The organism is Adhaeribacter soli (assembly GCF_008727925.1).
GTDB lineage: Bacteria > Bacteroidota > Bacteroidia > Cytophagales > Hymenobacteraceae > Adhaeribacter_A > Adhaeribacter_A soli.
In genome coordinates this window covers 1-57,671 of sequence record NZ_VTWT01000011.1, presented here as the reverse complement: position 1 = coordinate 57,671, position 57,671 = coordinate 1, and the positions used below count along the sequence as shown (strand labels likewise).

The following is a 57,671-nucleotide window of genomic DNA, read 5'->3' as shown; positions in this document are numbered from 1 at the left end:
CTTCTTACCGCGATTCTAAACCGCTTTTCCTGAAAAACCAGCTGGCCAAATACCAGGCCGCCCAGGCTGCTTTAAAAGCAGAAGAAGAACTGGAAGTAGTGGTAAGTAAATAGAGAACGGCCGGATGTACATCCGGCCGTTTTTTGTAAACGCTGAGCTTACGACTCAGGAAATCCTCCCTCAGAAGCCAATCCTATTCACAGTTTTAAGGTATTGGATTTCATTGCCGTCTGCTTTAGCTGACGGTTAAACAAGACAGCAAATAAGGCTTTAGCCAAACTTTTCATGAGCCAAAAAATTGGTTAGGCTAAGGCCACTAAACTGTTTGCTTGAAATCCGTCAGCTAAAGCAGACGGCAATGATTTCCTGATTGGAGAAAGAATCAAACTTCATTAGTGAACTTATTCCTTGCGTAACCTCAGTTCGTTACAGAGCCTTGCATATTTTCAGTCCAGATACTTATATCCAGATTTCAATGTCTTTTTTACTTCCTTCCATTAAAACGCTATGCTTTTCCGGTTAAAAACCATTCGCCCGCTGCAGAAGTAAATGAAGTAACCTCCGGATACTAAACGGAACCCCAATAAACAGCCCTGCAGGATTTCCCCTACCTTTGCCCTTTGATTTTTTAATAGCATGCCTTCTTTACGCAACCAGCGAATTGCCCTGAGTACCTTTTTCTTTCTGGCCGGTTTCAGCTTTTCCAGCTGGACTTCCCGCATCCCCACCATTGCCGCCGCTTTAGACCTGAACGAAGCCGAATTGGGCAGCATTTTGTTTGCGATGCCGGTGGCTTCCATGGCGGGTTTACCGCTTTCCAGTTGGCTGGTAACCAAATACGAAACCCGCATACCTTTAACCGTTGGTTTTATTCTGAACGCACTTTGCCTTAGTTTGATCGCTTTTGCCAATTCGGCCACGTTTCTGGTGTTTGCCCTGGTGCTGTACGCTTTATTCATGCGGGTACTGAATATTTCAATAAATACCCAGGCCATTAACCTGCAGAACCTTTACGGACGGAAAATAAACGGCGGTTTTCACGGCCTCTGGAGCACCGGCGGCATTGTGGGCGTGGGTTTTACCACGTTGCTGGTTTCGCTGAAAGTTACCATTATTCCGCACTTGCTTATGGTTACCGGCATTACCACTTTAACCGCTTTGCTGGCTTACCGGTATTTGCTCCGTAACGACAGGGCTACTTCCGGCAACAAGCTAACTTTCAAGAAACCTGAACCTTTTATTTTGTACCTGGGCTTGCTGGCCTTCTTTGCCATGGTGTGCGAAGGCGGCATGTTCGACTGGAGCGGCATTTATTTCCAGCAGGTAATTCAAGAAGAAATTTTCACGGCCGGTTACCTCACCTTCATGGTCTTCATGGCCACTTCCCGCTTCCTCTCCGACCGCATCATCGATAAAATTGGGATGGCGAATGCGTATATCATGAGTGCGATCTTTATCTTTTCGGGCATTTTGCTGGCCATTCTTTTCCCAAGTTTCTGGCCCGCCATGATCGGTTTCTCCCTCGTTGGTTTTGGCACCGCCGCCGTAATTCCTTTAACCTACACGCTGGCCGGCACCTCTAAAACCTATTCGCCCGGCATTGCTGTTTCGTTAATTGCAACGTTTGGCATTGTAGGCATGCTGCTGGGTCCGCCCATGATCGGGTACCTTGCGCACGCCTTTAACCTGAAAGTCTCGTTTATCACGTTTGCTTTTTGCGGCATAATGCTGATCCCTATTTCCCAGTTGTTCTTCCAGCTGGAGAAATAAAGATCGGATCAGAAACGAAGTTCGGCGGAGCCAATTTACAGGATGGAAGGATTTTCAGGATTCAGGCTTACAAGCCGGGATCTGCAGATATGGAATTACAAAAATTTAGCTGCTCCAGATTTACAGATCCGGATCTTGACAGAAGCGGGTCCATTGATCATAGTCGTCAGGTTAAAAACAAAAGCAGGTCATGCTGGGCTTGTCGGGGAAACCGTTTACCGTAAGTGTTGCACAGACCACCTTGCTGCCGTGAGCTTTCCTGCATTTTTTTCCGGCCGTGCTCCGGACTGTGCGCCACAGACCAGGTTGAAGAGCTGACCAGGATCTGGCCTGAAGCTGATCTTTTAACCATAGCTTTCAGGCTAAGCTACTTTATTTCATCATCCCGAGTGGAGAAAATTTTGGTTTAAAATTTCAAAAAGTTGCGATGACAGCCAAGTCGCCCGCCGTTGTTGGTGTTTTCACCATAGCCGTCAGGCTAAGAAAAAATGAGGTCATTCTGAGCTTGTCGAAGAAACTATTGGTTACTCCTATGGCATTTGAGCGTAGCAAAAAATGCCTTTCGTTCGGGTTCGGTATGCGATAGTTCCTTCGGCTTCGCTCAGGATGACCCAATAAAATTCCTTATTATGACGGCTATGGTGAAAACACCATAGCCGTCATAATAAGGAGAAAAGCTGGTCATTCCGAGCAACGCCGAGGAAACTTTTTACTGTTGCCGGTGCCCTCACCGGACACCAGGCTGCCGTATCCATTCCTGCTTTTCCTACTGGTGCATTACCAGATTAATTTTTAGAAAGTGGGATTACAAATCCCACGGCTCGGTTAATACGGGATTACAAATCCCGTCAATCAAATTCCCCGTCAAGCAAATTCTAATAATTAATCTGTTTAATTGCCCCGCATTTTTGAAATGGCAGAAGCAGGGATTTATACATCCCCGGCAGGAAATTTCCGGATGAATAGTTCCGGAAAAGCATAGTTAAAAGCATCCTTATTTTTCAGGCGCGAGAAGTAAACTGGAAAGGAAAATGAAAGGGAAATTAAGCCATTCCTTCAAAAAACTACTTTAATTCCCGAACCGTAATATGCTGCTGGTTTTCCATTTCCCAATGATCCCCTTTTACCCGGACGGTTTCGCCAACGGTTACCGCACGGTATGTGGTGGGGTCGGTTAAATTGGCATGGCTGACGGTAGCCAGGTATTCCTGACCTTCGGCCGTTTTGATCCGGGCGGTATAGCCGTCTTTGCCCGGTTGGATCTCCGTTACTTTTCCGGAAATGAAATCGGTTTGGGACTTCACTTCTTCCTGCTGCATCTCGGGGTTTTCCGGATTATTGGGCAGGTTGCAGCTTGCCAAAATAACGGGAATTGTCAAAAACATCAATTTGCTTAAAACGATTTTCACAGGTTGCGTTTTTAGATTTAAGAATGCGCCAAAGCTTTGATGTCCGGAACTTCCAAGATCGGTTTAGAATAACCTTTCTTCATTGCTTTGATCATGGCCTGCCCTACTTCCCGGAGCGTACAAATGTAATTCGGAAAAAGCCCTTTTAAAACCGGTTCCAGGAATTTTATATACCGGTAATACTTGCTCGTGTTTTTCAGGCCGGGCGTAGGCTGAATAAAAGCCGGCCGGAACATATACGCGTTTTTAAACAGCTTCAGCAGCTCGTTCTCGGTTTTACCTTTTATCCGTGCCCAGTGCGAACGGCCTTTTTCCGAACTGTCGGTACCCGCGCCGGTTACGTAGCAGAAGGTCATATCCGGGTTTTGTGCGGCCATGGTCCGGGCAACTTCCAGGGTTAAGTCGTACGTGTATTTCTCATAATCGGCTTTGCTCATGCCCATCGAAGAAACGCCCAGGCAAAAAAAGCAGGCATCGTAGTTTTTGAAATCTACCGCTACGTTTCTGAAATGCAGGAAATCCGGAACGATTACTTCTTTTAATTTAGGGTGCTGATGGCTGGAAGCCCGCCGGTTAATGAGTAATACTTCCGAAATTTCCTGGTCCTGCAGACATTCGTGCATCACGCCTTCGCCCACCATGCCGGTAGCGCCGGTAATTATTACCCGGAAGGCCATTTTAGCGGGCACTATCAGTTTTTTCCGAAGGCTGTTCCTCGTTTACCCGGCCTTTTAATTCCTTTAAAATGGCCAGGACGGTTCCATCATAAAACTTGCCATCCAGATACCCTTCGCAAAACCGGTCGTTGCGGATAATGGCCGTTAGTAGTTTCAGCAGCGTTATGGTATCCTGCCCTTTAAAATTCTTTGAATCGATCATCCGTTCGCCTTCCTTCCAATGGCTCCAGTCGAAGTTAATTACCAGGCTCAGGCTGTACATCGTCCTCATGAAACTGCTAGCCAGATTTGAACTGGTATGATAAGAAGCCAGCACAAAGCCCGGCGCGATCTGCCGGCCACCGCCGTACGAACCGAACTCCTCCGTTCGTTCAATTTGGGGAATAAACTCAAAAACCTGGTGCCATTGGCGTGGGGTCAGACTGGCTACATGTTTCGGAAATTCTTCGAGCGGGTAAATGGTTTTATCGATCATGGTTTTTCAGTAGTTTAATTCAGGAATAAGGTAGTAAAATTCAGAACACGGGGTTATTTTATTTTGCAAACCTGATAATTAAATTAGGCTGAATGCTGATTATGGATTCCGGTAGAGTTGACCCCACCCCGGCAGCTAAATCTGCTGGTGCGAGCCTCCGGCTCGTACCTTTTCCATGGTACGCCGTATTTGGTTTAACGCAACTAAAACAACATCTGCATGAGTCGCAAATATAAATTCTATAACCAGGAAGGCTTGTACTTTGTAAGTTTCGCGGTGGTCTACTGGATCGACGTATTTATCCGGGATGAATACTTTACCGTTTTACTGGAAAGCCTGGATTACAGCCGGAAGCAGAAAGGCATGGAAATTTACGCCTGGTGTGTCATGCCCAGCCACGTTCATCTGGTTTTCAGAGCGAAGCATAATAACCCGGGCGAATTGCTTAAAGAATTCAAAACGTTTACTTCCAGACAACTACAAAAAGCAATCGCCGAAAACAGCCAGGAAAGCCGGAAAGAATGGTTGCTCTGGATGATGGAAAAAGCCGCATCGAAAAACAGCAATTCTAAACTCCGGCAGTTTTGGCAACACCACAACCACCCAATCGAATTATGGAGCCCGGAAGTGATCGACCAAAAGATCGAATACACGCACCAAAATCCGGTAGTAGCTGGTTTTGTTTCCGAACCCCACCATTGGAAATACAGCAGTGCCATCGATTACAGTGGAGGAAAAGGATTGCTGGAAATTGACTTGGCCTGAAGGTAAAAGGATACGAGCCGGAGGCTCGCACCAGCATCATGCTCGCATCAGCACCAGCACTATCATTCCAAAAAAATAAAGGTCGCTAGCGCGAGCCTCCGGCTCGTGTCTAAATGCCACCAGCAACACTCACACCAGCATCGGGTCCGCACCAGACAGTTATTCCGCCAAAAGTAAAGGTCGCTGGCGCGAGCGTCCCGCTCGTGTCTAAGTGCTCCTGCTTACCTTAACGCACCGGCCACGCCACCCCCGGAAACTTCGCCACCAATTCCCCCCGCAAATCGCTATACTTCTCCGCCCAAAAACTCCCCAGATCCGCCACGGTTGCTAACGGCTTCAGGTCCGGCGTGAGCAGATTTAGCAGCACGTGCATTTCGCCGCCGTCTACGGTTGGGTTTTCTTCCCAGGTTAAAATATCCTGCAGGCGGACTTCCAGAATGGGTTGCTTGCCGTTTTTCAGATACAGCAATTCCGCTTCGTAGCCATCGGGTAAAGCAATGGTAGCCGGAGCCAGTTTATTTAAAGCAGCCTTCTGTTCAGCGGTTAAGAACTGCTCTAAAATGGGCAGCAGGTCTATTTCCAGCAGATCTTCCGGCACTTCCACTTCCCGCAAAGAAGGCGTGAGCCATTCGGGATTCGTAAGCAATAACGTGGGCGTAGAAAGGTCGGGCCAGCCTTCGGTGGGGCGCCATTTGCGCAGGCTTAATACCCGGTTCTGGAATTGCTGCACTTTTTCGGTCCAGTTCAATAGCGTATCCCCTTCCCTTTTCAGGGCTTCGGAAATGGCGGGAATCAGGTGTTTTTCGTCGGGTTCCGGGAGGGGTTTGCTTTGGAGCACGATGCTGCCGATGCGCATGTCGCGGGAGGCCGTTAATTCGCCGTCGGTGGTGTCCCAGGTGATGACGTCCTGCTGTTTTACCAGCGGCGCCAGGTCTCTCGGATTTAAAGGGGAAGCCAGGAAGATCTGGCCCACGCCTTCGCGGGCGTTGAGGTGGGCTATGGCCAGCCAGGGCTCGTGCGCGAGGTCGTCGCGGTGGCCGGCGGAGGCGTATTTGCCGTTGGCAAGCTGGAACTGGGCGTTGTTGCCGGGGCGCGCAAAGGCAATGCGTTCGGGGTAACAGTGCGCCAGTAATACGCCGGTTTCGTAAGGGTCCGGGATACCGTTTCCGGGCTCGAGGCTGAACATGCGGCGGTACGAAGCGGCTACCTTTTCGATCTTTTGCAGGCGTTTGCCGCCCACGTTCTCTTTACGGTAGCGGCGCAGGGCTTCGATGCGCAGGTTCAGGTCGATGCCCGAATTGCGTTCCAGCGGGTCGCGTTCTTCCAGCAGGGCGGCAATGTCGGCGGCCAGGGGCAGCACGCCGGCTTCCTGCGCCATTAAGAGCATGTGCGCCAGGCGCGGGTGCGTAGGCAGGGCGTGCATCTTTTTGCCGTGTTCGGTTATGCGGCCGTTTTCCAGGGCCTGCAGTTGGTGCAGCATGTCGGTGGCCTGCAGCAGGGCGGCTTTGGGCGGCGGCGTGAGCCAGGTTAGCTGGGCAATATCGATGATGCCCCAGGCGGCCATATCCAAAACCAAAGAGCTGAGGTCGGCTTCCAGGATCTCGGGGGTGCGGTGCGGGGTCAGGCGTTCGTGGGCGGCTTTGGTCCAGAGGCGGTAAGCCACGCCGGGACCCAGCCGGCCGGCCCGGCCCGCGCGCTGGTCGGCGGAGTCTTTGGAAATGCGCACGGTTTCGAGACGCGACAACCCGGATTTGGGATCGAAGCGCGATGTTTTGCCGAAGCCGGTATCTACCACCACGCCCACGCCTTCTATGGTGAGGCTGGTTTCGGCAATGCTGGTGGCCAGCACTACCTTGCGTTTGCCCTGCCGGTCGGGCATGATGGCGGCGTATTGTTTGCCGCTGGGCAGCATGCCGAAGAGCGGGTGAATGGCCACGTCGCGGAGCTGTTTCCGGAGGATGGCTTCCGTTTTCCGGATGTCGCCTTCGCCGGGCAGGAACACCAGTACGTCGCCGGTTTGCTCGCGGAGGGCCTGCAGCACGGTGCGGGCCGTGAATTCGGGCAGCATCCATTCGTCGGACTCGCCGGCGTAAATGGTTTGGATGGGGTACTGGCGGCCCATGCTTTGCGCCACTGGGGCGTTGAGCAGTTGCGTGAGCTGGGGCATATCCAGGGTGGCCGACATCACCATCAGGCGCAGGTCGGGGCGCAGGGTTTGCTGGGCTTCCCGCGCCAGGGCCATGGCTACGTCGGCGTGGATGCTGCGTTCGTGGAATTCATCGAAAATGACGAGGGCCGTGCCGGTAAGCGCCCTATCCGAATGGATCATGCGGGTGAGAATACCCTCGGTTACCACTTCGATGCGGGTTTGCTCGGAAATGCGGTTCTCGAAGCGGATGCGGTAGCCGACGGTCTGCCCCACGGTTTCGCCTAAGAGCTGGGCCATGCGTTCGGCAATGGTGCGGGCGGCCAGGCGGCGGGGCTCCAGCATGATGATCTTCTGCCCGGCCAGCCAGCTTTCCTCCAAGAGGGCCAGCGGCAGCAAGGTGCTTTTACCGGCCCCGGGAGGCGCATTTACGATCAGGGTGTTGCGGGCAGCCAGGTGTTCGCGGACCGTCGGGATGATTTCCGTAACGGGAAGGTCTATTTGGAAGGGGTTGAAGGGCAAGGGGTGTATTTTTTTAAATTCAAAGTTCCCAAAAATTTTGGGGATAATCTAAAGCGGATTGAAAACAAGTAAGAAAAATTGAAAAAGAAACTATTACAATAACAATACAATTCCCTATCTTACCCACTGCAAACCCAATTAAACTTTCTCTTTACTATGAAAATTTTACACTTAACAGATTTCCATTTTAGTAATCAAGAACAGGATTTACACAGACAGACTAAGGTGGTCAATAAAATGATTGAACACATAAAATTCCAATCCGAAAAACCGGATTTAATTTTCTTTACAGGGGACTTAGTTTATTCTGGTGATAAAATAGAGTCTTTTAGAAAAGCAAAGGAATTACTTATTGATCCTTTACTTAAAGATTTAGATATTCCATTAGAGAATTTCTTTATATGTCCTGGTAATCATGATGTCGATAGGTCAAAGCGAAGTATGGCAACTATCAGATTTATTGATACAATAAAGGATAATATTGAGCTAGATAAGTTTACAAAAGACCCCGGAATAGATTATTCAAATAGCTTGCTTCCACTAAACAACTATTACACATTTACGGAGGAACTTAAATCAAACTCAAAGGATATTTATAAAAATGGCTACTCGTGTCATTTAAGAACTATAGAAAATAAAACTATAGGGATATATTGTGCAAATACAGCTTGGAGAGCTGTAGGTCATAATGATGAAGGTAACTTAGTTTTACCATTAAAATTTATCAATGAAGGTTTACACCATTTAAAGGATGCTCAAATCAAAATAATATTACATCATCATCCACTCTCTAATTTTAAATTATATAATGAATATGCATTGGAAGATGTAATTCACAATAATTTTAACATTGCCTTTTCCGGTCATTTACATAAGGATACTGCTTCGGTCTTTTTAACACATACTGATGGAATTTTAAAGCTTCAATCAGCTGCTTCACTTGCTGGAACAGATGGTTCTACAATAGGTTACACAGTTATTAATGTGGATAATGAAACCTATTTTGTGAAAGGGAAAACATTTAAGTTCAATAATGAAGGCGAATATTTTTATGACGGGAATTTAATTGAGGTTCAAATACCAGTAAGTAAGGAAAAGCAGGAACAGAATAAGTTTAGACAACGACTTAGAGAGTTACATGATCTAGAATTAGAAGAAGCCAATGATTTATTCTTAAATGGAAAAGTAAATAAAGATGCTAAAGGTTTTCTTGACCTTTGGACGACACCAGTTATAAGCTCAAAAAGCCCTGAAGAAGTAAAGAAAGAAAACTCTGTTCCTATTTTTAATTGTGATGACTTTGTAAATTCAGGATCAGACTTTTTAATAATGGGGGAAGATAAATCTGGCAAAACCTCTTTGCTCAAATACTTACAACTACAATGTTTAAGTAAATTCCCTATCCTTGGAGTAATACCTTTTTATATTAATAGTGCAAAAGCAGAAAAAGGTGGGGATGTAAAATCTAGAACGCAAAAAGAAGTTGCCACCTATTTTGCCACCAGCAGAGCTGGGGCAACTAGTATAATGGAAACTCAAAAAACCTTAGTGCTAATCGATAATCTAGATTTAACTAATGAACAGGAGAGAAAGTGGTTAGAAGAAATTATTAAATGTTTCCATAAATCTCAAATAATAATATGTTGTAATCAAAACTCTTTAACAAAATACCGAGATGTTTCTATTGGGGATAAAAAAATGATTAATATTTTTTTCCATAGTCTTAAAAAGAAACAAATACGGGAAATTGCAGAAAAATTTTATGGCAATTCAAATAGTAAAACAGAGGTTATTACTAGAATAAACCATATATTCAATATGCTTGCAATTCCATTTAATTTCTGGAATGTGTCTTTATTTATGTGGGTCTTTAAAGAAAGTAATAGAGACATTAATAACGATGTCGATCTTGTTGACTTATATATGGAATCCATCCTTGAACGAGAAAACTTATTAAGAAGTAAAGGAGAGTTTTCATATGATAAGTACAAACAGTATTTGGCTCACTTAGCTAGATTCTTCCTTAAAAAACAAGATACTTCTTACTCAGCTAGTATCCCTGAAATCTATGCTTTCACAGAAGAATATCTAAAAGAAAATCCTAGAAACCATACTAATGCCAATACAGTTTGGTCCTATGTAGAAAATAAAGGGATCGTTAAGGAGGTTTATCCTGGAATGTATTCTTTTAGGTTAAATGGGATATTCGAATATTTTCTAGCTCATTATTTGAAACTTAACTCGGAATTTAGAAATAACGTCATAGATGATAACGATGTTTATCTTAGTTTTAAAAATGAATTAGAAATGTATGCTGGTTCTAATAGAAGCGATGAGGATTTTGTTGAAAGGATTTTTAATAAAACACAACGCATTTTTAATAACATTCACTTTGAATATTCAGTGAATGGAGGACTAAATATGGACTCTTTGTTAAAGTCCATTGCTACAGATGATATCGCTCTTCATTTGGGTAAAAAGGAAATGGAGGTAATTAATGAGCGTCTTTCCCAAGATGAAATAGATGATTTTGAAGACCCAATTTTAGAAAATGGAATTGCGGATAGGGATCGTCATTGTGAAGTAAGGGTTAAAAAATTAATTCCTATTGATGAGGAGGATGTCGCTTCATTAGAACGAGCTTTATATATTTTAGGTCGGGTTTTTAAAAATGCAGATGATATTAAAAATGGGAATTTAATTAATAATATCTTCAATTATTTGTTAGACACGACTGTGATGTGGGGTTTTAAGCTTTTTGAATCAATGAGAAAAGAAACAAACAACCCAGATAATAATAATGACCATATCACAATGTTAGCAAACCTAATGAAACAATTACTACCAGTAATTGTTCAGAGCAGATTATCTGATATGATTGGGGCTGTAAATATGCAATCTGTGATTAAGAAAAAAATTGAATCTATTTCCCTCACAGATGAAAAGGATTCTCAATTTAAACTATTTCTCTTATTCTATATGCTCTGTGATATTGACTTAAGTAGCAATATTAGGTATATTGAAAAGAGTGTACAGGTTTTAAAAATTCCTATTCTGAAGCATTCAATCATGATTAAAATTTTATATTATTATCATTTTAGGATCTCTGAAATTCATCCTCAAATACAAAAGGCAACAGAGAAGACATTACAAAACTTGTATTCAGAGGTCGCCAAGAGTTTTAATAGTTCATTGTATTCAAAAAATCAAGTAAGTCAAATCTTTAATAAACTTGATAAGAAGAAAATGGTAGAAAAGAAAAAGAATAGCTAATTCGATTTTCCAGTTATTAAAAAGGATACTAAGTTTTCCCTTGGTATCCTTTTTAATTTAATATTTTCCTAAAAATCTAAAACAAATTTAAAAAACTTTTAAAGTAATATCCTCTCTCTCGGTGTCGTAAGGGTGATAACTCACAGTGACCTAGGAAGCATGAAAATAGCCCTACTCCCCTTTTTAGCCGCCGGTATGCTGACCTTTAGTTTAGGCGCCTGCAGCTCCACCAAAACCGATTCCGGGGCGGTAACCACCCAGGCTACGGAAACCTACAGCTTCCCGGAAATGGCCGCCAGCTCCGATCTGTTCGAGACCCGTAGCAGCGAACTGGCCCAGGCGCGCGGCATCAACCCGGCTGTCCGGATCTTTGCCAAACTGATGCTCAGCGAACACGGCAGTTACTCCGAGGAATTAAAAAGCCTGGCTGCCCAGAAGAACATCACCCTGCCCACCACCATGCTCCCGGTGCACCAGCGCCTGATGGAACCCATGACCGAACTGAACATCGGCGAAAAATTCGATAAGCGCTACATGGATGGCCAGATAAAAGCCCACGAACTTGTTTAATGATTAATAGTTAATGTTTAATAATGGCTCCGGGTTGGCTTTCTGCCGGGAGCCGACAAGGTCCTTCAGAGCTACGCTCGCAATCTTCGCGCTCCCGCGCTCAATTGAGCTCAGGATGACAGGTGTATTCCAGGAGCAGTTTTTTTAATAATAAGCACCAGTTTCCTGGGAAGGGCTGGTGCTTTTTTGGTTTGAAAGGGTAGCATTTTATCGGGGAGGTTGGTTTGGTGGCAGCAAGGTTATATCCTTACTTCAGCACTTTAAAGCTGCTTTGGAATACCCCGAAATCGAGGTTGGTTTTTGCGCGGTCTTCTTCGAACTGCAGATAGGTTACGGCAATGTTTTTACCGCCGGCTTTAAAGGTGTACACATCGATCAGGTATTTCCCGACCAGGTGCGTGGCCACGGCATTCATCTGCATAAGGCCGGAAGCTTTCCAGGCCTGGTAGGTATTGAACATGCTTTTCTCCGGCGCATCGAAAATTAAAGGCAGGCGGCTGGTATCGTTGTTCCGGGTAAAGTGGGTTAGTTTTTTATCCAGGTGCAAGCGGGTATCCAGGGTGTCCTTTTCAACGTTTACAAAGATCATCCCGCCTTTTCCGAAGCCCTTGTGCTCCAGTTTCAGTTCTACGTTTCCCGCGTTCTCCGTGCGACTTACCTGCCACTTTTTAAAATGCCGGAAAGAAATGTTGTCGGCCTCATACGCTATAATATTTTTTCGTTCCGCTTCCGTGGTAAGGGCAAACCTTACGGGCAGGGTGTAGCGGCTGGCTAAAGGCGTCTGGCCCTGGTAGGCGGGTTGCCAGCGCGGCATTTCCCGGATAATCTTCACTACCAGGCTGTCGATGGGCCGGTCCACTCCTTCCGCAATGCTTATGTTCTCGATTTGTCCGGACCGGTTCACGACAAACTTCGCTTTCACCAGTCCTTCTTTGCCGTATTTGCGGGATTCTTCCGGATAGACGATCTTCTGCTGCAGGTACTTGATCATGGCCGCATCGCCGCCCGGAAAAACCGCCATTTTATCGACGATCAGGCTGGTATCGTTCTTTACGATCCGGTACCGGAGGCCGTTCTTAGGATTGGTAAATTCCCTGGCCGGTCCTTCCTGCGCCCGGGCAACCGTCAGGCTCAGAAAAACCAATACCAGCAAGGCTGCAAACTTCTTAAATCCGGCCCTTCTCCCTATACCGCCGACCCATACTTTTTCAGGCATATTTCCTATCGTTTTCCGGCTAAAACTAATCAGAAAAATTATCCGAATCAAAATAAACCTTGTTCCGGCGTGCGCCATAACCCGGAGCCTGTTTTTTGATAAAGGCAGCACTTTTCCGGTTTAAAAGGATAGCATTTGGTGTGCGTTACCAGGTTCAGAAACAAGCCTCCAGCCCACGCGCATGCATGGAACATGGCGGCTAATCCGCAGTGGAAGCAGGGCTTTTTAGGGAACAATTTATTTGAGGTCAAGAAAACAATAGTTACATTTTATGCCTCTATCCTGGGTCTGTGCCCTCACAGACCGAAGCACGAAAGTTAAAAATTGGCAGCTTACTCAAACGGCAGCAAGGTGGTCTGTGGGAACACAGACTACGGAGGCGGAAAGTCCGGGCCGGGAAGCCGGAAGGCGTTACCCGCGTTTACCGGGAAACCTGCAAACAAAAATGCCGCAAAACAGTACATGTAGGCGTACCTAACACCAGCTTTTTTGCGGCATGGCAGCATCTAAATTTCCTATTTACAGTGCTTTGGGCGCCAACCTGGCCATTGCCATAACCAAATTTATTGCGGCGGGCTATACCGGCAGTTCGGCCATGCTTTCCGAAGGCATCCATTCGGTGGTAGATGCGCTGAACGAGGTTTTGCTGCTGTACGGCATAAAACGCAGCCAGAAACCCGCCGATGCAAACCGCCCTTTCGGGTACGGCAAAGAATTGTATTTCTGGGCATTCATGGTTTCGATCATGATCTTCGGGATTGGCGGCGGCATTTCTTTTTACGAAGGCGTGAACCATATTTTACATCCGGTCATTATCCGGGAACCGAAATGGAATTACATTGTGCTGGGTTTTGCGTTCGTATTCGATGGCTTTTCGTTTATTACGGCCCAGCGGGAGTTCAGCCGGCAGCGCGGCCAAACCCCTTTCTGGCAGGCGGTGCGCCACAGCAAAGACCCGTCTACGTTTGTGGTATTGTTTGAAGATGCCGCCGACCTGGTTGGTTTAACCCTGGCGTTCCTGGGCGTTTTCCTGGGGCATTATTTCCAGAACCCCTACTTCGATGGCATTGCTTCTATCCTGATCGGGTGCGTGTTAACGGCGGTTTCGCTGGTGCTGGCCCGGGAAAGCCGCAGCCTGCTGATGGGCGAAAGCGCCGAGCCAACAATTATTGCCGAAGTAACCGTCATAGCCGAAGCCCACCCTACGGTCCACAAAGTGATCCGCCACCTTTCCATGTACATGGCCCCGGAAGAACTGATCATGGTTTTAACGGTGGCGTTCAAGGAAGAAGTGGCCAGCGCGGAAGTTACCCGGGCCATCGATAGCATCCGGGCCAGCATTCAAACCCGGAACCCGGCCATTAAACAGCTTTTTATTGAACCCGATACGCTGCCTTCGGAAAGTTAATGCAGAAGTGATCCTGCTTTTCTGGAGCCTGCCCCGACTTTTTGGGGCGAAAAACGTAGTATTTTGAAGCAATCAGAAAGTAAAACCCGGCTGGTTTTTAAAGCGTCTTGCAACCGACAATGAAAGGAAAGAAAGGAAAGATCAGTTTCCGGCTAGAGTATTCAATTCTGCAAGGCTTTCAGATAATCCGCTTTCCTGAAAATCTTTATGCCGCCGTAACCTGGCTGCACGTAGGTTTGAAAGAGAAAAATATATTCCCCATCCGAAAAAGCATCAACCGCTTTTACGTATTCGGGTAACGGTTCCGGTTTAAGATCTAATGGATCGATCCCTTTCCGTTTCAATACCTTTTTCCGGATTGCAGCCAGCACGTTGCCATCTGTAGGATTGTAGAGGATCCGGTTTGGAGTGGAAGCCCCCTGATACAAAATACACCAGGCCGCAGCGGTACCGTTTTCAGGTTTAGGTTTATAGGCCCAAACGGTTTTTCCCAGCAATTCGGGCGTTGGTTCATCTACTGAAACGCACTGCCAGTTCTTTTTTTCTAAAATCCGGTTTATTTCTTCCGGTGCCGAAGCCTGAAACTTTAACAGCTCGTTTAAAGTAAGGCTTTGTGAAAAACCTTCCAAGGTCAAGCTCAGGAATATAAAGTTAAATAAGATCTGCTTCATCATATTTTGAAAGTGTTCCCTGAATAGCCCGTTTTTCTTACCCGTTTGAAATCAGGCAATACAAGGTATTAAGGTACGCTGTTGCGTAGCTTCCCGAAAAATTATTTCATATTTGTCTTTCGATGGGCCACCCGCTATTCAGACCTGGCTCCTATTCCCGAACTGAAAACAAACTTAAAACAAACTTTAGATTAATGGCAACCGGACTTCTCGCTTTATTGGATGATATTGCCGCCCTGGTGAAGGTGAGCGCCGCCACCCTGGACGATGTGCCCACGCAGGTAGCCAAAACCACCGGCAAAGTTTCCGGCATCGTGATCGACGATACGGCCGTAACGCCCAAATACGTGGTGGGCCTGGACCCGAGCCGGGAACTGGCCATTATCTGGAAGATCACCAAAAAGTCGCTCATCAACAAACTTATTTTCCTGGGTCCGGCCGCGTTGCTGCTCGGTTTTTTTGCGCCCCAGGTTATTCCGTACGTGCTGATGGTGGGTGGCGCTTACCTGTGCTTTGAAGGTTACGAGAAGGTGCACAGCATGTTTGGCAAGCACCATACCGAACAAAACACGCCCGCCGAAGAAATGCAGGTCATTACGCCGGAAGAACTGGAAAAGGAACGCGTGGACAGCGCCGTGCGCACCGATTTTATTTTGTCGGCCGAGATCATGGCTATTGCTTTTGCCACCGTGGCCACCGCGCCGCTCCTGAACCAGATCGTGGTGCTGCTGGCCGTAGCGATCTTTATTACGCTGGCGGTTTACGGTTTTGTGGGCCTGATCGTAAAAGCGGATGATATCGGGGTGCACCTGGCCAGGAAAAGCAGCTCGCCGGCTATGCAGGGTTTTGGCCGTGGCATCGTTAAATTTATGCCGCACTTTTTAACCTGGCTGGGTTATTTAGGCACCGCGGCCATGCTGTGGGTTGGTTTCGAGATCATCCTGCATGGTTTGCCTTTCATGCACCACCCGCTGGAAAGCTTCGATCATGCGTTAGGTAGTATTCCGGTAATCGGCTGGTTGCTTCGGGTGCTGGTGCTGGCGTTGGGCGGTTTGGTGCTGGGTTTTGTGGTGGCTTTGGTAGTTGGTCTGGTGCAGAAACTGATTGGGAAGAAAAAGTAAGGTTAATTTCATATTTTTGGAAGGCCGCGGGTTTCAGAACCTGCGGCTTTTTTTATGGTTTTTGGGTGGGAAGGGGTAGCGTTATTTAGTTGGCGGTTGTGCGGGGGAATGCGGATCACAGATCCGCAGCTCAGTGCTTCCAGATTGCAAATCCGGAAGAGCAAGGAAGCATAAATTAAGGCGACAATTAGAAGGCTAAGCCATAAACCGCTGACTGCTGTTTCTGATGAATGTTGTAACCGCTGTTTCGGATCTGTGCTCCGGAACCTTGGAGCTGCGGATCTGTGATCCGCTTTTATAGCAGCTTGCAGTGCGTTAAGGCGGATTACAAATCCGCGGCTCGGTGCTTCCGGATTGCAAATCCGGAAGAGCGATAGAGAGCAACAGTAAACAAGAGCGAAAATCAGGGGAATGCAAGGCCATTACCTAAACCAAACCGCTGATCACTGTTTCAGAACCGCTGTTTCGGATCTGTGATCCGAAACGTTGGAGCTGCGGATTTGTAATCCGCTTTTTATTGCAGTTGGCAGTGCATTAATGCGGATTGCAAATCCGCGGCTCAGTGCTTCCGGATTGCAAATCCGGAAGAGCGATAATAAATAATCCGGAAGAGAAACAGGTTTACAAATCCGGAAGAGCGATATGCGGCGAAAGAGCGGTAATGAGCGAGGGAGCGATATTTAAAATCATGACCAGCACAAGAGCAGCGAAAATGGCAGCCCATTATCTGAAAAAAGTCGCTGTTTCGGATCTGTGATCCGAAACGTTTGAGCTGCGGATTTGCAATCCGCTTCCATTCCAAAGATCAGCTTCTATTTTACAAAACCTATTCCGCAAAAATTATATCCAGTAAGCCTTTTTCGCCGGCATAATCGCGGGCGGAACTGTAAAGATAGTGTTCGGGCTCACTTACCATTTCTGCTCTTACCGGGTTTTGATGAATGTAATTTAGTTTCTGGTCTAAAAAGGCAGAGGTATGAATCTCTTTGGCTTCGTTACCTTCCTGCCAGAATTTGTACTGCTTTATTTTCGGATCGCAGGTTCCGGCAAAGGCAAAACGGTCCAAAAGCCATTCTCGCCGGCTTTCGGGTTCTTCCTGTAGGGCCTTTATCAGGGCTTTACTGGTAAATTTCTTAAAATCACGCAGAATGTCGGATAAGTTTTTACCTTCTTTTGCCGAGGCGATCAGGTGCAGATGATTGGTCATCAGGCACCAGGCGTAAAGTTCTAACCCTTTCTGTTGCTGGCAGTACCGCATGGAATCCAGGAGAATATGCCTGTAGACGGGTCTCGTAAAAATATCGACCCAATCTACCACGGTTAGGGTTAGGTAATACAGGTAATCGCTGTGGATTTTATTCTTCAGGCCCATGCTTTGGCCTTACTTAACATAGCCCTGTTTTGTTGGGTTTTTCTGCTTTTGGTTGGCTGCGGTGCAAGGCGGATTACAAATCCGCTGCTCAATTCTTCCGGATTACAAATCCGGAAGAGCAAGTTAGCAAGTTACAAATCAGGAAGAGCGAAAAGCTGAAGTTAAAACTTCAGATCATTTTAGGTTCAGAATTCACCTTCGTTCAAACCTGAACCAGTTAATTTAACGGCTTCCTGCCTTGCACTGTATTCCACTAACAAACTTTTGCGGCTGAATAAAAAAGGCTGCCTTTACGGCAGCCTTTCCTTTTACCAGCTCTTCAGAAAAAGGTATTCAAAGGTTTATAAATGACCGCACTGCACCGAACGGCTTCTGATCTCCCCGTTGGTCAGGGTTTTGGAATTTCCTTGGCCGTCGTAAAGTTTGCAGTTGAAACGGGCTTTGGTGATGCGTTGCGAGAAGCCATCGTTATTGGCAATGTGCTCTACCACTTCAAACGTGCTGCCGGTCTGGTCACCGGTGCCAAAATCGGAGGTCCAGTATTTTCCATTGGCATCCGTATGCACGATAACGATACCGTCTTTAGCCGGGGTTCCGGTTCCTTTTACGGTTTTACCAAACGGGTACACCCCGGGTTTAACCATGGTTTCTATCTGAGAGCATACATCGGGTTTATTGGCAAAGGTTTTTACAAACAGCACGCCCGAAACGTGTTGGTTTACCGTATTCATCAGTAAAAGCGATTGTTCTTCCACCCACGGACCGGAGGAATTTCCGGAGCTGCTTCCGGCCCCGCTGCCATAGTTATTTTTCAGCGCTTCCACCATAAAATCGGCGCCGTCTATTTTAGCTACAAAATAAAGGTCCGAGGTTGGCACCGGCGTTGCAGGTGTAGCTGGCTTCACGGTAGCTTTTTCGTCTTTACAACTGCCGAGCAGCAGTATTCCTAAAGCCAATGCAGGGAAAAGTTTACGTCTTATCATTGTGTTTGCGTTTGTTATTTCAAAGCTAAACTTAACACTAATCTTTCGAAACAAAAAAAGTAATAACGCTTTCTTTTTCCGGCCTTACCACGGCTACCCCCTGCTTTCTACTTCCTGCCGGGTAGCATGGCCAGTCTTCCGTAAAAATACCGGCAACAACTACATAATCTTCCATGCTATCAGAAGCTAAACCTGCTCAAAAACTTTCCGGTGGTTTTAAACTTCATCTTGAACCTTCCTCCTTTTCTGAAGCCCGGCGATAAAGCTGGGGTGATCAGTAACAGCCACTACACCGAAGAAAAATAGATCGACGAACTTGTCAGGATTGTGCAGGAATGGAAGCTGAAACCCGTATTGGCAACCCCGTATTGGCAACACCATCGGACCAAGGCAGCTTTGCCGGTTCGGACCGGCTCCGGTAAAACGACCTGCAGGAAATTCCCAGTGCAAAGAATGAATTTAAAACCTGCTTTAAAGAGCAACTTTCAAGAGCAGGCAGATAAGGGAAATCTTTCTAAGTTTGCGTATTACCGATCATTCACGCACAGAAATTAAGAAATGGAACCTGAGCTTTTCCAGAAATTTGCGATCTCATTAGGTTTGGGTTTACTCGTAGGGCTGCAGCGGCAGCACCAGAACTCTCAGATGGCCGGCATCCGCACGTTCCCGCTCATCACGCTTTTCGGTTCGCTTTCGGCTTTGCTGGCCGCGGAATTTGGCGGGTGGGTAATTGCGGCCGGGGTTTTGAGCATGGCCTTGCTTAGCATGACCGGGAATTATCTCCGGAGCCAGGCCGAACCTATGCACCCGGGCCAGACCACCGAGCTGGCCATGCTGCTGATGTACGCGATCGGGGTTTACCTGGTATTAGGTTCTACTACGCTGGCGGTGGTACTGGGCGGCAGCGTGGCAGTGCTGCTGCAGATGAAGGGCGTGCTGCACCGCTTTGTGGAGCGCATCGGCCAGAAAGACATGAAAGCCATTATGCAGTTCGCCGTGATCTCGCTGGTCATTCTGCCGGTTCTGCCGAACCGGGCTTTCGGGCCGTACAATGCCCTGAACCTCTACGAAACCTGGCTCATGGTGGCGCTGATCGTGGGAATCGGTTTGCTGGGGTATTTTGCTTACAAGATCTTCGGGGAAAAAGCCGGCACTGTGCTGGGCGGCATCCTGGGCGGCCTGATCTCCAGCACGGCCACCACCGTAACGTATGCCCGCCGCACCGAAAAAGCCGGCCAGGGCACGATGCTGGCGGCTCTCGTGATCTTTATTGCCTCCGTGGTATCGGTAATCCGGGTAATTTCGGAAATTGTGTTTGTAGCGCCGGGTTCGCTGCCTCAGGTTTTACCCCCGTTTGTTGCATTTGGCCTTTTCATGATCGCGCTGGCTGCCGTAAGCTACTTTTTTAAACGAAGCGACCACGATAAAATGCCCGCCCAGGAAAATCCGGCCCACTTTAAAACCGCCCTGGTATTCGGATTGGTTTACGCGGCGGTTACCCTGGCTACTGCCTTTGCCAAAGATAAATTCGGCAGCTCGGGGGTTTACGGCGTAGCCATTATTTCCGGCCTTACCGATGTAGATGCCATTACGCTTTCCACTTCCCGGCTCATGCACAACGGCAAACTGCAGGCCGATGCCGGCTGGCGGATAATCCTGGTAGCCGTACTCTCAAACCTGGCCTTTAAAGCCGCGCTCACCGGTATACTCGGAAACCGGAAACTGTTTGCCCGGGTCGGGGTGCTTTTCGGGCTGGCCCTGGCCGCCGGGTTGCTGGTACTCTTTTTCTGGCCGGAGGAACTGAATTTGTTTTAGTTTTTTAACGGCAAATGCTACCGCTTATCCTGCTGAAGTACCTCCTGGAATTTTCTGTAGGGCAAATGCAATCATCTGAAGGATAAGCCCGGAAAGGCGATACTCTAAAAAGGATTATTTGTATGGTAAAAGCAGGCTGTAATATGATTATTGGTGAATGCTATGGTGAAAACACCATAGCCGTCAGCCTAAGAAAAAAGCAGGTCATTCTGAGCTTGTCGAAGAAATCGAAGATTCAGCGGAGCTAAACTATTGGTTACTATTATGGCATTTGAGCATTCCTGAGACGGGAGTCGAAAGGACCCAGCGTAGCTGCAATAAATGCCTTTCGTCCGAGTTCAGTATGCGATAGCTCCCTCAGATCAGAGCTACGCTCGCAAGTTTCGCGCTTTCTCGCGCTCTCCTGTTGTTCGGGATGATGCAATAAAGTAGCTTAGTCGGATTGTTATGGTGAAAACTTGCAACAATGACAGGGTACTTATTGTTCTTTAAATTTCAAGGAATGCCTTATTTAAAAGCCTACCGGGCAAAGCCGAATTCCAGGATATTTATATAGAGGACGCGTCGATCTCGACCAAATAAAAGCCAACCGAAAAAGAAATAAACCGCTTTGTAGCCAACCTGTTACTTTTCTCTCAAAAGAAGTTAACATTTTCTGAAAAGCTACGCTAAAAGCAAACCAAAAACGGTATCTTTTCAATCTAAAAAGTAAAAAACTTTTAAACCTACTGGCGATGAATACCTCTGAAAATATGAGCCCGGAAGAACTGGAAAAACTTCGCTACCCCATTGGCAAATACGACCGTTCGCAACCGCTTACCACTGCCACTTTAGAAGAAGCCCTCACTTCCCTGGCCAAACACCCGGCCGAGCTCCGGGCTACCGTAGTCACCCTTTCCGATGAACAGCTCGATACGCCTTACCGCCCCGGCGGCTGGACCGTGCGGCAAACCATCCACCACCTCGCCGACAGCCACATGAACGCTTACATTCGCTGCAAACTGGCCCTGACCGAATATAACCCCACCATTAAACCCTACGAAGAAGCGCTTTGGTCTGACCTTCCGGATGCGCGCGACGGTGCGGTGGAAATGTCGCTGAATTTACTGGATGGACTGCACGACCGTTGGGTACTCTGCCTGGAAAACCTCACTGCCGAGCAATGGCAGCGCACCTTCAACCACCCCGAATCCGGCATAACCCCACTGGATCTGGCTGTTCACCTGTATGCCTGGCACGGCAGGCACCACTTAACCCAGATCAAAAACCTCCGCGAACGCATGGATTGGTAAATGAATATTGGTCGCCGTTCTGATTAATTCAACTAAGGTATGAAGCTTAAAATCGCAATTCCGGCCATTATTGGCGTTTCAGGGCTTGGTTTCCTGGCTTTCAGGCGGAAGTCTGAAGCTTCTTTTCAAAAAGAAGTAAACAATCTGTTTGCCGCCTCTCCCTGCATTTCAGAGAAGCGCTACTCCGCTGCCCAGCTTGAGGGGCTGCCGGAGCCGGTGCAACGCTATTTCCTGGCATGTATTAAAAGAAGGACAATCATACCTTAGCTATGCACGTCTTCAGCATACGGGCTTTTTTAAAACAGACCTGGAAAAAGACTGGATAGCAATTGCCGGAGAACAATATTTTACGAGCCGCAACCCGGGCTTTATCTGGCAGGGAAAAACCAGCATGTTTACGGCTATCGATAAATTTGTGAACGGCAGCGGCAACCTGAACGTGAAGCTCTTTTCTGTTTATAAAATGGTAGATGCCAAAGGCGAAAAATACGACCAGGGTGAACTGCTGCGTTGGCTGGGCGAAAGTGCCTGGTTTCCGACCAACTTACTGCCAACCGAAAACCTGCGCTGGGAAGCCGTAGATGACCAGACCGCAAACCTGCATTACCAATACCAGAACCTGCACCTGCAATACAAAGTACGTTTTAATGCAGCCGGTGAACTTGTTTCCTGCGAAACCCGGCGGTACATGGGAGATAAAAGCCTGGAAAGCTGGATCGGTAGATTCAGTAACTACCAGGAAATAAACGGTATGCTTTTACCAACCAGGGTGGAAGGCGCCTGGATTCTGAAAGGGGAGGAAAAACCCTACGCCCGCTTTGAAGTTACCTGCCTGGAGCACGATATACCTGAAGCTTTTAGAAGCTAAATTTTAACCGAAACAGTTCCTAAAAATCGATCTGCACCCCAATGCTAGGCAGGCGGGTTCCGGAAGTATTCTCCAGCAACTTGTACTGGTACGTAGCTGCATCCGCCGGTATCGGTCTTCCGGCATCATCCCGGAGCACCACAAATACCGGTTGATCCTCCGTTTGGGTATTCAGGATGTTCTCCACGTCGAGGTAAAAATTCAGGCTCCATTTCTCGAAGAAGTACTTTTTATCGATCCGGAAATCAAGCTGGTAGAAAGTGCCTTTTCGTAGGGAATTAAGCAGGCGGTAATCGGGCAGCCCGCGGCCGGTTACATCAAAAACGGCCCGTTGGGCGCTTCTTTCCAGATCGAAGGGGGTGTACGGCGAACCGGTAGTGAAGCGGAATTTAAAACCGGTTTCCCAATTCTTCGGCAACTGTTTGCCGCCGGTTAAACTTACAATATGGCGGCTGTCCCAGGAAGAAGGCACGTAGTTATCGTTCCGGTCCTTAAACTCGCTTCGCACAAATGTATAAGCCAGAATCCCGTAATAACCTTTCAGGAGTTTCTGCTGCACCAGCGTTTCCACGCCGTAGGCCCGGCCCTCCGAAACCGATTTTACCGGTGCATTGCCCACTACCCCAAAATCGCCGCCCAGATTTGCCAGCGAAACCGAGTCGCGGAGCAGGAATGGATAACGGCTGTAATTCTTGTAAAAACCTTCCACCGTTATTTTGCCGTTTTGCAGCGTATTGTATTCCAGACCGGCCACCAAATGTTCCACGGCAATGTATTGCACGCCGTTCTGCTTATTCTCCAGGTCGCCCTCTGCGTTTCGGAAACCCAGCACAGTATAAGGCGGTAACTGGTAATAACGCCCGGTATTCAGGTTCAGGCTCCAGCGAGGCAGAAACTGGTAGGCCACCGAAAACCGGGGCGAAAGTTGCTCCAAAGGGTTTTGCATGGCCGCCGAATACGAATTAAAATCGGTCCGTAAACCACCGGAAAGCGAAAGTTTATCGTTCAAGAACGTTTTGCTCAACTGGGCGAAAGCGCCGAATTTATGGATGTTCAGGTCGGTTTTGTAATCTACCGTTTGCAGGCCGGCAGGCGTAGATAGTTTGTTGAAGGTCCGGTTGCGGTAGGTGGCAAATTCGTAGTTCAGGCCGGCGGTGGTGCTCCAGCCTTTTTGGGTGGTATAATTTTCGAACCGGAATTTATTTTCAATTTCTTCTGAACGGTAATCCAGCACCAGGTTTTCCGCCAGGCTTTCATCATTATCGCGGTACTTAATGGCCTCGTTGTTCAGGTGGTTACGGCTTACAACAAAGGTCTGGTTGCTGCGGTTGCTGAAGTGCTCGTATTTGGCGCCAGCCGTGTAATTCCATTGCGTATTGACCGGCAGGGAAGCTAAAAGGTATTTCTGATATTCAGTTTCGTTGGCCTGCAGGTTCAGTTTAAAATCGTCGAGCGCGCCGAGGCCAATCAGGGTAATGCGGTTTTTGCTGTTCAGCCGGATGGTATTCTTGAATTGAAAATCGTTGTAGGTAGGCAGAAAAGAAAGGTCGAGCGCCTTAAATAAAAACTGCAGATAAGAGCGCCTTACCGAAAAAATAAAGCTCGATTTCTCCGACAACGGCCCGTCAACGGTCAGTCCCACATCGGTAGAACCGGCCAGAATCGTGTATCCCAGTTTATCTTCGCGGCCTTCCTTCAGCTTAAATTCCAGTACCGAACTAAGTGCATTGCCCCGGCTGGCCGGAAAGGCCCCGGAATACAGATCCACGTTGCGCACAAAATTCGGATTGATAAGGCCAACCGGTCCGCCGGAAGCGCCTTGCGTGGCAAAGTGGTTGATGTTGGGAACCTCAATGCCGTCGAGGTAAAAACGGTTCTCGTTCGGCGAGCCGCCCCGGATAATCAGGTCGTTCCGGAAAGAGGTAGAAGTAGCCACGCCCGGCAACGATTGCAGCACTTTCGAAACATCGCGGTTCCCCCCCGGATTCCGCTGAATTTCAGCAATGCCTAGGGAACGCAAAGAAACCGGGCTTTCGGGCGTTTTTACGAACGGCGAGGCCACCACTTCCACCGCCTCCAGGTTCTGGGCTTCTTCTTCCAGGGTTATATCCAGCTGGGTAGGCCGCGAATTTTGAACTGCCACTTCCGGCACCACTTTCTTCCGGAAGCCCACAAAACTGACCTCCATATTATAAACGCCCGGCTGCACTTTGGTGATTTCGTAAAAGCCGTTCTCATTTGCCGTAGTGGCAAAGCTGGTGCCCTGTAATCCAATCACGGCAAATGCCACCGGCTCGTTGGTAAGCGCATTCAGGATCCGGCCGCGCACCACCCCGCTCTGGGCCAGTACCGAAAAGGGCAGTAAAAACAACAGGAAAAGAAAAACAGTAGCTTTCCGGAAGAAAAAAGTAATGCTCACGCGAAACAGGAATTAAGACAACCTGCACCTTAAACAGGATTCAGGCTTTTTTGTTTAACATTTCACCGTAAATGTAAAACATTTTCAGTAAATGATGTGCTTAAATTCCTCTAAATACGATTTTTGAGAATAGGGTTTAACCGACGAGGTTCATGCCCGGTATTTACCTGGTCTGCACTCTATAGCCGTCAGGCCTAACCGTTTTATTGCGTCATCCTGAGCACAGCGAAGGACCTCGTCGGCTCCCGGTAGAGTGCATCCTATTTAATTCCGACGAGGTCCTTCGCTGGCGCTCAGGATGACAAATAGCAGACGGTGCCGCCACTGGAAACTAACTTTTGATGTCATACCTCTTTAAGAACTACACACAAAATTTACCCCCACTCGGAATGACCACCTTTTTATTAGTCTGACGACTATGATTTGCTCTCTAAAAAGGCTAAGATTAGGTCACTTTCAGAAGAACCCACTTCTAAGAAACCCTTTGCTGCAACCGGTCTTTTTCCTGATATAATTTCCACCAGGGCAGGTAAGGCTTTTCGTGGTGTTCGTAATGGTAGCCGAAGAAATAGCAGCTCAGAAAAGCCCAGAGGTGATTGCGTTTGAGCGTGGTGGATTTGTGCCGGTTTCCGGCTTCGTGCTCGCCTTTGTGCGGTTGGTAGGTACCAAAGTAAAAGAGTTGAAATGTAGCCAGAATGGCCGGCAGCATCCAGTACAGAATCACGTTTTCTATGGGAAAGGAATACTTCAGCAGATTAAACGTAATTGCCATAGCCAGCATTTGCGGCCAGGTGATGTATTGCTTCAGAAAACTGAAATACCAAGGCCAGAACCCGCCGCCGTGGTAATCGGGATCCTTTTCGGTGGCTACAAAATGATGGTGCTCGTGATGTTTGGGCAAAAGGCGCGGATACCAGTTAAATGCAAAAAGCAAGGCGCAAATTGTTCCGATGAAGGTATTCAGCTTTTTATGACCGGGAGCGGCTACGCCATGCATGGCATCGTGGGCGGTTATAAAAAGACCGGTGTACAAATGCGTTTGCAGCAGCAACAAAATATAAGGCCAGGGCTTCGAAAAATCAGTAGGAAATTGCAGCGAAAAAGAGAGTAAGGCTGCCCAGCAACCAACGATCAGGATAGCAATTAGTACTCCGGTATAGGTAAAAGCTGGTTTCACGCCAGTTCTTTTAAAAGCCCTTCCAGATCTAAGCGGTGCGTGTACATTTCGATGCTACCGTCGGCTTTTTTGGGCCATTCTTCCCGCGGACGGTCGTGGTAAAGCTCCAGGCCGTTCTGGTCGGGGTCGTTCAGGTACAGGGCTTCGGAAACGCCGTGATCCGAAGCGCCGGTTAACGGGTAGCCTTTTTCCATAAGCCTTTTGCAGATTGCCGCCAGATCCTTCCGGGTTGGGTACAGAATGGCCGCATGAAACAAACCGGCACTTCGCACCGGCGCCGGCGAAGCACCTTCGCTGTACCAGGTATTCAGGCCGATATGGTGGTGATAGCCGCCCGCCGAAATAAAAGCCGCCTGGTCGCCGTACATGGTAATCAGTTCAAAACCCAGAATGCCGCAATAAAAATCGAGGGAGCGCTGCAGGTCCGAAACTTTCAGGTGCACGTGTCCGATACAGGTTTTGGCAGGAATAGTATATTTTTCTTCCATAAAAGTAGCCGGTGAAAAAGGAGTTTCTCCTTAATACGAAAGTAAAATATTCCGGACGTTTTCCATGAGCCACATGGGCGTAGAAGTTGCCCCGCAAATACCTACCCTTTCGCCGGAGGCAAACCATTCCGGCTGCAACTCTTCCGGTTTGGAAATAAACCAGGTGTCCGGATTGGTGTCTTTGCACACATTATACAACACCTTGCCGTTGGAAGATTTGGTGCCGGAAACGAAAACGATCTTATCGAACTGCCGGGCAAACTTGCGCAACTCTTTATCGCGGTTCGATACCTGGCGGCAAATGGTATCGTTGGCGTCTACGGCAATGCCTTTTTCTTCGAGGGTGTTTTTTATGCGATAGAAACTATCGGTGCTTTTGGTGGTCTGGCTGTAAAGGGTAAGGTTAGCCGGAAGTTCGTGCTGCAAAAGTTCATCCATCGTTTCGAAGACCACCGCCTGGTTACTGGTTTGCCCGAGCAAGCCCCGCACTTCGGCGTGACCGTGCTTGCCGTAAATAAAAATGTTGTCGCCTTTGTCGAAAGAGCCTTTAATACGGTTCTGCAGTTTCAGTACCACCGGACAAGAGGCATCTACCAGGTTCAGGTTATTTTCGAGAGCCATTTTATAGGTGGAAGGCGGTTCGCCGTGCGCCCGGATCAGCACCGTTTCATCCTGAAGCTTTTCCAGTTCCTCGTACCCGATAATGCGCAAGCCCTTCTGAACCAAGCGGGCTACTTCTTCGTCGTTGTGCACAATGTCGCCGAGGCAATACAAGTGGTCCTGTTCCGCCAGTATATCTTCCGCCATTTGAATGGCATAGATCACCCCGAAGCAAAAGCCGGAGCCGGAATCGATCTGTACGTGCAGGTTTAACATTTTTGTGTAATAGTTATTATTAATTCTTAAACAACCTGAGTTGCAATTTGTTTTCGCCGGCTCAGAAAAAATTCGAAAGCCGTAACCGGCAATAGCAACAGCAGCATCGAGTACCAGGCATCTTCCACCGGAATGGTATAAATGCGGTGCCCCAGGTTGAAGTCATTATTGTACCAAACAATCGGGATGGCCGTTAAGATTCCATTCACCAGCAGAAACGGGATCAGGTGCACCAGGTAGGCCCGGTAAAACTTGCCCAGCAATTCGTTGCCAATTACTTTCAGGTGCACAAACCACATGAGCACCAGGAAAACCGCCGTGGCCGAGGTATAAAGCCGGGGCAAATTAAACACCGCCAGTAAAAGCAGAAGCGGGATCAGCAGGAAGGTAAACGTGCGGGCGTGCCGCTGAAAAATGCTTTCGCCGAAATAAACATTCAGGCACTGGTAAATAAAAACGCAGGCGTAGGGAACGGTAATAAAAAAGAGGATCTCTTCGAGGGGTAAACCAAAAATATAAATGCCCACCAGGTATTCCGGATTGAAGCCCCAGATGCCGCGTTGGGTAAAATAAATATCCCAGGGAATAAAGATGAGGGCGTTTACAACAAGCGCCGGAAATAAAGCAGGCCAGGTTTTATAGAAAGCCACCCGCTTATCGAAGGAAAGAACGAAGGGGAAAAAGATGGTAAATACGTTAAGCCAGAGGTAAATGTACATCAGATTTTTATGGTTCGAAGCTGTTGCTTTTCCTGGTCGCTGCAATGGTCGGCGGTGAGCAGAAAATCACGCATGATCTTTCCCGGTTCCGCATCCAGTCCCGACTTCGGATACTTGAATAAACTGTTCAGAATTATACGGCGGTCTTCTTCAACGTTGTTGCTCAGGTTCAGGTAACGCGGCACGTAATACTCCACGGTGTAACGCAAAAAACGGATCTCAGCATTGTCCGGATCGAGCTTTACGGCCTGGTCAAAAATGGCTGCCGAATTTTTCAGGTGTTTCAATTTGGCGTACGGGCTCCAGGCGTACTTGGCCATTACCGCTTCCGAGGCAGCTTTAAACCCTAAAATTACCGGCTCTCTTCCATCATATTGGGCCATGTGCTTATAGAATGCTTCGCCGGCGGCCGCTTCTTTGGTAGCCTGGTGGTAAAACTGCCTTAATTCAGAAACCCGGTAAACTTCGGCCGTGCCGAATAGAAAACCACAAATCAGAAACGCGTAAATAGTTAACATTCCCATAATACCAACAGTTAAAAAAAACAAAAAACAGGACTAAAAAGGTAGCCGGCCTTTAACCTGATAACCGTTATTTTTACGCATTGGTTGCATTTGGGTATATGCCTTACTTGCAGTTTTTTGAACTTAAACCCAGCATTTTAACACTTTCCCTAATTTTTACGCTGTCTTTTCTTATCGTTCGCTGCTCCCGTTTTTTTGCACTGAAATTCCTTTTAATTTATATTATTTAAATGCCATTTTAAAACCAACTCCAAGCTATCTAACTCTAGGCTATCTCATAAATACAACTGTCATCCTGAACGTAAGTGAAGGACCTTGTCGGCTTTCAGCAGAAACGCTAGCAATAACAACATTGCTTTACGCCGATGAGTTGTTTCGCTATCGCTCAACATGACAAACACAATAATAAAATAGCTTTTAGTATATATGTTTCGTTCTAAGCTCCCGCAAAACGATAGCAAAATCTTAAAAAAAACCTGCTTACGCCCTAGATCGTGTTCAGCCGGTATTTTACGTAAGAACCCAGCAGCAAAGCAAGCTTGGTATTATCCGGCACCCGGACCCGTTCTTTTACAATGCGGGTAGCCGACAAGGCCTGAATTTTCCGGAACAGCTTCAGGTAATACACATACGCTAGGTAAACGCCCATGCGGGCCGACCGCGGTAAGTCCACAATTCCGGCATAAGCGTTCCGGAAATCCTGTTCAATATCGGCCTCTATTTCCGCCTTGGCGCAATTATCGAAGCATTTAAAATCTACCTTCGGGAAATACACCCGGCCGCGTTCGTAGTAATCGCTCTTAATATCCCGGAGGAAGTTTACTTTCTGAAAAGCTGCACCCAGGCTTCGGGCTGCATCTTTTAATTTGTCGAATTGTTGCGTATCGCCCTGGCAAAACACCTGCAGGCACATTAAACCCACCACTTCGGCCGAGCCGTAAATGTATTCGTCGTAAAGGTTCCGGTGGAATTGCAGTTGTTTCAGGTCCATTTCCATGCTGTTCAGGAAGGCTCTTATATACCCATGCTCTATGCCGTACTCGCGCACCACCAGCTGAAAAGCATGCAGCACCGGGTTCAGGCTGATCCCATCCTCAATAGCCTGCCAGGTACTTTTACAGAAATCTTCGAAAAGTTTTTCGCGGTCGTGGTCGTGGAAAGTGTCTACAATCTCGTCGGCAAAACGCACAAACCCATAAATGGCATAGATCGGAAAGTGAAGTTTTTTATCAAGCGTTTTAATACCCAGCGTAAAAGAAGTGCTGTACCGTTCGGTTATCAGTTTGCTGCATTCCAGGCTGGTCCGGTTAAAAAGCTCCATCGGCTACTTTATTTAAAACGTAATTCTGAATTTTCCTTTTCCCTCTCTTCCTTCCTCCTGCACTGCTGTTTTTAAATTAACTGTATTCTTTATGCACCTCGGCGGCTACCACCTGCCCGGAAATGAGCGAAGGCGGCACCCCTGGGCCCGGCACGGTAAGCTGCCCGGTATAAAACAGGTTCTTAACTTTTCTGCTTTTCAGGCTTGGTTTCAGAATGGCCGTTTGCCGTAAAGTATTGGCCAGTCCGTACGCGTTGCCTTTAAACGCATTATAATCTTCTATAAAATTGGCGTGGGCATAGCTCCGTTTGTAAACCACGTGCTCCCGGATGCTTTGCCCGGTCAGTTTTTCCAGTCGCTCCATTACCAGGTTGTAATACTTTTCCCGAATGGTTCCGGTATCGACCAAACCTGGCGCCACCGGAATCAGTACGAACAGGTTTTCACAGTTTTCCGGCGCTACTCTGCGATCGGTTTTAGAGGGAACCGAAACGTAGAAAAGCGGCTTGTCGGGCCACTTCGGATCTTCGTAAATTTCCCGGGCGTGCTTGCCAAAGTCTTCGTCGAAGAAAAGGTTGTGGTGGGTTAAGTTTTTGAGCCGCTTGTTAACGCCCAAATAAAAGATAAGCGAAGAAGGCGCCATTACGCGCTTGTTCCAGTAATCTGGTGTGTAGCTTTGCGAAATTCCGGGCAACAAACTGCTTTCTACGTGGTGGTAATCGGCGCCGGCTACTATTACATCGGCTTCGAAATAGCCGTTTTCGGTTTTTATGCCTTTCGCCCTACCCTTTTCCAGCACAATTTCTTTCACCGTCTGGTTATAGCGGAATTCCACGCCATTTTCTTCGGCCAGGCATACCATTCCCTCCACAATTTTAAACATGCCACCCATCGGGTACCAGGTTCCCAGGGTCATGTCGGCGTAGTTCATCAGGCTGTAAAGCGCGGGGGTGTTCTCTGGCAGGGCACCTAGGAAAAGCACCGGAAATTCCATGATCTGGATGATCTTCGGGTGGCGGAAAAATTTGCGGATGTGCTTGCGGATCGATTGAAAAACGTCCAGCTTCAGTACGCCCAGCAGCAACTTTGTATCCAGAAATTCGGAAACCGACCTTCCCGGCTTGTACACCAGTTCGTTCATACCCACCTGGTACTTAAAAGCCGCCTGCTTTAGAAATTCCTCCAGCTTCTCCCCGCTTCCGCGTTCCAGTTTTTCGAAGCTTTCTTTTAAAGCCGGAATGCCCGCCGGCAAAGCCATAAAATCGTCCGGGCCGAAAACCACGGTGTAAGACGGATCGAGCCGGACCAGTTTGTAATATTCAGATGTGCGCCGTCCGAACTTTTCAAAGTACTTATCAAAAACGTCCGGCATCCAGTACCAGCTTGGCCCCATATCGAAGACAAAACCCTGGTGACTAAAACTACGGGCGCGGCCACCGGGAGTAGCGTTTTTTTCAAGCACCGTTACCGAATAGCCTTCGTGCGCCAGACTGGTGGCGGCAGCAATTCCCGAGAACCCTGCCCCGATAACGATCACCTTTTTCTTATCAGCCACCTTGTTTTATAATTTATCAAAATACTTAAACAAAATTCAAATTTACTTCAGGTAACTTTTAACGTGATTAATGCTGTTACGTTGTCTCCTGGCAAAAATTAATTGTAGCTGTAAACCTGCAGCAGCTTCTTCAACTCTTTGCGGGCAATATGGATCCGGTTCTTAACCGTACCGATCGGGATCTGCAGCGTTTCGGCAATTTCCAGGTATTTATACCCGATGTAATACATCATAAAAGGCGTTCGGAAATCTTCGTTCAACCCGTCAATTGCCTGCGAAATATCGGCCATTACAAACGTGGCCGTGCCGCCATTGTAAGTGATAAATGTCTCATCGGAGTTGAAATACTGGAAATATTCGGCGCTATCGATCTTGGTGCTGCGTTTGGTAACCTTGTTGTAATTGTTAATAAAGGTGTTGCGCATGATCGTGTAAAGCCAAGCTTTCAGGTTGGTACCGGCCTTAAATTTATCTTTATTCAACAGCGCCTTTAACAGGGTTTCCTGCACCAGATCGCGCGCGTCGTCGGCATCGCGGGTCAGGGTTAAAGCGGCAGGACGGAGGGATACTGAGATTTTCTGAACCTGGTTGGTAAATTCTACGGAAGTCACGGCGTTCATAGGTTTAAATACTCGGTGGAACAATAGTACAACTTATTTTTATCCGACGCGAATTTTTGTTTAATATTTTTCAATTTTTATTAAACAATAATTTCCCAAACCTATACCTGGCATAGGCTGATTTTAAACCGGGAAACTCGCGGAATAATTGAACTAACGGAAAACCGGAAGGAACAGATCACGCCTCCAATGAATATTACCGGGATTAGGTTGGATTTATCCGCAAACGCCAGGAATCCAAAGGTGAAGGTTGGATACAGATTTTAACATATTAGCAAAGCGCCAACCAATTAAAGAAAGGAAGGGCTAAAACAAAACGGTAGAAAAAAGAAGGGATAACTGCAGCCGCTACAATTGCGCTATAGTGGAAATAAAATCAGTAACAAGGTTAAAGCGCTTTATATTGGCCGGCATTTCTAAAAAACCGTGCTGCACCTGTGCGCCATAAACCAGAATAGTGGCTTCGGGAAAATCCTGGGAAAGGGTATTAAGGTAGGTTTGTACCTGATCGCGCTCCGGAGAGGAAGTAATGGCCGTAACCAGGTAAGGAGCCTGATACTGTTTTTGCGCGGCAATAAGATCGGTGTGCGGCAGGCACTGCCCCAGGTAAAGCGTATGGCGTTTGCGGACCCGAAGCAGGTAGCTCATAAAAAGCAAAGCCAGTTCGTGGAGTTCGCCTTCCGGCAGAAACAGCAGAAACCCATCGGCGGCCTGCCGGCTGCCCTGCACCTGCCCGTCTATGGCCACGATCAGTTTCTGGCGGATCAGGTTGCTGACAAAATGCTCGTGCGCCGGACAGATATTGTTCGTTTGCCAAAGGATCCCGATCCGGTTCAGGAAGGGATAAACAATTTCCAGCATGGTTTTCTCGAAGCCGAGCTGCAGCATGGGCGTGGTCAAAGCCTTGTCGAACTTTTCTTCATTCAGTTCGATCATGGCCACCAGCAGCGCGTTAATTTGCAGGTGCTTGTCGCTTTCGGTTGCTGTGGCCAGGGCCAGAATTTCGTCCGCCACCTGAGTAGCCGACATTTTGGCAATCCGGGAAATTTTGTAGCCTTTTTCGTTCAGCAGCGAAACGTTAAGGAGCATTTTCAGGTCGGCATCGGTATAGAAGCGAATGTTGGTACCGGTGCGTTGTGGCGCCAAAAGCCCGTAACGCTGTTCCCAGATGCGGATGGTATGGGCTTTAATGCCCGAAAGGTGCTCGAGTTCTTTAATTGAGTAGTGTGCCACCGGCTACGTTGCGTTGAGACGCTGTCTTTTTTGCTAAACGAATGAATTTAGGATGTACCCACAGCATACCGAACGATTCAGAGCCGTCGCGGCCGCGGGTTTTATGATGCACTCTATGGGCGATGTCCAGCGCGCGTAAATAAACGTTGTCAGCTTTTCCGAAGATCTTCAGCCGGCGATGAATATACAGGTCGTGCACCACAAAATACAGAAACCCGTACAAGCTGATGCCGGCCCCGATCCAGAACCGGAAATCCATGTTTTCGGAACCGTAAATAAAGCAAAGCATGGCCAGCAAACCGTAGTACGCAAAAAAAAGGTCGTTCCACTCGAAGAAACTTTTTTTCGGCGTATGGTGCGACCGGTGGAGTTTCCAGAGAAACCCGTGTAAAACGTACTTATGCATTAGCCAGGCTTTTACTTCCATCAGGCCGAAAGTTAAAAGCATGATCCCGATTCCGATTATCATACTTAACCAAAACTGCCAACCGGATTTTTTGTTTCAGGAAATTTTACCAGGTAAGCTTTTCCTTGTTCAGGAACGATGCAATTCCTTTCTTACAATCTGCGGTACCCCGGGCGTTGGCATTCATTTCGGCGGCGTATTCCAGGCCCTTTTTCAGGCTTTTGCTTTGCACGTTCGCAATCATTTCCTTCGTAAGTTCCATAGATTGCTGAGAGTTTTCGGTGCAAAGTTTCTGGGCAAATTTGTATACCGCTTTTTCCAGATCCTCGCCCGAAACCACGTAATTGATCAGTCCGATCTGTTGCGCTTCGGTGGCCGAGATCAGGTCGCCGGTTAGCAGCAGTTCCTTGGCTTTGGCCTCGCCAATCTTACGGAGCAGAAACACTTTTACAATGGCCGGAATAAACCCGATCTTTACTTCTGTGTAACCAAACTTCGCTTCCGGTACGGTAAACGAAAAATCGCAAATGGTAGCCAGGCCGCAACCGCCCGCAATGGCGTGCCCGTGGATCTGCCCGATCACCACTTTTTTCAGGGTATAGATCAGGTAGAAAAGCTGCATGAGGTGGGTGGAGTCTTCCAGGTTTTCCTTGTATGTATTGGCCTGAAGCTGCTGCAAATATTCAAGGTCGGCACCGGCGCAGAAGACCGGACCGTTGGCCCGGAGTACCACTACTTTACTGGCTTCGTCGTTTTCGGCGTGCTCAAAAGCATGCTTCAGTTCGGTAACCATTTCGTAGTTCAGGGCATTACGCTTTTCTACCCGGTTCAGGGTAATATAAGAAATGCGGTCGCGGGTTTCGTATTCAATAAAGGCCATTCGTGAATTCCGGATTAGGTTGGGTGCAGGTTAAGCGCTGGAAACTGATGTCTCTTTAGGAAACTGCTGTCTCTTAAATAACCACGCTGCTGCTGTTTATGTTTTCGGCAATGCATGAAGCCCTGCATAAAGGCCGCCTTGCTGCTGGCCAAAGATACAGAATTCCCGAAAAATAAAAACCGGCAACGTTTAAAGCTGTACCTCAAACGCGCCGCTTGTATTTACGTCATGAAAAGGCAGGTTTGCCGCTTGTAGATTTTCGCCCTGCCGTTTTACGTACCAACCGGCATTGGAAGAATCGAAAACCAGTTTCCGGAATTTAAAATTGCGTTCGAGTTTTTCGGGTGAAATCCATACGTTTTTTCGGAGCACCAGGTAATCGACTTCTACCGGCGTTCTCAGGTCCTGCTTCAGCGGTTCTTCCAGGCATAAAATCTTCAGTCCGCGCCAGACCAATAAACGCTGCCCGTTCACTTTTCTAAAAGGAAGAAATTCACGTTCCTCTTCGCTCCAATCCTGAAACGCGATCTTATTTACCCCGGCCGTTAAAAAAGCCGGCTCCAGGTTAAAGTTAATGGCCTGTTTGTTCTGAATAAAGACAGAATCGGCAAAAATGGTAGCTTCCTGGTCTAAAAAACCCATAACCGACTGTTTCGGAACGACAAACACAATAAACTTCTGCTGACCTGTTCTGGCAAATACTTCTTTGAAATGAATAAAGGAAATAATGGCCAGGGAAGCACAAGCCAGAGCCAGCATTTTCAACCGCGGCCGGGCCAGAAAAATGAGCAGCAGCAAAATAAAAATGTAAAAAAGCACGGCCTGAAACCCGGTGAATGGGATTCGGTTTATCAGCGCATAAGGCAGTTTTTCCAACCCCATCATCAGCTCGTTCATCAACCAGACCAAACCCTGCATCAGTTTTCCTAAGGCAAAACCTAGATACGGAACCCAACCGAAAAACAGTACCGAAAGGCCCACATAAAGGATACCCGTTGAAAGCGGTACGGCAATTATATTGGAAAGCAGGAAATAGACCGGGAACTGATGAAAATAATACAAACTCAGCGGAAACGTCCCGATCTGAGCCGCCAGGGAAACACTGGTCAAGGCCCATAACTTATCGGCCCAAAAATTTTCGAACTGCAGTAATTTATAAATGCGGGGCTGCAGATAAAGGATAGCGATTACGGCCAGAAAGGACAACTGAAAACCCACATCGAACAGGTAGTACGGATTAAAGCTCAGCAGCACGAACGCCGTAATAGCCAGGGTGTTGTACATATTATTGCGCTTCTGGAACACCCGGGCAATAATTACGAACGAGAACATAACCGCTGCCCGGAGTACCGACGGCGACAAAGCCGTAATGAACGCGTAACTCCAGACCACAAACAGTACCACCACCGCCGAAAAAACCCGGTGCGAAACCGCCGACCGTAACCGCTTCAACCCAAAACTTAAAATGGTAAACACCAAGCCCACGTGCAACCCGGAAACCGCCAGTACGTGCATGGTACCGGTATTGGAATAAGTGGCTTTAATTTCATTTTCCAGTTCGTCTTTAATACCCAGCACCAGGGCCGAAGCAATACCATATTCCCGGTGCGAAGGCACCAGTTCCCGGAAGATCCGGTCCAGGTTGTGCCGCAATTTTATACTGAAGGCCATGGCCGGATTGCGGATATTCTGCCCGATCACCCTGAACTGCCCTGGATACAGATACTGCTGATGATGAATATTTTGCGTAGCCAGGTATTTCCGGTAATTGAATTGTCCGGGGTTAAGCGGCAGCGGCACTTGTTTGGGTTCCCCTTTAATCAAAAGCACATCGCCGTATTGCGGCCTTTCCATACCAGGCTCCTTCCGGAAAGATACCTGCACCTGCCCTTCTGCCGGCAGCCACTTCCCGTTTATGCGCACCTTCTGTAAGCGAAAAGTGGTTTGAAAAATGGTAGGTTTTTCGAGTAAAAAGTCGTTCAGGTAGCCTACGTAATGGGTCACCTTTCCGGATTTATGCAGCAGGTGCGCCGGATCGTTTTTCTGGGTGCGTAGTTGGGTAAGCGCCCACCCGGCAAAGGCAAAACAAACCATCGCAAGTATGCCCGCTACAGAAAAAAGAAACCTGGACCGCCGGGATTTTGCAAGCCCGAATACCAATGCAAAGCAGCCGCTGCTTCCCAGAAACCACCAGAAAACCGGCACTTGTACATGCTCAAACTGAAACGCCAGCAGGATGCCCGCTACCAAAGCCAGCGTAAGGCGGATAAAAGGAAATGGCGCCCAATGGTTCATAAACTTCCGGGAAGTAGCTTACAAAAAAATAACAGCTTGTAATACGGAAATCATGGCTCAGGGATAACATATTTTACCCAAATAAAAACTGCTTTATTCCGAAAAGGCATTCAAAGGGGCGAATGGAATGCTTCGGAACAGAATTTTGTTAAAAACTGAAGTGATATCACTTCTTCAAAACTGACACAAATACTTCCGATGCATAAAAATATATTCCGAACCACGTGGCTGCTTTTCACTCTGGTGTTGCTGCTGACGGGTTGCGGGGGAAAACAGGCAGTACAAACCATTTTCCAGAAACGCACCCCATACGAAGCCTATGCCCATAACCTCCGGGAAGCCAACCTTCACAAAACGGCGCTTGGACAGGCCTGGATCTCCGCGGGACAAAAAGCTCTGCAGGATTCGATACTGATAAAGCTGCCTTACCAGGAAACCGGTTACTTCAAAGCCGATAAGCCCAGCGCTTCCAGTTATACCTTTATGGCCCGCGAAGGCGAAATGATTGAAGTAAAAGTAACCACCCGCACCAATCAGGATATCAGGCTTTTTCTGGATCTGTTTGAAGTTGGAAGTCTGCAGCCCCGCGAAACCAGACACGTGGCTGCCGCCGACACCACCAACCTGCACATGGAATACAAAGCCGACAACAACCTGCCGTACCTGGTGCGGCTGCAACCGGAACTCCTGCAAAGCGGCAGCTATACCATTACTATTATCACAAAGCCGTCGTTAGCCTTTCCGGTACAGGGTAAAAACAGCAGCGCCATCCAAAGCTTCTGGGGCGCCGACCGCGACAACGGCAGCCGCCTGCACGAAGGCGTGGATATTTTTGCGCCCAAAGGCACGCCGGCCATTGCAGCAGCCCGCGGCATCATAACGCGCGTTGATGAAACGCCCCGCGGCGGGAAAGTGGTCTGGCTCACCGATACCGAAAACCGCCAAAGCATTTACTATGCCCACCTCGATAAGCAATTGGTGCAACCCGGCCAGAAAGTAAATATCGGCGATACCTTGGGTTTAGTCGGAAATACCGGCAATGCCCGTTCGACTCCTGCCCACCTGCATTTCGGCATTTATACCTTTGGCCGGGGCGCCATCGATCCGTATCCGTTTATTTATGACGCGAACCAGAAACCGGAAAAAGTAAAAGTTAACGAAAAATATTTCGGGGAATGGGGCAGAACGGCGAAAAACAATACTTTTATCCGGCGATCGCCGGAGGCCAAAGCCGAAACGGTAAGCAAATTGCCTAAAAATGCCGCGGTGCTGGTGCTGGCCGGCACGCAAAACTGGTACAAAGTGCAGCTTCCGAACGGCGCTATCGGCTTCCTGCACAAAGACAACTTTGCCGCCCTAACCAAACCAATCGAAACCCAATCCCTGAAAGCCGACACCGAACTTACCGAATCCCCAAACCTGACCGCCTCCCCTGTTGCCGCCCTAAAAAAGGACACCAAAGTTTCGGTTCTGGGTTTCTTCGAAGCTTTTCAATTAGTAAGGCTCGCCGATGGGACTTTAGGTTGGCTGAAAAGCTGAAAAGAGACTTTTTAGATTTCTCAGAATTAAAGGCAGCCCGGTGGATTTTTGTCTGAATCAGGATTTACAGAATTTTCAGAATTCTCAGGATTTTCTCACAATTTATAAAGCTACCGCTCTTCCGGACATCTGTGTCCGGAAACAACCTGCCGGGGACATCCTTGTCCCCGTTTTTATCCCTGCAGATAGGAATGTCAGAGAAGCAGCAATCAAAAAAAAGCCCTCCCTGTTTTTAGCCGTTAGGTAGGATCACAGCACCATTTTAAAATGCTCGATATCACACTCGCTGAACATCTCCCCTACTTTCTCAAAACCATGGCGGGCATAGAAATTCATAGCGGGTACTTGTGCGTGCAGGTAAATGGTTTTGCCGGCATGTAAAGGCAGTACATCGGCCAGTACCTGTTTTAAAATGTAGCCGCCTACTTCCTTATTCCGGAATTCCGGCAAAACCGCAAAGCGCTCCAGTTTTACGCCTTTATCGGTTTCACGCCAGCGGGCTACGCCAGCCGGTTCGCCGTTGTAGGTTGCCAGGTAATGTGCGGCAGTTTCTTCAAACTCATCGTATTCTTCTTCCCGCGGCACGTGCTGCTCTTCCACAAATACTTTCTGCCGGATGTCGAATACGGTTTCTAAGTCTGCAGGATTATCTATTTTCTTTACTGAAATCATAGGATTTTGGGGTAAAAAAGTAAGCCGTTCCGGAAGCGAGATGCACTTTACCGGAACGGCTTAAAATTCTTAAATATTTACGAGTTTCTGAAATTAGCTTTCGTTGGCCATGCGTATCGGGCGGTCTTCGGTCCGGTATTCCGGCACCACACGCTCTTCAAACTTGGTATAAGCATCAACAATGTCGCGTACCAAACGGTGACGCACCACGTCTTCCGATTTCATCTCCACAAATCCGATCCCTTTCACGTCGCGCAAAATGTTGAGTGTTTCGCTTAAGCCGGATTTCTGTTTTTTCGGCAAATCGACCTGAGAACGGTCACCGTTTACCACTACTTTAGCGCCTTGCCCCATACGGGTCAGGAACATTTTCATCTGCATCGGTGTGGTATTCTGCGCTTCATCCAGCAGCACAAATGCACTGCTCAGGGTACGGCCACGCATATAAGCCAGCGGCGCGATCTCGATGATCTTGTTTTCCTGGTAGAACTTCAGTTTCTCGATCGGGATCATGTCTTCCAGGGCATCGTAAATTGGCCGCAGATACGGGTCAACTTTTTCTTTCATGTCGCCAGGAAGGAAACCCAGGCTTTCACCTGCTTCCACCACCGGGCGGGAAATGATGATCTTCTTTACTTCCTTGTTCTTCAGGGCCCGCACCGCCATGGCCACCGCCACGTACGTTTTACCGGAACCGGCCGGACCAAGCACAAATACCAGATCGTTTTTCTCGATGGCATCTACCAGTTTCTGCTGATTCGGTGTTTTCGCCTTAATTACGTTCCCGCGGCTGCCGTAGACAATCACGTCCGGCGAAGTCGGGATCAGTTCATCGTCACCTTCCAGATCGGGCGATAAATAACGGTTCACGCTGGTATGCGTAATTTTTCCGTACTTATGGTAATGATCGATCAGGGAGGACAGGATTTCGTTTATTTTGGTGATTTCGGGCGTTTTGCCCTGGATCTTTATTTCATTTCCCCGCGAAATGATCTTACTGCTTGGGAAGGCAGCAGCCAGCTGCTTAATATTCTGATTTTCAATTCCTAAAAAATCGATCAGGGAAATATTTTCTAAGGTTATTATCTTTTCTACCAAAAGCTTTCTTTTTTAATTAAAAGGTTAATTTCGTTTAGTATGCAATAATTAAACTACTTTTGTATATATTACAATAGTAAGTAAAATATAGTTTCGTTACTATGCGTATCATTACTTTTTTGTCCGATTTTGGTTACATCGACCATTATGTGGCAGCCGTAAAAGCGCGCCTGCTCAGCAGCCAACCCGATGCCCGGATCGTAGATATTTCCCATGCTATTGAACCTTTCGATATTGCCAACGGCGTGTACGTGCTTTCGGCCGTATTCCGCGATTTTCCGGAAGGCACTGTGCACCTGATAGCCGTTGATACCCAGGGCGGAAAATCCGGCAAATTTCATGCAGCAAAGTACAAAGGCCACTATTTTCTGGCGGCCGATAACGGTATGCTGTCGCTGCTAACCGAATCGGAACCGGAAGAACTGGTAGAAATTTCAACCGAAGCGCCCCTTAGTGCTCCGGCCCGCGACATTCTGGCTCCGGCCGCGTTGCACCTGGCCAACGGCGGCAGCCTGGAAGACCTCGGACCGAAAACGACCCACATGCGTCAGCTGCTCAACCGGCAGTTAAGGCTCAATGACCATGCCATTACCGGCCACGTCATACACGTAGACCATTACGGCAACCTGATCACCAACATTACGCGCGACAGCATCGAAACCATCGGCCACGACCGGACATTCACGATTCATTTTGCCCGCGAAAAAGTAACCCGCATCTCCGAGCGCTACAGCCAGCCCCCGGAAGGCGAATGCGTATGCGTGTACAATAACCAGAACTTCCTCTGCATCGGCATAAACAAAGGCAACGCCGCCGAACTCCTGGGCCTCGATTTCGACTCCCAGGTAGACGTACATTTCCCTCCTTCTTAGTGATTAATGATTAGTGATTAGTATTTAACATCTAAAGACCCAAGGGCAAAGCTGAAAAAGCAAATTTGATTAAACTTGCCTTTCAGGAGAAACCATGCTAATTACGCCATGGAAATACCTACTAATCATTAATTACTAATCACTAGCTACTATTCACTAATCACTATTCACTAAAACAGATGCTTATCCGCATGGTGCGCATGGTCTTTCAGCCGGAAAAGGTGAAGGATTTTCTGCTTGTTTTTAACGATTCGAAAGATAAGATCCGCGCGTTTGAAGGTTGCCGGCACATGGAGCTCCTGCAGGACCTGAACGACCCCAACATTTTTATGACCTACAGCTACTGGGATTCGGAAACGCACCTGAACAACTACCGCAAATCGGAACTTTTCGGGCAGGTCTGGCCGGCTACCAAAAAGCTTTTTGCCGCCCCGCCCCAGGCTTTTTCCGTACACCAGATTACCGACGATCTGTTACCAGATCTGCTGAAAAAACCGTAGGATTCTGGCCTGAAAAACCAACCAGCCTGCTCCCAACCTTACCCGCAACTATGAATTACTTCGAATTTTATACGATTCCCGAAAGCTTTTACCCGGACGAGAAAACCGTAAAAGCCAAATTCTACGAAAACAGCCGCAAATTCCACCCCGATTTTCATGCCGGGGCCGCGCCAGAAAAGCAGCGCGAAATTCTGGAGCTTTCTACCCTGAACACGAACGCTTACAAAACCCTTAGCAATTTCGAAAGCCGGCTGCATTACATTTTAGAGCAGCACGGCCTGGTTGGCGAAGGCACAAAAAACGAACTGCCGCAAGCCTTCCTGCTCGACATGATGGACCTGAACGAGCGCCTGATGGACCTGGAATTTGATTTCGATCCGGAAGCCGTAGCGGGCTTACAAACTGAATTCGATACCGTTTGGGGTAACCTGGAAGCGGAAGGACAACCGCTGCTGGAAAGCTACGCCGAACTGACGGAAGCTGAAAAAACACAGGCCCTGGAACACATAAAAATTTATTACCTGAAACGAAAATACCTCTTGCGCATTAAAGAAACCTTGTCTACATTTGCAAACCGTTCCTGAAAAGGGATTTATTCAGAGCTGTGCCGATTCGACCCCAGCTCTGAGTATTGAAACAGGAATGCTACCAAATGCCCAGATGGCGGAATCGGTAGACGCGTTGGTCTCAAACACCAATATCTTCACGGATGTGCCGGTTCGACCCCGGCTCTGGGTACAAAAGCCTGATAATTTCAAGATTATCAGGCTTTCGTGTTTTTAGTTTTAATCCAAATCGAATGGAAATTTTCGGATACGGAGCGGCCTTGCTCATCGGGCTTACGCTGGGGCTTACCGGTAGCGGCGGCGCGATCCTTACCGTGCCCATTCTGGTGTACCTCATGCGCCTGAATCCGGTTATTTCCATGGCTTATTCGCTTTTTGTGGTGGGCACTACCAGTCTGGTGGGTAGTTACAAATACTACCAGAAAGAACTCGTCAGTTTCCGCACGGCCCTCACCTTCGGATTACCCTCGCTGCTCACCGTTTTTTTCACCCGGCGTTTTATTGTACCGGCCATTCCGGAGCATCTCGCTACTTTCGGTCCGTTCGAAATTACCAAAGGCGTTTTGCTGATGACCTTGTTTGCAACCTTGATGGTTTTCGCTTCCCTGAGCATGATCCGGAGGAAAAAATACCAGGTACCGCCGGATGAAAAAGCAGATCTTACCCCAAACACTCCTGCTTTGGTAGTCCAGGGCGTGAGCGTTGGCCTGATCTCCGGTATGGTAGGCGCGGGCGGCGGTTTCCTGATTATTCCGGCACTGGTGCTTTTCAGCAAACTCGACATGCGTATGGCCGTGGGCACTTCCCTGCTCATAATTGCCGCCAATTCCCTCTTCGGTTTCGTAGGCGATATATTCAATTACACCATCGACTGGAGATTCCTGTTAACCTTTTCCGGACTTTCGGTAGCGGGAATTTTTATCGGTTCCGCCCTCTCCCACCGCATCCACAGCGACAAACTTAAAACCGGCTTCGGCTGGTTTGTGCTCATTATGGGCATCTATATCATCCTGAAAGAACTTTTCCTGTAATTCCTTCTCCGCAACCTTATTTTTCAGCCTGCTTTTCAGCAGAAATTTCCTGCATGATCTCGGCGAAAATCCGGTACGATTTCACCCGGTCTTCGTGCGCGTAAAGATTCGAAACCACCATCAGCTCATTCACGCCGGTTTTGGTTAAAAATTCCCGGGTTTTCTGCTTTACGGTAGCCTTATTGCCCACAAAGGTATATTTCAGCATCTGCTGCACCGACGGATTGTTCCAGAGTTCCTTTATATCTGCCGACATTTCGGTAGGTTCACGGAGGTATTCCGAACGGCCCGTTAACACGCTCACAAACATCCAGAGCAGCGACGTGGAAAGGCGCTCCGCTTCGGCGTCGGTATCGGCGGCGATCACGTTGATGCAGGCAATGGAATATGGCTCCTGGAGAAATTCCGAAGGCTGGAATTCGTTGTAATAGATCTGCAGGGCTTCGAAAAGGTGCGTGGTGGCAAAGTGACTGGCAAAGGCATAAGGCAAGCCTAGTTTGGCGGCCAAATGCGCGCTGTCGGTACTGGAACCAAGTACGTAGATCGGTACCTCTACACCTTCTGCCATGGGCACGCGCACTTTGGCCGAAGCATTATCGGGCGAAAAATATTGCTGGATCTGCTGAATCTCTTCCGGAAATTTATACACCGACTGCATCCGGTCCGAACGAATGGCTTGGGCAGTAACCTGGTCGGTGCCCGGTGCGCGGCCCAAGCCCAGATCGATGCGGTTCGGATACAGCGTGCCCAGCGTCCCGAACTGCTCGGCTACAATAAGCGGCGAATGGTTAGGCAGCATAATTCCGCCGGAACCCACGCGGATCAATTTCGTGCCGCCGGCAATGTAGCCGATCAGTACTGCTGTGGCCGAACTGGCAATGCTGATGGCGTTATGGTGTTCGGCCAGCCAGAAACGGCTGTAGCCCAGTTCTTCGGCTTTTCGCGCCAGATCCAGGCTTGTTTCAAAGGTTTCGGCTACCGTTTTTCCGTTGGAAATAATGGCCAGTTCTAGTAAAGAATATGGTATTTGATCTTTATTCGGGGTCATGATTAATGCTATTTTGCGTTCAATTGCTTTTCAATTGCCATTATGGGCGGGTGGTTCCAGACAGGCGCTCTCAAAAATTAACCGGTAGCTTACCGATTCGTTTTCCAGGTTCTAAATAAAAACAAGCCTGAACCTGCCTTGTAATTTCATACGTCGAAATCTAACTTCAAGCCTTAGGCTACATTTTTTACCGGAGTCTAAGATCCAGTACCAATATCCAGCTGCCAAACTCCTTTCTCATTTCTGCCGGCACCGATTTTTCACCCTCATTTCACGAACGATACATTTATACATTTAAAAGTTTCGATTGGTTGGAGAAATAAAAAAATCAGGTTGCGGCAAAATGGCTCAGCGCTTGCACATAGGCCTCCCATATCTTCGTATTCAGCGAATAATGGTAGAAACGCCCTGTTTTCTGAGGTTCGATGAGGCCGGCTTCTACCAGTTTTTTAATGTGATGGCTGATGGAAGGTTGCGCCAACTCCAGAATTCCGGCAATTTCCATGCACTCGATACGCCCCTGGTTGCCCTGCATATACTGCAGGATCTTCAGCCGGTTCACGTCGCTTAACGCCTTGGATATTTTTTCGATTTGCCTGAGGTCCATGAGTTTTTAATTGCACATATTGACAAATGCAAATGTATGGATTTAATTTAACTTCTGAATTTCCTCTGATTAGCCTGAATAATTTCAATGCAGTAAACGCGTGCTTATCAATAAAATGAGACAATAAGCTTTAAGCCTGGCGATACTCAAAATTTATATGAAACGATCCCATAAATCCAAAACTCTCCGTAGTTCTGTAGCGCAGGGTTTAAACCCTGCGCTACGAAGGGATTGGAAGGACAATTATCTTAACCTGCTATTAATATTTATGAGATAGCTTCTTACCTGAAATTTCATTGCCGTCTGCTTTAGCTGACGGTATCCGGCAAATTAAAATCAAGGCTTTAGCCAAATTTTTTCGGGAATGAACAGCCTGCTTTCCGTCAGCTAAAGCAGACGGCAATGAAATGAATCCTGAATTTATAACCGGAACGCTTCTCCTTTCCTGCATGTTAAAGCAGCATTACTCCGCATAAATTCCGAACTTTACCGTTACGCATTTAAACCAAATCTTCAGCGCATGAAACCGATCTACCTGCTTTTCGCGGCCACGTTTATTTTTGCTTCCTGCACGCAAAGCTCCAATGCCACCGAAAAAACGGAGCTGCTTCCCTCCGATCAAACCAGAAACGCTACGGAAAACGGCCTGAAAACCATCCGGACCGCCGAGGCGAAAACCTTACTGGCCCAACGGAAAGACCTCGTAATTTTAGACGTGCGCACTCCCCAGGAATACGCCGGCGGTCACCTGAAAAACGCTATGCTACTGAACAAGAACGATCTGGATTTTGAAGCAAAACTCAAAGCCCTCGATAAAGAGAAAACGTACCTGGTTTATTGCGCCGTTGGCGGTCGTAGCGGCCAGGCTGCCAAAATGATGCAGGAAATGGGCTTCAGGAACATTTACGACGCCACCGAAGGATTTAACCCATTGAAAGATGCCGGCGCGGCTGTTGAATAAAGTTCTATAACGGACAATTTTGGACCTGCTTAAACGGTAGTTTTTTCTTCCAAAAACCCGTGCTTAAGAACCAGAAAAAACGAAACCCATGGAAAAATATTGGAACCTCTTCTTTTCTTCGTTTACCGACTATGGCGGCTACCTGTGGCGGGAAATGCTGAACCCGCACTGGGGCAACTATTTTTACTGGCTTATCGGCTTGTCGCTGTTTTTCTGGCTGCTCGAAATTGCCGCGCCGTGGCGGCAGCACCAGGCCCGCATCCGCCAGGATTTCTGGCTCGACGGCTTTTACATGTTCTTCAACTTTTTCCTGTTTTCGCTTATCGGGTTCAATGCGGTTTCCAACATCGGCGTGCAGGCTTTCAATGATTTCCTGGCGCTGTTCGGCATTCAGAATTTAGTGGCGTTCGAAGTGCAGTCGTGGCCGGTTTGGGCGCAACTGCTTACGCTATTTGTAGTCCGCGATTTTATTCAGTGGAACGTGCACCGCCTGCTGCACCGCTCCGATTACCTCTGGAAAATTCATAAAGTACACCACTCCGTGCAGCAAATGGGTTTTGCGGCGCATTTGCGTTTTCATTGGGGCGAAACCGTAGTTTACCGCACCCTGGAATACATTCCGCTGGCCATGATCGGTTTCGGCATTCAGGATTTCTTTTTGGTGCATATTTTCGCAACTTCCATCGGCCATTTCAATCATTCCAATTTCAGGCTGCCGCTGGGGCCGTTAAAGTATCTTTTCAATAATCCGCAAATGCACATCTGGCACCACGCCAGACACATGCCGCACCGTTACGGCGCCAATTTCGGCATTAGCTTAAGCCTTTGGGATTACCTGTTCGGCACCGCGTACCTGCCCGAAGACGGCCGCGACATCGCGCTTGGTTTTGAAGAAGTGGAACAGTACCCGAATTCCTTTCTGGCGCAGCAATGGTATCCGTTCCGGGAGAAAAACTCCGGGGAAAATACCGAAGCCGATACCGATCAGCCCGAAACCTTCGTTGAAGAATTAAACCCGGAGCTGCCGCTAAAGCAAAACTGAGTTTCCGGCCCGAAACCCTACCCTTTTCCCTAAAATTTACGTGATGACTGACTATAAATTCTCCCTTAAAAATGTTCCCGGTTGGGTATATACCCTCGTGATCTTCGGGTTTCTGTACCTGAGCGGCCTGCATACCGAGGCCATCGGGCAGGTGCAGCGGGCCTTGCTGGCCACCGGCATCATCACGCCCGACCTTCCGCAAATCTCTAAGCCTGAAAACGAAGCTGAAGTTGCTCCTGAAAATTCGAATGCTGTAAATGCAATTTCCGAAGCTATGCTGGCGAATGATTTCCTGTTGCAGGATTTACAGGGCAATACCGTAAAGTTCAGCTCCCTGAGAAACAAAGTTATTTTTCTGAACATCTGGGCTACCTGGTGCCCGCCCTGTGTAGCCGAAATGCCCGGTATTCAGAGTTTGTACGACAAAGTAAAAGGAAACAAAAACATTGCTTTCGTGATGCTCTCGGTAGATCAGAACGGCATGGAAAAAATAAAGAAATTCGTAGCGAAAAAAGGCTACACCTTCCCGGTTTACCTGCCCGCCAGCGGCGTGCCGGCCACCTTCGAAACGCGTTCCATTCCCACAACTTTCATTTTAGCGAAAGACGGTAAAGTAGCCGCCCGCCACGACGGCATGGCCAATTACGACACCAAAGAAGTAAAGGAATACCTGGAAAACCTGGCGAAGTAATTTGCCTGGAAGAAACGGAAACCTGCTGTCAGATTTACCCGGAAATAAGAGCTTCCATCGTTTCTTCGCCTTAGCTTTTTTCACATGGATTGTAAAAACCTGCCATTATTAGCAGTCCTGTCAACTTAAGGAAATTAGCCCTCCAATTCACGTTATGCTGAGCTGGTCGAAAAATTTTGTAGTTAAAATTTTAAAAAGTGGATATGACATCAAAAACTGGTTTTCAGTAGTGGAGCCGTTTGCTAAGTGTCATCCTGAGCACAGCGAAGGACCTTGTCGGAATTTAGTAGTATGACCTCTACTGGAAGCCGACGAGGTCCTTCGCTGTGCTCAGGATGACGCAATATTTTCTGTAGGTTTTAATTATGTAATGGGTAGCCTGTCGAAGAAATCGAAGATTCAGCGGAGCTAAACTTATGGGAATTACTATGGCATTTGACCGTAGCAAAAAATGCCTTTCATTCGGGTTCGGTATGCGATAGTTCCCTCAGAACGCCGCTCGCAAGTTTCGCGCTTCCTCGCGCTCACTTGTGTTCGGCATGCCCCAATAAATTGGCTTAGCCTGACAGCTATGATCAAAAGACAAATCTTACTTCCGAATCAGGATTTCATTAAAAAAAGCCTTTTGCAGGTCAGGCGTTTTTTCAGCCTTTTTCCTACTGTTCTTAAGCAGTTATCCGCTTCAGACCAACTTAAACCCTGCTGCTGCCGTTCATCTGCTGAAGTTCTGCCATAAACCTGCATGCATGAAAAAAAAAAAGCGATCATCCTAGACCTCGACAATACCCTCTTTCCCACCTCGTCTATCGGCGATGAACTGTTTGCACCGCTGTATAAACTGATCGAGGAAGACGGCAATTTTTCCGGAGACCTGGAAACTATTAAACAGGAAATGACGCGGCGCCCTTTTCAGAAACTTGCCCCCGAATTTGGTTTCAGCCGCGAACTGACGGAACAAGGCATTGCCCTGTTGAACAAGCTGCAGTACAACAAACCCATTGCGCTTTTTGAGGATTACGAAGTGCTGAAAAACTTTCCCTGCCAGAAATTCCTGGTAACCATGGGCTTTAAAAAGATGCAGGAAAGCAAAGTGAAGCAAATGGGCATTAAGCCTGATTTCGAAGAAATTCACATTATTGATCCGCAATTTACCGACCAGACCAAAAAAGACATTTTCCTCGACATCATTGCCCGCCATGGTTTTAAACCGGATGAAGTGTTGGTTATTGGCGACGACCCGGATTCAGAAATGGCGGATGCCCGCGACTTAGGTCTGGATGCCGTGCTTTACGACAAAATGAATTTCAATTTGGGATTGAAACAATACTTCCGGATAACCGATTACAAAGAGCTGGAGCCTTTTTTAAGGTAAGTTTTCAACTCTCTCAAAATCGTAAATCAGCTTTATGAAAATAGCTACTTACAACGTGAATGGCATAAATGCGCGGCTGCCTGTACTTTTGCGCTGGTTAAAGGAAACCACCCCGGATGTAGTTTGTCTGCAGGAACTGAAAGCACCACAGGAAAAATTTCCGGAAGCTGAAATAAAGGAGGCAGGTTACCAGGCCATCTGGAACGGGCAAAAAAGCTGGAACGGCGTAGCCATTTTAGCGCGAAACGAACAGCCTCGGGAAATCCGGCGGGAGCTGCCCGGCGATGTCGAAGATACGCACAGCCGCTACCTGGAAGCAACGGTAAATGGTATGCTGATCGGTTGTTTGTACCTGCCCAACGGCAACCCCGCGCCAGGACCGAAATTCGATTACAAACTGGCCTGGCTGGAAAGGTTCAAAACCCATGCGGCCGAACTAATCGCTTCGGGTAAACCCGTAGTGCTAACCGGCGATTACAACATTATTCCCACCGAAGCCGACGTTTACAAACCCGAACGCTGGTTCGACGATGCGTTATTCCGCCCGGAATCCCGCGCTGCTTATCAGGAACTACTGGCCCAGGGCTGGACCGATGCCTTGCGGAAACTTCACCCGGACAAGGCAATTTATACTTATTGGGATTACTTCCGCAATGCCTTTGGCCGGAACGCCGGCTTACGGATCGACCACTTTCTTCTTAGCCCTGCTGTGGTTACAAAATTGAAAGCGGGCGGCGTAGATCAGTTTGTGCGCGGCTGGGAGAAAAGCAGCGATCATGCACCGGTCTGGATCGAGTTGGCGGACTAGCAACTTCATGGAAAAACAGCCTTAGGCGGAATAGCCAGAGGGGTTTTTAATTGCCTCCTAAAAGACTTCCCCATTACGGCGCTGACACCCTACCGTTTTAAGCGTGAAAGCACTACCATGAATTCTGCTGCTTAAAGCAACCACCCGGCTGCATAGCAACGTAACAAACTTTTATTTATCTTTGTAAGCAGAAATACAATACTGACGACTGTATGTGATAAATAATTTCTTTCCGGCACTTAAACGGCTTTCTCGATCCGGGAAAGCAATTCTATTCACGTTTAACGAAAGAAATTATGCTTATTCTGCAAAGTATTTCCTATACCCATCCCAATAAGGATCTGCTGTTTTCGAACATCGATCTGAACCTCAATAAATACCAAAAAGCTGCCTTGATCGGCAACAACGGTGCCGGCAAATCGACGCTGCTCAAACTTATAACGGGCACTTTTCAGCCTGCAAATGGTAGCGTTTTTACCAGTTCCAAACCGTATTACATTCCGCAGATCTTCGGGCAGTTCAACCATCTTACCGTTGCGCAGGCGTTACAAGTTGAAGCGAAATTAAAAGCGTTTAAAGAAATTCTGAACGGCGAAGCGAACGAAGAAAACCTGCTAATTCTGGACGACGACTGGACGATTGAAGATCGCTGTTTCGCGGCATTGGCTTACTGGAAACTGCAAAACCTGGACCTGCATCAGAAAATGGAAACGCTGAGCGGCGGCCAAAAAACCAAAGTGTTCCTGGCCGGCATTGCTATTCACCAGCCCGAAATTATTCTGCTGGACGAGCCCAGCAACCATTTAGATGCGGAAAGCCGGCAACTATTATACGATTTCATTCAGCATACTTCAGCAACCCTGCTGGTAGTAAGCCACGACCGGAAACTGCTGAACCTGCTCGATTCGGTTTATGAATTGAGCTGGCACGGGATAAAAATGTATAGCGGTAATTATGAATTTTACGCCGAACAAAAGCAACTGGAAACCAACGCATTGAACCTGGATATTAAGAGCAAGGAAAGAGCGTTGCGTCAAGCCAAAGAAGTGGCCCGCGAAACCCTGGAACGCCAGCAGAAACTTGATGCGCTTGGCAAGAAGAAGCAGGAAAAGGCCGGCATGCCTACCATTGTGATGAATACCTTGCGAAACAACGCTGAAAAAAGTACCGCCCGCATCAAAGACGTTCATGCCGAAAAAACCGATAACCTTGCCCAGGAATTAACCCAGTTGCGCCAGGAACGTTCAGCCACCGATAAGATGAAATTCGGGTTCGATAATGCGGCGTTGCACAAGGGCAAAATCCTGTTCGCAGCAAAAGATCTGAATTTTGGTTACGGGGCCAAAATGTTGTGGGAACAGCATTTAACTATCAGCCTTACCAGCGGCGAAAGAATTGCGGTTAAAGGCGCCAACGGTTCCGGAAAAACCACACTTATAAAACTAATACTGGGCGAACTAAAACCGCAAAACGGTATGGTACAACGAGCCGGCACGCAGGCCGTTTACATCGACCAGGATTATTCGCTCATCGATAACCAGCTTACCGTTTACGAACAGGCGCAAAAATTCAACGCCACCAGTTTGCTGGAACATGAGATCAAAATTCGCCTGAACCGTTTTCTGTTTGCCAAAGATTACTGGGACAAACCGTGTGCAGCGCTGAGCGGCGGCGAAAAAATGCGCTTAGCCCTTTGCTGCCTCACCATCGCCAACAAAGCCCCGGATATGATCATCCTGGACGAACCAACCAACAACCTCGATATTCAGAACATCGAAATTTTAACGGCGGCTATTAATGAGTACGAAGGAACGCTGCTGGTTATTTCACACGATGCGGTTTTCCTGGAGCAGATTGGGGTAAGCGGGGAGATTTGTTTGGAGTGATTGATATGAATATATCCTTTACTATTTCAAGAATATTGCTTTACTTGAATTATATATTATTCAATTCCATTATGAGTTTAGAGAAAAAGAATAGACTCTTGGTGTTAAATAAAATGTATGAGCTTTCTAATGGCAGTTCATTTCACCCTTTTGCAGAAGAAGAACTTAGTTCTTTACTAGGATTAAGCGAAACTGAAATCGAAAATATTCTTGAATATTTAAAGAAAGAAGGATTAGTTGATTGCTGGGCAAGTGGTGCGTTCGTTATTTCACATTATGGTATTAAAGAAGTGGAAGAATTAATAGAAAATCCTGAGCAGCGAGCAGAACATTTTTTACTCATAAATGTAATTCAAAATTACAGCACTATTACCGGCTTACAACAAGGTAATACATATTCTAATCAGACAATTAATATTTCTTCTGAAAATAAAGTAGCACTAAGTGAAATAATATCTTCGCTCAATATTTTGAAAGATTCAATTCAGTTACTTCCTGAAATGATGGATGAATTTGTAGCTGATATTCAAACATTAGAAGCACAAAATAATTCTCCTAAACCAAAAGGTATTATTATCAGTGAAACGTTAAAATCTGTACGCACTATCTTAGAAGGTGCTGTTGCAGGTGTTGGTACAGCTATGGTAGCTGATACAAACTTGTTTCAGAAGATTGAATCAACTCTCAAATTGTTGGGGTAATAACGTCATATTTCTACCTTCATTTTTTAATACCGCGGATCACTCTGAAACGGCAGCTTCGCCAACTTCTCTACTTCCAGACTGGCAAAGCCAAATTCCTCCGTTATCTTCCCCAAAATCAGATAAACGCCCATACCTTTGAAAGGATAATTCTTGAGCGATGGCGGGAAATGCACCGTATCGAAGAAGTTACTTTCGGCATCTAAAAAGGTACCAAATTGCATGATCTCGCCGCGCACCGTTCGCACGTATTTGGTACATACCAGGTTGCCTACCATCCGCACTTTTTTGCCGATATTCCCTACCATTTCTGAAGCCATCATTTCGCCCCGGAATTCCGTTTTAAGCAGATCGAATAACGTGATGGAAACCGGGAAACCAAGCAACTCCATTTCATCGAATGCATCCTCCAGCTCGCAGTGGCTAAGGGTTGGCAACCGGAATTCCTTGGGCGTTAATTGAAACATACAAGTCTCCTGCACAGCGGGTTTGTTGTTGAGCAGTTGATGGGCTTCCCAGAGCAGTTCTTTTTTGTTTCTGCCAGAAAAGCGGAGCGCATTGATCCGGATGAGTAAAATGGTGGCTTCCAACGTTAAATACGCACGGGAAATAAGATCATGCAAGCTGGAATAAGGTCCGTTCTTTTCGCGTTCGGCTACAATTCTATGCGCGATCTTTTGCTCCAGGCTTTCGATGTGGATGAAGCCTAAATATACGTCAGTGCCTTGCAAGGAAGTTAAATGCCGGCTGTGGTTTACGCAGGGCAGCAGCACATTTCCTCCCGCTTTCCGGGCTTCGTTCACGTACACCCAGGTGCGGTAAAAGCCCCCGAAATTATTGATTACGGCCACCATAAATTCCAGCGGATAATGCGCTTTCAGGTACAGACTCTGGTAGCTTTCCACGGCAAAGGAAGCGGAGTGCGCTTTGGAAAACGAATAGCCCGCAAACGATTCTACCTGCCGCCAGACTTCTTTGGTTATTGCGTCCGGATACCCTTTTTCGCGGCAGTTATGGAAGAACTTATCGACCAGTTTCTGGAATTCGCTTCGTGAACGATATTTCCCACTCATGCCGCGGCGCAATACGTCAGCATCGGCTAAATCTAAACCCGCAAAATGATGACACACTTTCAGCACGTCTTCCTGGTACACCATTACGCCGAAGGTTTCCTGTAACTGTTCGCCCAGGACCGGGTGGATGTGCCTGATCCTTTCCGGATGATGGAAGCGCTGAATATATTCGCGCATCATCCCTGATTTGGCCACGCCTGGCCGGATGATGGAACTAGCGGCCACCAGGGTTAAATAATTGTCGCAGCGCAGTTTGGAAAGCAGGCCGCGCATGCTCGGGCTTTCAATGTAAAAGCAACCGATGGTGTCGCCGCTGGCCAGTTGTTTTTTAACCTGTTCGTCCTGCTTGAATTTCTCTACTTCGTGGGCATCAATTTTTAAACCTTTATTCTGGCGCACCAACTGCACGCATTCCTTAATGTGCCCGATGCCGCGCTGGCTCAGAATATCCAGTTTCTCGAACCCGATGGCTTCGGCGGTGTACATATCCCACTGCACCGTCTGGAAGCCTTTGGGCGGCATGTCCAGGGCGGTAAAACAAGTAAGCGGCTGCTCCGAAATAAGAATACCGCCGGCGTGAATGCTCCGCACGTTCGGGAAATCCTGAAGCAGCGCGCTATAGGTTTTTATGTTCTTTGTAATACTGTTTTGCAGCAGCGGATCGTCGGGATTCTTTACGAGTTCATCAATTTCTGTTTTGGGCAGACCATACACTTTCCCAAGTTCGCGCATGGCGGCATTTTCCTGGAATGTACTCATGGCGCCCATCAAAGCAGTATGTTCGCGGCCGTAGCGTTTGAAAATATAATCGATCACTTCGTCGCGTTCATCCCAGCTGTAGTCAATGTCAAAATCGGGCGGGCTGGTGCGCTTCGGGTTCAGAAAACGTTCGAAATACAGATCAAGCTGAATAGGATCTACATCGGTGATGTGCAGGCAATAAGCCACCACGCTGTTGGCGCCGCTGCCCCGCCCCACGTGGTAAAAACCGCGGCTCATCGAGTAGCGGATCACATCCCAGGTAATGAGAAAATAGGCCGCAAACCCCAGCTTATCAATGATATCGAGTTCGTGCTTCACCCGCGCCGCCGCCACTTTATCGTGCGTGCCGTAGCGGTTCCGCAAGCCATCCCAGGCCAGTTTTTCGAGCAGCATTTTATCGTCGTAATGATCGCCGGTGAAAGATTGCTTATTGCGCCGCTGCTGAAAATCGAAGGTAAAACTGCATTGCTGCAACAACTTTTCAGTGTTCTCCCAAATGCCCGGCAGCATCGCGTATTGCGCCCGCAGTTTATCGATTGGCCGGAAAAAAGCATCATTGGCAAGTCCGTGTTCCGGTTGCAGCTGGCTTAGCAGAATATTATTATCGATGGCCCGCAAATGCCGGTGCAGTTCCTGCCCTTCCGCATTTACATAAGTCATCGGCGCGTGAATTACCAGTTTCTCCCGCACTTTTTTACCTGCTGCAAGTACCGTTTTATTTACTTCCGAAGGCTGCACTCCCAGGTATTCGTATGCCTTTAATGTTTCCGGGTTGCGTCTGTTAAGCGGATAGATCAGAATAGCATTTTCGAAATCAACTTCGGTTTCGAAGTTTATGTCTTTGGGTTTCCAAGCAATTTGGGGTAGCGATCTTTCGCTAAGGTTATAGCAGGATAAATACTCATTCAATTCTTGAAGTCCTTTTTCGTTTTTGGCAATACCGGTGTAAAGCCACTGGTTATCCTTCCGAAATTCAATACCGGCGACGGGTTGAATATTTTGCTCCTGACACGCTTTCACGAACGGAAAAATGCCGCTGGAATTATTAATATCGGTAAGCGCTACTGCCGGAAAACCGTGCTGCCTGGCAAGCACCACCAGGTCTTCTTCCGATAAGGTGCCGTAGCGAAGGCTGAAATAAGAATGTGTGGTGGCGTACATGGTGAAGTGATGATTTGCAGCAGAGTCCGTCAGCTAAAGCAAACGGCAATGAATGGAATTTCTACAGTCGCTCCTCCGGACCTCTATGCCCGGAGGTTCTCTGCCGGGGGACATCTGTGTCCCCATTCCAACACACGCGGACGTCCGCAGCAGATTGGTTTCGGACACAGATGTCCGAAACAGCAAATAATTTTATAGTAAAATTTGAATGTAGAGACCTCCATTTATGGCGTCTCTACATTCAAGGAAGTCCATTTATGACGTCTGTTTTCAAGGCAGGAACCCTAAAAACCTGATGTTGCTAAATGTGAAAGAAATTCAGAAAATATGCAGAAACTATGCGGACGCAATAATTTGGAGACGCCATAAATGGACGTTTCTACCGGCAAAACGGTACCGTTTTGCCGGTAGAAACGTCACAGGTTTTGGAAACCTGTGACGTTTCAGCTAATACCGCCCAGCCCTACGGCCCGCTTAACCGCTTCAACACCGTAACGGAAACGGATCTTGTCCATAGCCTGGTACAGGTTAGTAAGCTCAGCCGTATCTTCAAACAAATGAATCTGCTGGAAACCTTGCACCAAATTACTGAGCCGCACGCCAATTAAGCGGATGAGCATGCGGCGCTGGTAAAGTTTCTGGAACAGTTCCTTAGCTCTACTGATGAGCGTATGATCGGAGGCAGTATAGGGAATGGAGAGTTGTTGGGTGTGTGTATCGAAATTGGCGTAGCGGATCTTGATCGTGATGCAACCAGCCAGCTTACCTTGCTTGCGGAGCTCGAAGGCAATTTCTTCTGTCATTGCTACGAGCAAACTGGTCAGGCCTGCAATATCGGTGGTATCGGTGGCAAAGGTTTGTTCGGTGCTGATGGACTTCTGTTCGGTATAGGGTACTACCGGCGTTGTATCAATGCCGTTCGCTTTTTGCCAGATGCTAAGGCCACCTTCTTTGCCCAACACTTTCTGCACCAGCTCTACCGGAATCATCCGCAACACTTCTATGGTAGGCACCCCCATATTGCGCAACAGCTGATAACTCTTCTGTCCTACTCCGGGAATTTTACGAATGGAAAGCGGTGATAAAAATGGCTGCACCTGGTCTTGTACAACCTGCAATTGTCCGTTAGGTTTGGCCTGGCCGGTGGCAATTTTCGATACCGTTTTATTTACCGAAAGTCCGAAGGAAATGGGCAGACCGGTTTCTTTCATGATCTTTTGCCGTAGTTCCTGGCTCCATTGCCAACACCCGAAAAAACGATCCATGCCAGTAAGGTCCAGGTAATGTTCATCGATGGAGGCTTTTTCATAGAGTGGCGCGCTGGCGGCAATTACTTCGGTTACTTTCTTCGATTCCCGACTATAAGCTTCCATATCGCCGCGAATGATAATAGCCTCGGGGCAAAGCTGCCGCGCCAGTTTCATGGGCATGGCCGAGTGCACGCCAAATTTACGGGTTTCGTAGCTGCAACTGGCTACTACCGCCCGATCGGAGTTGCCACCGATCAGAATGGGTTTTCCAACCAAACTGGAGTTCATCAGCCGTTCCACCGACACAAAAAAGGAGTCGAGGTCCAGATGGGCCACAGTGCGATCAGCAGCTAACGGCAGGTTCATTTTCTTTTTCATAGTTTTATTTTGCGCTTATGGTCAGAACATTATACTAATTTGATTAGCTATTAATCAAATTAGCTATCCTTAAAGTAGCGAAATATTTTCATACATAATATTTAATACTAATATTTTTAGCATATTTACTGAAAATAAAAAAATATGTTTCTGGCAAATAACCTCAAATTTTTAAGGAAGCGGCGCAAAAAGACGCAGGATGACGTAGCGTTTATTGTAGAAATAAAGCGCTCGACCCTGAATGGCTATGAAAATGGGGTTGGAGAACCGAAGATAGAAAAGCTAATTATATTAGCAGATTATTACCGAATTGGAATTGATGATTTAGTCCGGAAAGACTTAAGGAAGCTGACGGAGAGTAAATTGAAGGAGTTGGAATTGGCGAGACACTGTAACATTTAAACAAGCTTAACTTGCTAGTTTATTCCAGCAGGCATTCCACAATGTTTCAACCTAGTTCAGGTCAGAAGGCAGAGAAGTATTTAAACCTTTTTATTTAAGGAAAAGAATGATGTTCCAGAGGAATATGAAAGCCAAGGGCTGAAGAGTAAAGGACCTTGGCTGCAAGAGGAAATAAGGATCAAGTACCGCTGAAAACTTTGAACCAAGGAAAAGGTGAGAAGGAACTATGGTATAAGTATAGCCGGCAGTATAAGATATGATTACCGGCCTTCTCGGAAAAGGCAAAGGCCCAGAAACGAAAAACCCCCAACTTTTCAGCTGGGGGTTTGATTAAGGGGTTGGCGGCTACCTACTCTCCCACCTTTGACGGCAGTACCATTGGCGC

53 protein-coding genes and 1 tRNA gene (1 of these 54 running past the window's edge) are annotated in these 57,671 nt (G+C 47.6%); 25 read left to right on the top strand and 29 right to left on the bottom strand.

The annotated features are described in order from the left end of the window. On the top strand, positions 1–113 hold the final stretch of the coding sequence (locus F0P94_RS17050; protein WP_150905296.1) for a fatty acid desaturase. It extends 961 nt beyond the left edge of the window; 113 of the gene's 1,074 nt are visible here — the last part of the coding sequence; its start codon lies off the left edge, out of view; it ends in the stop codon at positions 111–113. Between the two features lie 523 nt (positions 114–636). Beyond that, on the top strand, positions 637–1,770 hold the full coding sequence (locus F0P94_RS17045; RefSeq protein WP_150905294.1) for an MFS transporter: 1,134 nt from the start codon (positions 637–639) through the stop codon (positions 1,768–1,770). Between the two features lie 166 nt (positions 1,771–1,936). Here F0P94_RS17045 and F0P94_RS17040 read toward each other — a convergent pair whose 3' ends face one another. From F0P94_RS17040 to F0P94_RS17025, 4 genes are all read right to left on the bottom strand, one after another. Further along, complete coding sequence (locus tag F0P94_RS17040) at positions 1,937–2,122, bottom strand: hypothetical protein (RefSeq protein WP_150905292.1); 186 nt, start codon at positions 2,120–2,122, stop codon at positions 1,937–1,939. A gap of 712 nt (positions 2,123–2,834) precedes the next feature. Further along, positions 2,835–3,179, bottom strand: a complete 345-nt coding sequence (locus tag F0P94_RS17035) for a hypothetical protein (RefSeq protein ID WP_191907084.1) — start codon at positions 3,177–3,179, stop codon at positions 2,835–2,837. A 17-nt stretch (positions 3,180–3,196) separates the two neighbouring features. Beyond that, on the bottom strand, positions 3,197–3,856 hold the full coding sequence (locus F0P94_RS17030) for an NAD-dependent epimerase/dehydratase family protein (RefSeq protein ID WP_150905435.1): 660 nt from the start codon (positions 3,854–3,856) through the stop codon (positions 3,197–3,199). Between the two features lies 1 nt (position 3,857). Then, the gene (locus F0P94_RS17025; protein ID WP_150905288.1) at positions 3,858–4,331 is read right to left on the bottom strand and encodes a DUF6508 domain-containing protein; all 474 of its coding nucleotides are present in this window, start codon (positions 4,329–4,331) and stop codon (positions 3,858–3,860) included. Between the two features lie 219 nt (positions 4,332–4,550). On the opposite strand from F0P94_RS17025, the gene F0P94_RS17020 reads away from it, so the two are divergent. Further along, positions 4,551–5,096: an REP-associated tyrosine transposase gene (locus F0P94_RS17020; RefSeq protein WP_150905286.1), complete on the top strand. Its 546-nt coding sequence runs from the start codon at positions 4,551–4,553 to the stop codon at positions 5,094–5,096. Positions 5,097–5,322: 226 nt separating this feature from the next. Here F0P94_RS17020 and hrpB read toward each other — a convergent pair whose 3' ends face one another. After that, on the bottom strand, positions 5,323–7,764 hold the full coding sequence (gene hrpB, locus F0P94_RS17015; protein ID WP_150905284.1) for an ATP-dependent helicase HrpB: 2,442 nt from the start codon (positions 7,762–7,764) through the stop codon (positions 5,323–5,325). Positions 7,765–7,920: 156 nt separating this feature from the next. Here hrpB and F0P94_RS17010 point away from each other — a divergent pair, with 156 nt between their 5' ends. Then, positions 7,921–11,037, top strand: a complete 3,117-nt coding sequence (locus tag F0P94_RS17010) for a metallophosphoesterase (protein WP_150905282.1) — start codon at positions 7,921–7,923, stop codon at positions 11,035–11,037. A 159-nt stretch (positions 11,038–11,196) separates the two neighbouring features. Beyond that, positions 11,197–11,607 carry a DUF4142 domain-containing protein gene (locus F0P94_RS17005; RefSeq protein WP_150905280.1) on the top strand — a complete coding sequence of 137 codons (411 nt, stop codon included), beginning with the start codon at positions 11,197–11,199 and terminating at the stop codon, positions 11,605–11,607. Positions 11,608–11,854: 247 nt separating this feature from the next. Here F0P94_RS17005 and F0P94_RS17000 read toward each other — a convergent pair whose 3' ends face one another. Next, a complete protein-coding gene (locus F0P94_RS17000; RefSeq protein ID WP_191907083.1) occupies positions 11,855–12,823 on the bottom strand; it encodes an energy transducer TonB in 969 nt (322 codons plus the stop codon). A gap of 496 nt (positions 12,824–13,319) precedes the next feature. Between F0P94_RS17000 and F0P94_RS16995 the strand changes: the two genes are divergently transcribed. Then, positions 13,320–14,231, top strand: a complete 912-nt coding sequence (locus tag F0P94_RS16995; RefSeq protein ID WP_150905275.1) for a cation diffusion facilitator family transporter — start codon at positions 13,320–13,322, stop codon at positions 14,229–14,231. Positions 14,232–14,392: 161 nt separating this feature from the next. On the opposite strand, the gene F0P94_RS16990 is transcribed toward F0P94_RS16995, so the two are convergent. Beyond that, positions 14,393–14,902, bottom strand: coding sequence for a hypothetical protein (locus F0P94_RS16990; RefSeq protein WP_191907082.1), 510 nt, complete (start codon positions 14,900–14,902; stop codon positions 14,393–14,395). Between the two features lie 194 nt (positions 14,903–15,096). Between F0P94_RS16990 and F0P94_RS16985 the strand changes: the two genes are divergently transcribed. After that, positions 15,097–16,023: a DUF808 domain-containing protein gene (locus F0P94_RS16985; protein WP_150905271.1), complete on the top strand. Its 927-nt coding sequence runs from the start codon at positions 15,097–15,099 to the stop codon at positions 16,021–16,023. Between the two features lie 826 nt (positions 16,024–16,849). On the opposite strand, the gene F0P94_RS16980 is transcribed toward F0P94_RS16985, so the two are convergent. From F0P94_RS16980 to F0P94_RS19740, 3 genes are all read right to left on the bottom strand, one after another. Further along, positions 16,850–17,395: an REP-associated tyrosine transposase gene (locus F0P94_RS16980; protein ID WP_150905269.1), complete on the bottom strand. Its 546-nt coding sequence runs from the start codon at positions 17,393–17,395 to the stop codon at positions 16,850–16,852. A gap of 341 nt (positions 17,396–17,736) precedes the next feature. Then, complete coding sequence (locus tag F0P94_RS16975; RefSeq protein ID WP_150905267.1) at positions 17,737–18,378, bottom strand: hypothetical protein; 642 nt, start codon at positions 18,376–18,378, stop codon at positions 17,737–17,739. Between the two features lie 37 nt (positions 18,379–18,415). Next, on the bottom strand, positions 18,416–18,553 hold the full coding sequence (locus F0P94_RS19740) for a hypothetical protein (protein WP_191907081.1): 138 nt from the start codon (positions 18,551–18,553) through the stop codon (positions 18,416–18,418). 383 nt (positions 18,554–18,936) lie between these two features. Here F0P94_RS19740 and F0P94_RS16970 point away from each other — a divergent pair, with 383 nt between their 5' ends. The 4 genes from F0P94_RS16970 (at position 18,937) to F0P94_RS16960 (ending at position 22,353) form a co-directional block, all read left to right on the top strand. Beyond that, positions 18,937–20,193: an MgtC/SapB family protein gene (locus tag F0P94_RS16970; protein ID WP_150905265.1), complete on the top strand. Its 1,257-nt coding sequence runs from the start codon at positions 18,937–18,939 to the stop codon at positions 20,191–20,193. A gap of 734 nt (positions 20,194–20,927) precedes the next feature. Beyond that, positions 20,928–21,485, top strand: coding sequence for a YfiT family bacillithiol transferase (locus F0P94_RS16965; protein ID WP_225307260.1), 558 nt, complete (start codon positions 20,928–20,930; stop codon positions 21,483–21,485). 39 nt (positions 21,486–21,524) lie between these two features. Further along, positions 21,525–21,752 carry a hypothetical protein gene (locus F0P94_RS19735; protein WP_191907080.1) on the top strand — a complete coding sequence of 76 codons (228 nt, stop codon included), beginning with the start codon at positions 21,525–21,527 and terminating at the stop codon, positions 21,750–21,752. Beyond that, positions 21,682–22,353, top strand: coding sequence for a DUF6544 family protein (locus F0P94_RS16960; RefSeq protein WP_317133065.1), 672 nt, complete (start codon positions 21,682–21,684; stop codon positions 22,351–22,353). Before F0P94_RS19735 ends, F0P94_RS16960 begins: the two co-directional genes overlap by 71 nt. A 19-nt stretch (positions 22,354–22,372) precedes the next feature. Here the strand turns inward: F0P94_RS16960 and F0P94_RS16955 are convergent, their stop codons facing one another. The 13 genes from F0P94_RS16955 to F0P94_RS16895 all read right to left on the bottom strand — a co-directional run bounded on the left by F0P94_RS16955 (position 22,373) and on the right by F0P94_RS16895 (position 36,866). Next, positions 22,373–24,772 (bottom strand): TonB-dependent receptor, encoded by a 2,400-nt coding sequence (locus tag F0P94_RS16955; protein ID WP_150905261.1) that lies wholly within the window; start codon positions 24,770–24,772, stop codon positions 22,373–22,375. 472 nt (positions 24,773–25,244) lie between these two features. Further along, positions 25,245–25,949, bottom strand: a complete 705-nt coding sequence (locus tag F0P94_RS16950; protein ID WP_150905259.1) for a fatty acid desaturase — start codon at positions 25,947–25,949, stop codon at positions 25,245–25,247. After that, positions 25,946–26,437, bottom strand: coding sequence for a VOC family protein (locus F0P94_RS16945; protein WP_150905256.1), 492 nt, complete (start codon positions 26,435–26,437; stop codon positions 25,946–25,948). Before F0P94_RS16945 ends, F0P94_RS16950 begins: the two co-directional genes overlap by 4 nt. A gap of 30 nt (positions 26,438–26,467) precedes the next feature. Beyond that, positions 26,468–27,313, bottom strand: a complete 846-nt coding sequence (locus tag F0P94_RS16940) for a 4-hydroxy-3-methylbut-2-enyl diphosphate reductase (protein WP_150905254.1) — start codon at positions 27,311–27,313, stop codon at positions 26,468–26,470. 26 nt (positions 27,314–27,339) lie between these two features. After that, complete coding sequence (locus F0P94_RS16935; protein WP_150905252.1) at positions 27,340–28,032, bottom strand: lycopene cyclase domain-containing protein; 693 nt, start codon at positions 28,030–28,032, stop codon at positions 27,340–27,342. Further along, entirely contained in the window at positions 28,032–28,556 is a 525-nt protein-coding gene (locus F0P94_RS16930; protein WP_150905251.1) for a hypothetical protein, read from the bottom strand. Before F0P94_RS16930 ends, F0P94_RS16935 begins: the two co-directional genes overlap by 1 nt. A gap of 487 nt (positions 28,557–29,043) precedes the next feature. Continuing rightward, entirely contained in the window at positions 29,044–29,877 is an 834-nt protein-coding gene (locus F0P94_RS16925) for a phytoene/squalene synthase family protein (RefSeq protein ID WP_150905249.1), read from the bottom strand. 76 nt (positions 29,878–29,953) lie between these two features. Beyond that, positions 29,954–31,432: a phytoene desaturase family protein gene (locus tag F0P94_RS16920; protein ID WP_225307259.1), complete on the bottom strand. Its 1,479-nt coding sequence runs from the start codon at positions 31,430–31,432 to the stop codon at positions 29,954–29,956. 98 nt (positions 31,433–31,530) lie between these two features. Then, entirely contained in the window at positions 31,531–32,043 is a 513-nt protein-coding gene (locus F0P94_RS16915; protein ID WP_150905429.1) for an RNA polymerase sigma factor, read from the bottom strand. A gap of 357 nt (positions 32,044–32,400) precedes the next feature. Beyond that, a complete protein-coding gene (locus tag F0P94_RS16910; RefSeq protein ID WP_150905247.1) occupies positions 32,401–33,285 on the bottom strand; it encodes a MerR family transcriptional regulator in 885 nt (294 codons plus the stop codon). Next, the gene (locus F0P94_RS16905; RefSeq protein WP_150905245.1) at positions 33,266–33,754 is read right to left on the bottom strand and encodes a sterol desaturase family protein; all 489 of its coding nucleotides are present in this window, start codon (positions 33,752–33,754) and stop codon (positions 33,266–33,268) included. The genes F0P94_RS16910 and F0P94_RS16905 overlap by 20 nt, the downstream gene beginning before the upstream one ends. Positions 33,755–33,797: 43 nt before the next feature. Continuing rightward, positions 33,798–34,571: an enoyl-CoA hydratase/isomerase family protein gene (locus F0P94_RS16900; RefSeq protein ID WP_150905243.1), complete on the bottom strand. Its 774-nt coding sequence runs from the start codon at positions 34,569–34,571 to the stop codon at positions 33,798–33,800. A 189-nt stretch (positions 34,572–34,760) separates the two neighbouring features. After that, positions 34,761–36,866, bottom strand: a complete 2,106-nt coding sequence (locus F0P94_RS16895) for a ComEC/Rec2 family competence protein (RefSeq protein WP_150905241.1) — start codon at positions 36,864–36,866, stop codon at positions 34,761–34,763. 198 nt (positions 36,867–37,064) lie between these two features. Here F0P94_RS16895 and F0P94_RS16890 point away from each other — a divergent pair, with 198 nt between their 5' ends. Continuing rightward, positions 37,065–38,405 (top strand): M23 family metallopeptidase, encoded by a 1,341-nt coding sequence (locus tag F0P94_RS16890; RefSeq protein WP_150905239.1) that lies wholly within the window; start codon positions 37,065–37,067, stop codon positions 38,403–38,405. A 249-nt stretch (positions 38,406–38,654) separates the two neighbouring features. Here F0P94_RS16890 and F0P94_RS16885 read toward each other — a convergent pair whose 3' ends face one another. Together F0P94_RS16885 and F0P94_RS16880 are read right to left on the bottom strand one after the other, a co-directional pair. Continuing rightward, the gene (locus tag F0P94_RS16885) at positions 38,655–39,077 is read right to left on the bottom strand and encodes a GNAT family N-acetyltransferase (RefSeq protein WP_150905237.1); all 423 of its coding nucleotides are present in this window, start codon (positions 39,075–39,077) and stop codon (positions 38,655–38,657) included. A 93-nt stretch (positions 39,078–39,170) separates the two neighbouring features. Further along, the gene (locus F0P94_RS16880; protein WP_150905235.1) at positions 39,171–40,175 is read right to left on the bottom strand and encodes a PhoH family protein; all 1,005 of its coding nucleotides are present in this window, start codon (positions 40,173–40,175) and stop codon (positions 39,171–39,173) included. Positions 40,176–40,276: 101 nt separating this feature from the next. On the opposite strand from F0P94_RS16880, the gene F0P94_RS16875 reads away from it, so the two are divergent. The 5 genes from F0P94_RS16875 to F0P94_RS16855 all read left to right on the top strand — a co-directional run bounded on the left by F0P94_RS16875 (position 40,277) and on the right by F0P94_RS16855 (position 43,144). Further along, entirely contained in the window at positions 40,277–41,047 is a 771-nt protein-coding gene (locus tag F0P94_RS16875; protein WP_150905233.1) for an SAM hydrolase/SAM-dependent halogenase family protein, read from the top strand. 179 nt (positions 41,048–41,226) lie between these two features. Next, a complete protein-coding gene (locus tag F0P94_RS16870; RefSeq protein ID WP_150905231.1) occupies positions 41,227–41,547 on the top strand; it encodes a putative quinol monooxygenase in 321 nt (106 codons plus the stop codon). 50 nt (positions 41,548–41,597) lie between these two features. Then, a complete protein-coding gene (locus tag F0P94_RS16865; protein WP_150905229.1) occupies positions 41,598–42,131 on the top strand; it encodes an iron-sulfur cluster co-chaperone HscB C-terminal domain-containing protein in 534 nt (177 codons plus the stop codon). 70 nt (positions 42,132–42,201) lie between these two features. Continuing rightward, positions 42,202–42,285 (top strand) — tRNA-Leu (locus tag F0P94_RS16860). A gap of 61 nt (positions 42,286–42,346) precedes the next feature. Further along, positions 42,347–43,144, top strand: coding sequence for a sulfite exporter TauE/SafE family protein (locus F0P94_RS16855; protein ID WP_150905227.1), 798 nt, complete (start codon positions 42,347–42,349; stop codon positions 43,142–43,144). Between the two features lie 16 nt (positions 43,145–43,160). Here F0P94_RS16855 and F0P94_RS16850 read toward each other — a convergent pair whose 3' ends face one another. Together F0P94_RS16850 and F0P94_RS16845 are read right to left on the bottom strand one after the other, a co-directional pair. After that, entirely contained in the window at positions 43,161–44,192 is a 1,032-nt protein-coding gene (locus F0P94_RS16850; protein ID WP_150905225.1) for an LLM class flavin-dependent oxidoreductase, read from the bottom strand. 328 nt (positions 44,193–44,520) lie between these two features. Further along, the gene (locus tag F0P94_RS16845; RefSeq protein ID WP_150905223.1) at positions 44,521–44,799 is read right to left on the bottom strand and encodes an ArsR/SmtB family transcription factor; all 279 of its coding nucleotides are present in this window, start codon (positions 44,797–44,799) and stop codon (positions 44,521–44,523) included. A 520-nt stretch (positions 44,800–45,319) separates the two neighbouring features. On the opposite strand from F0P94_RS16845, the gene F0P94_RS16840 reads away from it, so the two are divergent. The 7 genes from F0P94_RS16840 to F0P94_RS16810 all read left to right on the top strand — a co-directional run bounded on the left by F0P94_RS16840 (position 45,320) and on the right by F0P94_RS16810 (position 52,260). Further along, entirely contained in the window at positions 45,320–45,760 is a 441-nt protein-coding gene (locus F0P94_RS16840) for a rhodanese-like domain-containing protein (protein WP_150905221.1), read from the top strand. Between the two features lie 88 nt (positions 45,761–45,848). After that, entirely contained in the window at positions 45,849–46,802 is a 954-nt protein-coding gene (locus F0P94_RS16835) for a sterol desaturase family protein (protein ID WP_150905219.1), read from the top strand. A 43-nt stretch (positions 46,803–46,845) separates the two neighbouring features. Then, positions 46,846–47,493, top strand: a complete 648-nt coding sequence (locus F0P94_RS16830) for a TlpA family protein disulfide reductase (RefSeq protein ID WP_150905217.1) — start codon at positions 46,846–46,848, stop codon at positions 47,491–47,493. 742 nt (positions 47,494–48,235) lie between these two features. After that, positions 48,236–48,865: an HAD family hydrolase gene (locus F0P94_RS16825; protein ID WP_150905215.1), complete on the top strand. Its 630-nt coding sequence runs from the start codon at positions 48,236–48,238 to the stop codon at positions 48,863–48,865. A 34-nt stretch (positions 48,866–48,899) separates the two neighbouring features. Continuing rightward, on the top strand, positions 48,900–49,673 hold the full coding sequence (gene xth / locus F0P94_RS16820) for an exodeoxyribonuclease III (RefSeq protein ID WP_150905213.1): 774 nt from the start codon (positions 48,900–48,902) through the stop codon (positions 49,671–49,673). A gap of 296 nt (positions 49,674–49,969) precedes the next feature. Beyond that, a complete protein-coding gene (locus tag F0P94_RS16815; protein WP_150905212.1) occupies positions 49,970–51,559 on the top strand; it encodes an ABC-F family ATP-binding cassette domain-containing protein in 1,590 nt (529 codons plus the stop codon). A gap of 71 nt (positions 51,560–51,630) precedes the next feature. Beyond that, complete coding sequence (locus tag F0P94_RS16810) at positions 51,631–52,260, top strand: hypothetical protein (RefSeq protein WP_150905210.1); 630 nt, start codon at positions 51,631–51,633, stop codon at positions 52,258–52,260. A 26-nt stretch (positions 52,261–52,286) separates the two neighbouring features. Here F0P94_RS16810 and F0P94_RS16805 read toward each other — a convergent pair whose 3' ends face one another. After that, a complete protein-coding gene (locus F0P94_RS16805; protein ID WP_150905208.1) occupies positions 52,287–55,256 on the bottom strand; it encodes a DNA polymerase III subunit alpha in 2,970 nt (989 codons plus the stop codon). Between the two features lie 443 nt (positions 55,257–55,699). Then, entirely contained in the window at positions 55,700–56,884 is a 1,185-nt protein-coding gene (dinB, locus tag F0P94_RS16800) for a DNA polymerase IV (protein ID WP_225307258.1), read from the bottom strand. A gap of 144 nt (positions 56,885–57,028) precedes the next feature. Between dinB and F0P94_RS20040 the strand changes: the two genes are divergently transcribed. Further along, the gene (locus F0P94_RS20040; protein WP_150905206.1) at positions 57,029–57,286 is read left to right on the top strand and encodes a helix-turn-helix domain-containing protein; all 258 of its coding nucleotides are present in this window, start codon (positions 57,029–57,031) and stop codon (positions 57,284–57,286) included. The last annotated feature ends 385 nt before the right edge of the window (positions 57,287–57,671 follow it).

Excerpts from the sequence above, each read along its gene's own strand:
- F0P94_RS16975 (WP_150905267.1), bottom strand. The coding sequence starts at position 18,378 with ATGATAAGACGTAAACTTTTCCCTGCATTGGCTTTAGGAATACTGCTG.
- dinB (WP_225307258.1), bottom strand. The coding sequence starts at position 56,884 with ATGAAAAAGAAAATGAACCTGCCGTTAGCTGCTGATCGCACTGTGGCC.
- F0P94_RS19740 (WP_191907081.1), bottom strand. The coding sequence starts at position 18,553 with ATGGAAGATTATGTAGTTGTTGCCGGTATTTTTACGGAAGACTGGCCA.
- F0P94_RS16965 (WP_225307260.1), top strand. The coding sequence starts at position 20,928 with ATGAATACCTCTGAAAATATGAGCCCGGAAGAACTGGAAAAACTTCGC.
- F0P94_RS16980 (WP_150905269.1), bottom strand. The coding sequence starts at position 17,395 with ATGGGCCTGAAGAATAAAATCCACAGCGATTACCTGTATTACCTAACC.
- F0P94_RS16935 (WP_150905252.1), bottom strand. The coding sequence starts at position 28,032 with ATGTACATTTACCTCTGGCTTAACGTATTTACCATCTTTTTCCCCTTC.
- F0P94_RS16875 (WP_150905233.1), top strand. The coding sequence starts at position 40,277 with ATGCGTATCATTACTTTTTTGTCCGATTTTGGTTACATCGACCATTAT.
- F0P94_RS16825 (WP_150905215.1), top strand. The coding sequence starts at position 48,236 with ATGCATGAAAAAAAAAAAGCGATCATCCTAGACCTCGACAATACCCTC.
- F0P94_RS16865 (WP_150905229.1), top strand. The coding sequence starts at position 41,598 with ATGAATTACTTCGAATTTTATACGATTCCCGAAAGCTTTTACCCGGAC.
- F0P94_RS16900 (WP_150905243.1), bottom strand. The coding sequence starts at position 34,571 with ATGGCCTTTATTGAATACGAAACCCGCGACCGCATTTCTTATATTACC.
- F0P94_RS16855 (WP_150905227.1), top strand. The coding sequence starts at position 42,347 with ATGGAAATTTTCGGATACGGAGCGGCCTTGCTCATCGGGCTTACGCTG.
- F0P94_RS17000 (WP_191907083.1), bottom strand. The coding sequence starts at position 12,823 with ATGCCTGAAAAAGTATGGGTCGGCGGTATAGGGAGAAGGGCCGGATTT.
- F0P94_RS16940 (WP_150905254.1), bottom strand. The coding sequence starts at position 27,313 with ATGTTAAACCTGCACGTACAGATCGATTCCGGCTCCGGCTTTTGCTTC.
- F0P94_RS17045 (WP_150905294.1), top strand. The coding sequence starts at position 637 with ATGCCTTCTTTACGCAACCAGCGAATTGCCCTGAGTACCTTTTTCTTT.
- F0P94_RS17020 (WP_150905286.1), top strand. The coding sequence starts at position 4,551 with ATGAGTCGCAAATATAAATTCTATAACCAGGAAGGCTTGTACTTTGTA.
- F0P94_RS16830 (WP_150905217.1), top strand. The coding sequence starts at position 46,846 with ATGACTGACTATAAATTCTCCCTTAAAAATGTTCCCGGTTGGGTATAT.
- F0P94_RS16970 (WP_150905265.1), top strand. The coding sequence starts at position 18,937 with ATGGAACCTGAGCTTTTCCAGAAATTTGCGATCTCATTAGGTTTGGGT.
- F0P94_RS16835 (WP_150905219.1), top strand. The coding sequence starts at position 45,849 with ATGGAAAAATATTGGAACCTCTTCTTTTCTTCGTTTACCGACTATGGC.
- F0P94_RS17005 (WP_150905280.1), top strand. The coding sequence starts at position 11,197 with ATGAAAATAGCCCTACTCCCCTTTTTAGCCGCCGGTATGCTGACCTTT.
- F0P94_RS17040 (WP_150905292.1), bottom strand. The coding sequence starts at position 2,122 with ATGGTTAAAAGATCAGCTTCAGGCCAGATCCTGGTCAGCTCTTCAACC.
- F0P94_RS16815 (WP_150905212.1), top strand. The coding sequence starts at position 49,970 with ATGCTTATTCTGCAAAGTATTTCCTATACCCATCCCAATAAGGATCTG.
- F0P94_RS16930 (WP_150905251.1), bottom strand. The coding sequence starts at position 28,556 with ATGGGAATGTTAACTATTTACGCGTTTCTGATTTGTGGTTTTCTATTC.
- F0P94_RS16885 (WP_150905237.1), bottom strand. The coding sequence starts at position 39,077 with ATGATTTCAGTAAAGAAAATAGATAATCCTGCAGACTTAGAAACCGTA.
- F0P94_RS17025 (WP_150905288.1), bottom strand. The coding sequence starts at position 4,331 with ATGATCGATAAAACCATTTACCCGCTCGAAGAATTTCCGAAACATGTA.
- F0P94_RS16990 (WP_191907082.1), bottom strand. The coding sequence starts at position 14,902 with ATGAAGCAGATCTTATTTAACTTTATATTCCTGAGCTTGACCTTGGAA.
- F0P94_RS17010 (WP_150905282.1), top strand. The coding sequence starts at position 7,921 with ATGAAAATTTTACACTTAACAGATTTCCATTTTAGTAATCAAGAACAG.
- F0P94_RS16925 (WP_150905249.1), bottom strand. The coding sequence starts at position 29,877 with ATGGAGCTTTTTAACCGGACCAGCCTGGAATGCAGCAAACTGATAACC.
- F0P94_RS16985 (WP_150905271.1), top strand. The coding sequence starts at position 15,097 with ATGGCAACCGGACTTCTCGCTTTATTGGATGATATTGCCGCCCTGGTG.
- F0P94_RS16945 (WP_150905256.1), bottom strand. The coding sequence starts at position 26,437 with ATGGAAGAAAAATATACTATTCCTGCCAAAACCTGTATCGGACACGTG.
- xth (WP_150905213.1), top strand. The coding sequence starts at position 48,900 with ATGAAAATAGCTACTTACAACGTGAATGGCATAAATGCGCGGCTGCCT.
- F0P94_RS16995 (WP_150905275.1), top strand. The coding sequence starts at position 13,320 with ATGGCAGCATCTAAATTTCCTATTTACAGTGCTTTGGGCGCCAACCTG.
- F0P94_RS16850 (WP_150905225.1), bottom strand. The coding sequence starts at position 44,192 with ATGACCCCGAATAAAGATCAAATACCATATTCTTTACTAGAACTGGCC.
- F0P94_RS16845 (WP_150905223.1), bottom strand. The coding sequence starts at position 44,799 with ATGGACCTCAGGCAAATCGAAAAAATATCCAAGGCGTTAAGCGACGTG.
- F0P94_RS16895 (WP_150905241.1), bottom strand. The coding sequence starts at position 36,866 with ATGAACCATTGGGCGCCATTTCCTTTTATCCGCCTTACGCTGGCTTTG.
- F0P94_RS20040 (WP_150905206.1), top strand. The coding sequence starts at position 57,029 with ATGTTTCTGGCAAATAACCTCAAATTTTTAAGGAAGCGGCGCAAAAAG.
- F0P94_RS16805 (WP_150905208.1), bottom strand. The coding sequence starts at position 55,256 with ATGTACGCCACCACACATTCTTATTTCAGCCTTCGCTACGGCACCTTA.
- F0P94_RS16810 (WP_150905210.1), top strand. The coding sequence starts at position 51,631 with ATGAGTTTAGAGAAAAAGAATAGACTCTTGGTGTTAAATAAAATGTAT.
- F0P94_RS16840 (WP_150905221.1), top strand. The coding sequence starts at position 45,320 with ATGAAACCGATCTACCTGCTTTTCGCGGCCACGTTTATTTTTGCTTCC.
- F0P94_RS16890 (WP_150905239.1), top strand. The coding sequence starts at position 37,065 with ATGCATAAAAATATATTCCGAACCACGTGGCTGCTTTTCACTCTGGTG.
- F0P94_RS19735 (WP_191907080.1), top strand. The coding sequence starts at position 21,525 with ATGAAGCTTAAAATCGCAATTCCGGCCATTATTGGCGTTTCAGGGCTT.
- F0P94_RS16870 (WP_150905231.1), top strand. The coding sequence starts at position 41,227 with ATGCTTATCCGCATGGTGCGCATGGTCTTTCAGCCGGAAAAGGTGAAG.
- F0P94_RS16905 (WP_150905245.1), bottom strand. The coding sequence starts at position 33,754 with ATGATAATCGGAATCGGGATCATGCTTTTAACTTTCGGCCTGATGGAA.
- F0P94_RS17030 (WP_150905435.1), bottom strand. The coding sequence starts at position 3,856 with ATGGCCTTCCGGGTAATAATTACCGGCGCTACCGGCATGGTGGGCGAA.